Origin of the sequence: Escherichia sp. E4930, from assembly GCF_005845405.1 — a bacterium.
In the GTDB taxonomy this organism is placed as follows: domain Bacteria; phylum Pseudomonadota; class Gammaproteobacteria; order Enterobacterales; family Enterobacteriaceae; genus Escherichia.
The window spans coordinates 57,672-115,342 of the sequence record NZ_VCDZ01000014.1 but is presented as its reverse complement, the minus strand read 5'-3'; the positions used below and the strand labels follow the sequence as shown (position 1 = coordinate 115,342).

Below are 57,671 nucleotides of genomic sequence, written 5' to 3'. Positions count from 1 at the left end.
GAAAAAATGATCGGCGACCTGCTGTAATCATTCTTAGCGTGACCGGGAAGTCGGTCACGCTACCTCTTCTGAAGCCTGTCTGTCACTCCCTTCGCAGTGTATCATTCTGTTTAACGAGACTGTTTAAACGGAAAAATCTTGATGAATACTTTACGTATTGGCTTAGTTTCCATCTCTGATCGCGCGTCCAGCGGCGTTTATCAGGATAAAGGCATCCCTGCGCTGGAAGAATGGCTGACATCGGCGCTAACCACGCCGTTTGAACTGGAAACTCGCTTAATCCCCGATGAGCAGGCGATCATTGAGCAAACGTTGTGTGAGCTGGTGGATGAAATGAGTTGCCATCTGGTGCTGACAACCGGCGGTACTGGCCCGGCGCGCCGTGATGTAACGCCCGATGCGACGCTGGCAGTAGCGGACCGCGAGATGCCTGGCTTTGGTGAACAGATGCGCCAGATTAGCCTGCATTTTGTGCCAACTGCGATCCTTTCGCGCCAGGTGGGCGTGATCCGCAAACAGGCGCTGATCCTTAACTTACCCGGTCAGCCGAAGTCTATTAAAGAGACGCTGGAAGGCGTGAAGGATGCCGAGGGTAAGGTCGTGGTGCACGGTATTTTTGCCAGCGTACCGTACTGCATTCAGTTGCTGGAAGGGCCATATGTTGAAACGGCACCGGAAGTGGTTGCAGCATTCAGACCGAAGAGCGCAAGACGAGAAGTTAGCGAATAAAAAAATCCCCCCAGGCGGGGGGATCAGACTGATGACAAACGCAAAACAGCCTGATGCGCTACGCTTATCAGGCCTACGTTCTTCCTGCAATATATTGAATTTGCACGATTTTGTAGACCTGATAAGGCGTTCACGCCGCTTCCGGCATGAATAAAGCGCACGTTGTCAACAATCTGATATCCCCCGAGCGGGGGATATCAAGCAATTAGTGGGATTCACCAATCGGCAGAACGGTGCGACCAAACTGCTCGTTCAGCACTTCACCCATCGCCAGATAGATTGCGCTGGCACCGCAGATCAGACCAATCCAGCCGGCAAAGTGGATGATCGCGGCGTTACCGGCAATGTTACCGATCGCCAGCAGGGCAAACAGCACGGTCAGGCTAAAGAAAACGAATTGCAGAACGCGTGCGCCTTTCAGCGTGCCGAAGAACATAAACAGCGTAAACACGCCCCACAGACCCAGGTAGACACCAAGGAACTCCGCATTTGGCGCATCGGTCAGACCCAGTTTCGGCATCAGCAGAATCGCAACCAGCGTCAGCCAGAAAGAACCGTAAGAGGTGAAGGCAGTTAACCCGAAAGTGTTGCCTTTTTTATACTCCAGCAGACCAGCGAAAATTTGCGCGATGCCGCCGTAGAAGATGCCCATGGCAAGAATAATACCGTCCAGAGCGAAATAACCCACGTTGTGCAGGTTAAGCAGAATGGTGGTCATGCCGAAGCCCATCAGGCCCAGCGGTGCCGGATTAGCCAACTTAGTGTTGCCCATAATTCCTCAAAAATCATCATTGAATGAATGGTGAAATAATTTCCCTGAATAACTGTAGTGATTTCAGGGCGCGGCATAATAATCAGCCAATGGAGTAGTGTCCATGATCTTTTGAGGGGAAAATGAAAATTTTCCCCGATGTGAGGGATTAGGCCTGAGTGGCGCTGACAATTCGACGCAGGCAGGCAATTTGCAGGACCGCCGGAATAGTAACGCGATAGGCGCTACCGCTGACAGCTTTAACTCCGTTTAATGCCGCGCCCACCGGGCCTCCTAGCCCCGCGCCGCGCAGCAAACCATGCCCGAGAACGCTCATTGCTGCGTGGGTGCGTAAAATGCGGGTAAGTTGGCTGGAAAGCAGATGCGACACGCCTTTTGCCAATAATTTGTCTTTCATCAGCAGCGGTAATAGCTCTTCCAGCTCGTTGACTCTGGCATCGACTGCCTTGAGAAATTCCTGCTTATGTTCCTCGTCCATTTTCTTCCAGGTATTGCGCAGAAATTGCTCCAGTAACTGTTGCTCAATTTCAAACGTAGACATCTCTTTATCGGCTTTCAGCTTCAGCCGTTTTGAGACGTCGAGCAAAATGGCCCGGTACAGTTTGCCGTGTCCGCGAAGTTTGTTAGCGATACTATCGCCGCCAAAATGCTGTAATTCTCCGGCAATTAGCTGCCAGTTGCGGCGATGTTGCTCGGGATGCCCTTCCATCGATTTGAACAGTTCATTACGCATCAGAACGCTGGAGAGTCGAGTTTTGCCTTTTTCGTTATGGGTGAGCAAACGGGCGAAATTGGTCAGTTGCTCCTCACTACAATGTTGGAGAAAATCCAGATCTGAATCATTCAGGTAATTAACATTCATTTATTGTGGCTTCTCTGTTCAAGCGTTAATCGTCGCCGATAATTTTCAGCGTGGCCATATCGGACGAGTTCACGGTATGACCGGAAAAGGTGATTTTTGACACGCAACGTTTGTTGTCGTTATCGCTGTTAATGTTGATCCAGTTGGTGGTTTGCCCTTCTTTAATTTCGGCGGGAACATTCAGGCTTTGACTGGCGCTACGGGCGGCTTTGAAATAAACCGACGCGCCGCTCAACTGTAAATCGCCGTGGTCGGCGGTGAGTTGGATACGTTTTACGATGCGGCAAACGGGGAGTTTCAGCGCCAGATCGTTGGTTTCGTTACGCGGCATCGCAATGACGCCGAGGATTTTATGGTCGTTAGCTTGCGCCGTGCAGCACAACATAAGGCCAAGTACCAGGCTGGCAGAAATCGTAAAAACGGATTTCATAAAGATTCTCTTAGCGGGGAGCAGTAGGGGATGAATAGCCACTAGTTTACTGCTGACGAAAAGAAGATTCAGGTATGTAATCTTTTCTTTTTATTACAATTTTTTGGTGAATGCCTTATGTTGAATTCATTCTTTATATGAATGAAATTGCCGTCTGTTTCATGTCTTCTTTTGGCATATCACGAAATTTCTGCGCAAAAGCACAAAAAATTTTTGCATCTCCCCCTTGATGACGTGGGTTACGACCCCATTTAGTAGTCAACCGCAGTGAGTGAGTCTGCAAAAAAATGAAATTGGGCAGTTGAAACCAGACGTTTCGCCCCTATTACAGACTCATACCACATGATGACCGAATATATAGTGGAGACGTTTAGATGGGTAAAATTATTGGTATCGACTTGGGTACTACCAACTCTTGTGTAGCGATTATGGATGGCACCACTCCTCGTGTGCTGGAGAACGCCGAAGGCGATCGCACCACGCCTTCTATCATTGCCTATACCCAGGATGGTGAAACTCTGGTTGGTCAGCCGGCTAAACGTCAGGCAGTGACGAACCCGCAAAACACCCTGTTTGCGATTAAACGCCTGATTGGCCGCCGCTTCCAGGACGAAGAAGTACAGCGTGATGTTTCCATCATGCCGTTCAAAATTATTGCTGCTGATAACGGCGACGCATGGGTCGAAGTTAAAGGCCAGAAAATGGCACCGCCGCAGATCTCTGCTGAAGTGCTGAAAAAAATGAAGAAAACCGCTGAAGATTACCTGGGCGAACCGGTAACTGAAGCTGTTATTACCGTACCGGCATACTTTAACGATGCTCAGCGTCAGGCAACCAAAGACGCAGGCCGTATCGCTGGTCTGGAAGTAAAACGTATCATCAACGAACCGACCGCAGCTGCGCTGGCTTACGGTCTGGACAAAGGTACAGGTAACCGTACTATCGCGGTTTATGACCTGGGTGGTGGTACTTTCGATATTTCCATTATCGAAATCGACGAAGTTGACGGCGAAAAAACCTTCGAAGTTCTGGCAACCAACGGTGATACCCACCTGGGTGGTGAAGACTTCGACAGCCGTCTGATCAACTATCTGGTTGAAGAATTCAAGAAAGATCAGGGCATTGACCTGCGCAACGATCCGCTGGCAATGCAGCGCCTGAAAGAAGCGGCAGAAAAAGCGAAAATCGAGCTGTCTTCCGCTCAGCAGACCGATGTTAACCTGCCGTACATCACTGCAGATGCGACCGGTCCGAAACACATGAACATCAAAGTGACTCGTGCGAAACTGGAAAGCCTGGTTGAAGACCTGGTAAACCGTTCCATCGAGCCGCTGAAAGTTGCACTGCAGGACGCTGGCCTGTCCGTATCTGATATCGACGACGTTATCCTCGTTGGTGGTCAGACTCGTATGCCAATGGTTCAGAAGAAAGTTGCTGAATTCTTTGGTAAAGAGCCGCGTAAAGACGTTAACCCGGACGAAGCTGTAGCTATCGGTGCTGCTGTTCAGGGTGGTGTTCTGACTGGTGACGTAAAAGACGTACTGCTGCTGGACGTTACCCCGCTGTCTCTGGGTATCGAAACCATGGGCGGTGTGATGACGACGCTGATCGCGAAAAACACCACTATCCCGACCAAGCACAGCCAGGTGTTCTCTACCGCTGAAGACAACCAGTCTGCGGTAACCATCCATGTGCTGCAGGGTGAACGTAAACGTGCGGCTGATAACAAATCTCTGGGTCAGTTCAACCTGGATGGTATCAACCCGGCACCGCGCGGTATGCCGCAGATCGAAGTTACCTTCGATATCGATGCTGACGGTATCCTGCACGTTTCCGCGAAAGATAAAAACAGCGGTAAAGAGCAGAAGATCACCATCAAGGCTTCTTCTGGTCTGAACGAAGATGAAATCCAGAAAATGGTACGCGACGCAGAAGCGAACGCCGAAGCTGACCGTAAGTTTGAAGAGCTGGTACAGACTCGCAACCAGGGCGACCATCTGCTGCACAGCACCCGTAAGCAGGTTGAAGAAGCAGGCGACAAACTGCCGGCTGACGACAAAACTGCTATCGAGTCTGCGCTGACTGCACTGGAAACTGCTCTGAAAGGTGAAGACAAAGCCGCTATCGAAGCGAAAATGCAGGAACTGGCACAGGTTTCCCAGAAACTGATGGAAATCGCCCAGCAGCAACATGCCCAGCAGCAGACTGCCGGTGCTGATGCTTCTGCAAACAACGCGAAAGATGACGATGTTGTCGACGCCGAGTTTGAAGAAGTCAAAGACAAAAAATAATCGCCCTATAAACGGGTAATTATACTGACACGGGCGAAGGGGAATTTCCTCTCCGCCCGTGCATTCATCTAGGGGCAATTAAAAAAAGATGGCTAAGCAAGATTATTACGAGATTTTAGGCGTTTCCAAAACAGCGGAAGAGCGTGAAATCAAAAAGGCCTACAAACGCCTGGCCATGAAATACCACCCGGACCGTAACCAGGGTGACAAAGAGGCCGAGGCGAAATTTAAAGAGATCAAGGAAGCTTATGAAGTTCTGACCGACTCGCAAAAGCGTGCGGCATACGATCAGTATGGTCATGCGGCGTTTGAGCAAGGCGGCATGGGCGGCGGCGGTTTTGGCGGCGGCGCAGACTTCAGCGATATTTTTGGTGACGTTTTCGGCGATATTTTTGGCGGTGGGCGTGGTCGTCAACGTGCGGCGCGCGGTGCTGATTTACGCTATAACATGGAGCTCACCCTCGAAGAAGCTGTACGTGGCGTGACCAAAGAGATCCGCATTCCGACTCTGGAAGAGTGTGATGTTTGCCACGGTAGCGGTGCAAAACCAGGTACGCAGCCGCAGACCTGTCCGACCTGTCATGGTTCTGGTCAGGTGCAGATGCGCCAGGGCTTCTTTGCCGTGCAGCAGACCTGTCCACACTGTCAGGGCCGCGGTACGCTGATCAAAGATCCGTGCAACAAATGTCATGGTCATGGTCGTGTTGAGCGCAGCAAAACGCTGTCCGTTAAAATCCCTGCAGGGGTGGACACCGGGGACCGCATCCGTCTTGCGGGCGAAGGTGAAGCGGGCGAACACGGCGCACCGGCAGGCGATCTGTACGTTCAGGTTCAGGTTAAACAGCACCCGATTTTCGAGCGTGAAGGCAACAACCTGTATTGCGAAGTCCCGATCAACTTCGCTATGGCTGCGCTGGGTGGCGAAATCGAAGTGCCGACCCTTGATGGTCGCGTCAAACTGAAAGTGCCTGGCGAAACCCAGACCGGTAAGTTGTTCCGTATGCGCGGTAAAGGCGTCAAGTCTGTCCGCGGCGGTGCGCAAGGTGACTTGCTGTGCCGCGTTGTTGTCGAAACACCGGTAGGCCTGAACGAGAAGCAGAAACAGCTGCTGCAAGAGCTGCAAGAAAGCTTTGGTGGCCCAACCGGCGAGCACAACAGCCCGCGCTCAAAGAGCTTCTTTGATGGCGTGAAGAAGTTTTTCGACGACCTGACTCGCTAACCTCCCCAAACGCCTGCCCGTGGGCAGGCCAGGGTAAAAATAGGGTGCGTTGAAGATATGCGAGCACCTGTAAAGTGGCGGGGATCGCTCCCCGCCGTTGCTCTTACTCGGATTCGTAAGCCGTGAAAACAGCAACCTCCGTCTGGCCAGTTCGGATGTGAACCTCACAGAGGTCTTTTCTCGTTACCAGCGCCGCCACTACGGCGGTGATACAGATGACGATCAGGGCGACAATCATCGCCTTATGCTGCTTCATTGCTCTCTTCTCCTTGACCTTACGGTCAGTAAGAGGCACTCTACATGTGTTCTGCATATAGGGGGCCTCGGGTTGATGGTAAAATATCACTCGGGGCTTTTCTCTATCTGCCGTTCAGCTAATGCCTGAGACAGACAGCCTCAAGCACCCGCCGCTATTATACCGCTCTCTTTAACCCACTCAGTTTTATCGATTCTAATCCTGAAGAAGCCTCGCATTTTTATGGCGTAATTTTTTAGGGATTTAATTATTTAACTTTAATTTATCTCTTTATCGCAATTATTGACGATAAGCTGGATTATTTTTGAAATATTGTCCTAACAAACAACGCCGACTGACAACAAATTAATTATTACTTTTCCGAATTAATCCCTCAGAAATCTTGACCTTAAGCTATGATTATCATGGCTTAAGGTCATCAGCCACCGCTTTCGAGCGCCAAAAACACTTCCTCTGCTGGTGACTTAATCTTCTTTATAGATCGTAAAAAGCGAATTATTCCTACACTATAATCTGATTTTAACGATGATTTGTGCGGGGTAAAATAGTTAAAACGATCTATTCACCTGAAAGAGAAATAAAAAGTGAAACATCTGCATCGATTCTTTAGCAGTGATGCCTCGGGAGGCATTATTCTCATCATTGCCGCTGTTCTGGCGATGATTATGGCCAACAGCGGCGCAACCAGTGGATGGTATCACGACTTTCTTGAGACGCCGGTTCAGCTCCGGGTAGGTTCTCTTGAAATCAATAAAAACATGCTGTTATGGATAAATGACGCGCTAATGGCGATATTTTTCCTGTTAGTTGGTCTGGAAGTTAAACGCGAGCTGATGCAAGGATCGCTGGCCAGCTTGCGCCAGGCTGCGTTTCCGGTTATTGCCGCAATCGGCGGGATGATTGTCCCGGCATTGCTCTATTTGGCCTTTAACTACGCCGATCCTATCACACGTGAAGGGTGGGCAATCCCGGCTGCGACTGACATTGCCTTTGCCCTTGGTGTGCTGGCGTTATTGGGAAGTCGTGTACCGTTAGCACTGAAGATCTTTCTGATGGCGCTGGCTATTATCGACGATCTTGGAGCCATCATAATCATCGCCTTGTTTTACACTAATGACTTGTCGATGGCTTCTCTTGGCGTTGCAGCTGTAGCAATTGCGGTGCTCGCGGTGCTCAACATTTGTGGTGTTCGCCGCACGGGAGTTTATATTCTGGTCGGCGTGGTGCTGTGGACCGCGGTGTTGAAATCAGGTGTTCACGCAACGCTGGCAGGTGTCATTGTCGGTTTCTTTATTCCATTGAAAGAGAAGCATGGCCGTTCTCCGGCGAAGCGTCTGGAGCATGTATTGCATCCATGGGTGGCTTATCTGATTTTGCCGCTGTTTGCTTTTGCCAATGCTGGCGTTTCTCTGCAAGGCGTGACGTTGGATGGCCTGACCTCCATCCTGCCATTAGGGATCATCGCCGGTTTGCTGATTGGCAAGCCGTTGGGTATTAGTTTGTTCTGCTGGTTGGCGCTGCGTTTGAAACTGGCCCATTTGCCAGAGGGAACCACTTATCAGCAAATTATGGCGGTTGGGATCTTGTGCGGTATCGGTTTTACTATGTCTATCTTTATCGCCAGCCTGGCTTTTGGTAGCGTAGATCCAGAACTGATTAACTGGGCGAAATTGGGCATTCTGGTTGGCTCAATCTCTTCGGCGGTAATTGGATATAGCTGGTTACGCATTCGTTTACGTCCATCAGTTTGACAGGACGATGTACCGGGGAGCCATAAATGGCTCCCTTTTCATTCTTATCAGGGAGAGAAATGAGCATGTCTCATATCAATTACAACCACTTGTATTACTTCTGGCATGTCTACAAAGAAGGTTCTGTGGTTGGCGCAGCGGAGGCGCTTTATTTAACACCACAAACCATTACCGGGCAGATCCGGGCGCTGGAAGAGCGCCTGCAAGGGAAACTATTTAAGCGTAAAGGACGTGGTCTGGAACCCAGCGAACTGGGGGAACTGGTCTATCGCTACGCCGATAAAATGTTCACCTTAAGCCAGGAAATGCTGGATATCGTCAACTATCGCAAAGAGTCCAACTTATTGTTTGATGTTGGTGTGGCAGATGCACTTTCCAAACGCCTGGTCAGCAGTGTTCTGGATGCCGCAGTTGTGGAAGACGAGCAGATCCATCTACGCTGTTTCGAATCGACGCACGAGATGCTTTTAGAGCAGTTGAGTCAGCATAAACTGGATATGATCATCTCTGACTGTCCGATCGATTCCACTCAGCAGGAAGGGCTGTTTTCCATGAAAATTGGCGAGTGTGGTGTCAGTTTCTGGTGCACTAACCCGCTGCCAGAAAAGCCGTTTCCTGCCTGTCTGGAAGAGCGTCGCTTACTTATTCCGGGGCGTCGCTCAATGTTGGGACGCAAGCTATTAAACTGGTTTAACTCTCAGGGCTTAAACGTTGAAATTCTGGGGGAGTTTGATGATGCGGCGTTGATGAAAGCCTTTGGGGCGACGCATAACGCTATTTTCGTTGCACCTTCGCTTTACGCTAATGATTTCTATAACGATGACTCGGTTATGGAGATAGGCCGCGTTGAGAACGTCATGGAAGAGTACCACGCGATTTTCGCCGAAAGGATGATTCAACATCCTGCGGTACAGCGTATTTGCAACACAGATTACTCTGCGTTGTTTACTTCAGCTTCAAAATAACCATTTGTACTCTGCAGGCTGCAGTTTTGGCCTGCAGATGGGCATAAAAAAACCCGCTTGCGCGGGCTTTTTTACAAAGCTGACAACAAAAGGCGATTAAGCCAGTTTGTTGATCTGTGCAGTCAGGTTAGCCTTATGACGTGCAGCTTTGTTTTTGTGGATCAGACCTTTAGCAGCCTGACGGTCCACGATCGGTTGCATTTCGTTAAATGCTTTCAGTGCAGCAGCTTTGTCGCCAGCTTCGATAGCTGCGTATACTTTCTTGATGAAAGTACGCATCATAGAGCGACGGCTTGCGTTGTGCTTACGAGCCTTTTCAGACTGAATGGCGCGCTTCTTAGCTGATTTGATATTAGCCAAGGTCCAACTCCCAAATGTGTTCTATATGGACAATTCAAAGGCCGAGGAATATGCCCTTTTAGCCTTCTTTTGTCAATGGATTTGTGCAAATAAGCGCCGTTAATGTGCCGGCGCTCGTTACGTAGTGATGGCGCAGGATTCTACCAGCTTGCGGGGTGTGAATACAGCTTTTCCGCGATAAAAATTGCATCAGGCCGTGAGTTTCTGCCCGTGATTTGCGCCATGGCAATGAAAAGCCACTTCTTTCTGATTTCGGTACTCAATCGCCGGTTAACCTTGACCGCTGTACAAGGTATACTCGGACGATTTTCACTGTTTTGAGCCAGACATGAAGCTGATACGCGGCATACATAATCTCAGCCAGGCCCCGCAAGAAGGGTGTGTGCTGACTATTGGTAATTTCGACGGCGTGCATCGCGGTCATCACGCGTTGTTACAGGGCTTGCAGGAAGAAGGGCGCAGGCGAAACTTACCGGTGATGGTGATGCTTTTTGAACCTCAACCACTGGAACTGTTTGCTACCGATAAAGCCCCGGCGAGACTGACCCGACTGCGGGAAAAACTGCGTTACCTTGCAGAGTGTGGCGTAGATTACGTGCTGTGCGTGCGTTTCGACAGGCGCTTTGCGGCGCTGACTGCGCAAAACTTTATCAGCGATCTTCTGGTGAAGCATTTGCGGGTAAAATTTCTCGCCGTGGGTGACGATTTCCGCTTTGGCGCTGGTCGTGAAGGCGATTTCTTGTTATTACAGAAAGCTGGCGTGGAATACGGCTTTGACATTACCAGTACGCAAACTTTTTGCGAAGGTGGCGTGCGTATCAGCAGCACCGCTGTGCGTCAGGCACTGGCAGACGATAATCTGGCTCTGGCAGAAAGTTTACTGGGGCACCCGTTTGCCATCTCCGGGCGTGTGGTCCACGGTGATGAATTAGGGCGCACTATAGGTTTCCCGACGGCGAATGTACCGCTACGCCGTCAGGTTTCCCCGGTGAAAGGGGTTTATGCGGTGGAAGTGCTGGGCCTCGGTGAAAAGCCGTTACCCGGCGTGGCAAACATCGGAACACGCCCAACGGTTGCCGGTATTCGCCAGCAGCTGGAAGTGCATTTGTTAGATGTTGCAATGGACCTTTACGGTCGCCATATACAAGTAGTGCTGCGTAAAAAAATACGCAATGAGCAGCGATTTGCGTCGCTGGACGAACTGAAAGCGCAGATTGCGCGTGATGAATTAACCGCCCGCGAATTTTTTGGGCTAACAAAACCGGCTTAAGCCTGTTATGTAATCAAACCGAAATACGGAACCGAGAATCTGATGAGTGACTATAAATCAACCCTGAATTTGCCGGAAACAGGGTTCCCGATGCGTGGCGATCTCGCCAAGCGCGAACCGGGAATGCTGGCGCGTTGGACTGATGATGACCTGTACGGCATCATTCGTGCGGCTAAAAAAGGCAAAAAAACCTTCATTCTGCATGATGGCCCTCCTTATGCGAATGGCAGCATTCATATTGGTCACTCGGTTAACAAGATTCTGAAAGACATTATCGTGAAGTCCAAAGGGCTTTCCGGTTATGACTCGCCGTATGTGCCTGGCTGGGACTGCCACGGTCTGCCGATCGAGCTGAAAGTAGAGCAAGAATACGGTAAGCCGGGTGAGAAATTCACCGCCGCCGAGTTCCGCGCCAAGTGCCGCGAATACGCGGCGACCCAGGTTGACGGTCAACGCAAAGACTTTATCCGTCTGGGCGTGCTGGGCGACTGGTCGCACCCGTACCTGACCATGGACTTCAAAACTGAAGCCAACATCATCCGCGCGCTGGGCAAAATCATCGGCAACGGTCACCTGCACAAAGGCGCGAAGCCAGTGCACTGGTGCGTTGACTGCCGTTCTGCACTGGCAGAAGCGGAAGTTGAGTATTACGACAAAACTTCTCCGTCCATCGACGTCGCTTTCCAGGCGGTCGATCAGGATGCGCTGAAAGCAAAATTTGGTGTCAGCAACGTTAACGGCCCAATCTCGCTGGTGATCTGGACTACCACGCCGTGGACTCTGCCTGCAAACCGCGCAATCTCTATTGCACCGGATTTCGACTATGCGCTGGTGCAGATCGACGGTCAGGCCGTAATTCTGGCGAAAGATCTGGTTGAAAGCGTAATGCAGCGTATCGGCGTGACCGATTACACCATTCTCGGCACGGTAAAAGGTGCGGAGCTTGAGCTGCTGCGCTTTACCCATCCGTTTATGGGCTTCGACGTTCCGGCAATCCTCGGCGATCACGTTACCCTGGATGCCGGTACCGGTGCCGTTCACACCGCGCCTGGCCACGGCCCGGACGACTATGTGATCGGTCAGAAATACGGTCTGGAAACCGCTAACCCGGTTGGCCCGGACGGCACCTATCTGCCGGGTACTTACCCGAAGCTGGATGGTGTGAACGTCTTCAAAGCGAACGACATCGTCGTTGCGCTGCTGCAGGAAAAAGGTGCGCTGCTGCACGTTGAGAAAATGCAGCACAGCTATCCGTGCTGCTGGCGTCACAAAACGCCGATCATCTTCCGCGCGACGCCGCAGTGGTTCGTCAGCATGGATCAGAAAGGTCTGCGTGCGCAGTCACTGAAAGAGATCAAAGGCGTGCAGTGGATCCCGGACTGGGGCCAGGCGCGTATCGAGTCGATGGTTGCTAACCGTCCTGATTGGTGTATCTCCCGTCAGCGCACCTGGGGCGTACCGATGTCACTGTTCGTGCACAAAGACACGGAAGAGCTGCATCCGCGTACCCTCGAACTGATGGAAGAAGTGGCTAAACGCGTTGAAGTTGACGGCATCCAGGCGTGGTGGGATCTCGATGCGAAAGAGATCCTCGGCGACGAAGCTGACCAGTATGTGAAAGTGCCGGATACTCTCGACGTATGGTTTGACTCCGGATCTACCCACTCTTCCGTTGTTGACGTGCGTCCTGAATTTGCCGGTCACGCAGCGGACATGTATCTGGAAGGTTCTGACCAGCACCGTGGTTGGTTCATGTCTTCCCTGATGATCTCCACCGCGATGAAGGGCAAAGCGCCGTATCGTCAGGTACTGACCCACGGCTTTACCGTGGATGGTCAGGGTCGCAAGATGTCTAAATCCATCGGCAACACCGTTTCGCCGCAGGATGTGATGAACAAACTGGGCGCGGATATTCTGCGTCTGTGGGTGGCATCAACTGACTACACCGGTGAAATGGCCGTTTCTGACGAGATACTGAAACGTGCTGCCGACAGCTATCGTCGTATCCGTAACACCGCACGCTTCCTGCTGGCAAACCTCAATGGTTTCGATCCGGCAAAAGATATGGTGAAACCGGAAGAGATGGTGGTACTGGATCGCTGGGCCGTAGGTTGTGCGAAAGCGGCACAGGAAGACATCCTCAAGGCGTACGAAGCATACGATTTCCACGAAGTGGTACAGCGTCTGATGCGCTTCTGCTCCGTTGAGATGGGATCCTTCTACCTCGACATCATCAAAGACCGTCAGTACACCGCCAAAGCGGACAGCGTGGCGCGTCGTAGCTGCCAGACTGCGCTGTATCACATTGCAGAAGCGCTGGTGCGCTGGATGGCACCAATCCTCTCCTTCACCGCTGATGAAGTTTGGGGTTACCTGCCGGGCGAACGTGAAAAATACGTCTTCACCGGCGAGTGGTACGAAGGTCTGTTTGGCCTGGCAGACAGCGAAGCGATGAACGATGCGTTCTGGGACGAGCTGTTGAAAGTGCGTGGCGAAGTGAACAAAGTCATTGAGCAAGCGCGTGCCGACAAGAAAGTGGGCGGCTCGCTGGAAGCTGCAGTGACGCTGTATGCAGAACCGGAACTGGCGGCGAAACTGACCGCGCTGGGCGATGAATTACGATTTGTCCTGTTGACCTCCGGCGCTACCGTTGCAGACTATAACGACGCACCTGCTGATGCTCAGCAGAGCGAAGTACTCAAAGGGCTGAAAGTCGCGTTGAGTAAAGCCGAAGGTGAGAAGTGCCCACGCTGCTGGCACTACACCCAGGATGTCGGCAAGGTGGCGGAACACGCAGAAATCTGCGGCCGCTGTGTCAGCAACGTCGCCGGTGACGGTGAAAAACGTAAGTTTGCCTGATGAGTCAATCGATCTGTTCAACAGGGCTACGCTGGCTGTGGCTGGTGGTAGTCGTGCTGATTATCGATCTGGGCAGCAAATACCTGATCCTCCAGAACTTTGCTCTGGGGGATACGGTCCCGCTGTTCCCGTCGCTTAATCTGCATTATGCGCGTAACTATGGCGCGGCGTTTAGTTTCCTTGCCGATAGCGGCGGCTGGCAGCGTTGGTTCTTTGCCGGTATTGCGATTGGTATTAGCGTGATCCTTGCAGTGATGATGTATCGCTCGAAGGCCACGCAGAAGCTAAACAATATCGCTTACGCGCTGATTATTGGCGGTGCGCTGGGCAACCTGTTCGACCGCCTGTGGCACGGCTTCGTTGTCGATATGATCGACTTCTACGTCGGCGACTGGCACTTCGCCACCTTCAACCTTGCCGATACTGCCATTTGTGTCGGTGCGGCACTGATTGTGCTGGAAGGTTTTTTGCCTTCGAAAGCGAAAAAACAATAATAAACCCTGCCGGATGCGATGCTGACTCATCTTATCCGGCCTACAGATTGCTGCGAAATCGTAGGCCGCATCCGGCAAAAATCCTCAAAATATAAGAGCAAACCTGCATGTCTGAATCTGTACAGAGCAATAGCGCCGTCCTGGTGCACTTCACGCTAAAACTCGACGATGGCACCACCGCCGAGTCCACCCGCAACAACGGTAAACCGGCGCTATTCCGCCTGGGCGATGCTTCTCTTTCCGAAGGGCTGGAGCAACACCTGCTGGGGCTGAAAGTGGGCGATAAAACCACCTTCTCGCTGGAGCCAGATGCGGCGTTTGGCGTGCCGTCACCGGACCTGATTCAGTACTTCTCCCGCCGTGAGTTTATGGATGCAGGCGAGCCAGAAATTGGCGCAATCATGCTTTTTACCGCAATGGATGGCAGTGAGATGCCTGGTGTGATCCGCGAAATTAACGGCGACTCCATTACCGTTGATTTCAACCATCCGCTGGCCGGGCAGACCGTTCATTTTGATATTGAAGTGCTGGAAATCGATCCGGCACTGGAGGCGTAACATGCAGATCCTGTTGGCCAACCCGCGTGGTTTTTGTGCCGGGGTAGACCGCGCTATCAGCATTGTTGAAAACGCGCTGGCCATTTACGGCGCACCGATATATGTCCGTCACGAAGTGGTGCATAACCGCTACGTGGTCGATAGCTTGCGCGAGCGTGGGGCTATCTTTATTGAGCAGATCAGCGAAGTGCCGGACGGCGCGATCCTGATTTTCTCCGCACATGGTGTTTCCCAGGCAGTCCGCAACGAAGCGAAAAGCCGCGATCTCACAGTGTTTGATGCCACCTGTCCGCTGGTGACCAAAGTGCATATGGAAGTCGCGCGCGCCAGCCGTCGTGGCGAAGAGTCAATTCTCATCGGCCACGCCGGGCATCCGGAAGTGGAAGGTACGATGGGCCAGTACAGTAACCCGGAAGGGGGAATGTATCTGGTCGAATCGCCGGACGATGTGTGGAAACTGACGGTCAAAAACGAAGAGAAACTCTCCTTTATGACCCAGACCACGCTATCGGTGGATGACACGTCTGATGTGATCGACGCGCTGCGTAAACGCTTCCCGAAAATTGTCGGTCCGCGCAAAGATGATATCTGCTATGCCACCACCAACCGTCAGGAAGCGGTACGCGCTCTGGCAGAACAGGCGGAAGTTGTGCTGGTGGTCGGTTCGAAAAACTCCTCCAACTCCAACCGTCTGGCGGAGCTGGCCCAGCGTATGGGCAAACGCGCGTTTTTGATTGACGATGCGAAAGATATCCAGGAAGAGTGGGTGAAAGAGGTTAAATGCGTCGGCGTGACTGCGGGTGCATCGGCTCCGGATATTCTGGTGCAGAATGTGGTGGCACGTTTGCAACAGCTGGGCGGTGGTGAAGCCATTCCGCTGGAAGGCCGTGAAGAAAACATTGTTTTCGAAGTGCCGAAAGAGCTGCGTGTCGATATTCGTGAAGTCGATTAAGTCATTAGCAGCCTAAGTTATGCGAAAATGCCGGTCTTGTTACCGGCATTTTTTATGGAGAAAACATGCGTTTACCTATCTTCCTCGATACAGACCCAGGCATTGACGATGCCGTCGCCATTGCCGCTGCGATTTTTGCCCCCGAGCTCGACCTGCAACTGATGACCACCGTCGCGGGTAATGTCTCGGTTGAGAAAACTACCCGCAACGCCCTGCAACTGCTGCATTTCTGGAATGCGGAGATTCCGCTCGCCCAGGGAGCCGCTGTGCCGCTGGTACGCGCACCGCGTGATGCGGCATCTGTGCACGGCGAATCGGGAATGGCTGGCTACGACTTTGTTGAGCACAACCGAAAGCCGCTCGAGGTACCGGCATTTCTGGCGATTCGTGATGCCCTGCTGCGTGCACCAGAGCCTGTTACTCTGGTAGCCATCGGCCCGTTAACCAACATTGCGCTGTTACTTTCACAATGCCCGGAATGCAAACCGCATATTCGCCGTCTGGTGATCATGGGCGGTTCTGCCGGTCGCGGCAACTGCACACCAAACGCCGAGTTTAATATCGCTGCCGATCCTGAAGCGGCAGCCTGTGTCTTCCGTAGCGGCATCGAAATCGTCATGTGCGGTCTGGATGTCACCAATCAGGCGGTGTTACCTCCTGATTATCTTGCTACTTTGCCGGAGTTGAATCGCACCGGAAAAATGCTTCATGCACTGTTTAGCCACTACCGTAGCGGCAGTATGCAAAGCGGCCTGCGAATGCACGATCTCTGCGCTATCGCCTGGCTGGTGCGCCCGGACTTATTCACTCTCAAGCCGTGTTTTGTGGCGGTAGAAACGCAGGGCGAATTTACCTCAGGCACCACGGTTGTTGATATCGACGGTTGCCTGGGCAAACCCGCCAACGTACAGGTGGCGCTGGATCTGGATGTGAAAGGCTTCCAGCAGTGGGTGGCTGAGGTGCTGGCTCTGGTGCCATAACCTGTCACATGTTATCGGCATGCAGTCATTCATCGACTCATGCCTTTCACTGATATCCCTCCCTGTTTATCATTAATTTCTAATTATCAGCGTTTTTGGCTGGCAGCGTAGCGATGCGCTGGTTACTCTGAAAACGGTCTATGCAAATTAACAAAAGAGAATAGCTATGCATGATGCAAACATCCGCGTTGCCATCGCGGGAGCCGGGGGGCGTATGGGCCGCCAGTTGATTCAGGCGGCGCTGGCATTAGAAGGCGTGCAGCTGGGCGCGGCGCTGGAGCGCGAAGGATCTTCTTTACTGGGCAGCGACGCTGGTGAACTGGCCGGAGTCGGAAAAACAGGCGTTACTGTGCAAAGCAGCCTCGACGCGGTAAAAGATGATTTTGATGTGTTTATCGATTTTACCCGTCCGGAAGGTACGCTGAACCATCTCGCTTTTTGTCGCCAGCATGGCAAAGGGATGGTGATTGGTACAACGGGGTTTGATGACGCTGGCAAACAAGCGATTCGTGACGCTGCTACAGATATTGCGATAGTCTTTGCCGCCAATTTTAGCGTTGGCGTTAACGTCATGCTTAAGCTGTTGGAGAAAGCCGCTCAGGTAATGGGTGACTACACTGATATTGAAATTATCGAAGCACATCATAGACATAAAGTCGATGCGCCGTCAGGCACTGCGCTGGCAATGGGGGAGGCGATTGCCCACGCTCTTGATAAAGACCTGAAAGATTGCGCGGTCTACAGTCGTGAAGGCCATACCGGTGAACGTGTTCCTGGCACCATTGGTTTTGCCACTGTACGTGCGGGTGACATCGTGGGGGAACATACCGCCATGTTCGCCGATATCGGCGAACGTCTGGAGATTACCCATAAGGCGTCCAGCCGCATGACATTTGCTAACGGTGCGGTAAGATCGGCATTGTGGCTAAATGATAAGGAAAGTGGTCTTTTTGATATGCGAGATGTACTGGATCTCAATAGATTATAACCACAAAACATTTGTGTTGATGCAAAAATAACATATCCAATCTATTGATTATAAAGGGCTTTAATTTTTGGCCCTTTTATTTTTCTTGTTCCGTTTATTAATAATTAAAAAATGGCTAAAAATTAAAGTTTAGTTGCCTGTTTTTGTTGTTTTAATGTAAATTTTGACCATCTGGTCCACTTTTTTCTAAGGGTTTTGGTTTTATGCAATTTTCTTGCTGCGCAAGCGTTTTCCAGAACGGGTTAGATGATGTTTTTGCCGCTTAATGCCTGTAAAACATGCATGAGCCACAAAATAATATAAAAAATCCCGCCATTAAGTTGACTTTTAGCGCCCATATCTCCAGAATGCCGCCGTTTGCCAGAAATTCGTCGGTAAGCAGATTTGCATTGATTTACGTCATCACTGTGAATTAATATGCAAATAAAGTGAGTGAATATTCTCTGGAGGGTGTTTTGATTAAGTCAGCGCTATTGGTTCTGGAAGACGGAACCCAGTTTCACGGTCGGGCCATAGGGGCAACAGGTTCGGCGGTTGGGGAAGTCGTTTTCAATACTTCAATGACCGGTTATCAAGAAATCCTCACTGATCCTTCCTATTCTCGTCAAATCGTTACTCTTACTTATCCCCATATTGGCAATGTCGGCACTAATGATGCCGATGAAGAATCCTCTCAGGTACATGCACAAGGTCTGGTGATTCGCGACCTGCCGCTGATTGCCAGCAACTTCCGCAACACCGAAGACCTCTCTTCTTACCTGAAACGCCATAACATCGTGGCGATTGCCGATATCGACACCCGTAAGCTGACGCGTTTACTGCGCGAGAAAGGCGCACAGAATGGCTGCATTATCGCGGGCGATAACCCGGATGCGGCGCTGGCGTTAGAAAAAGCCCGCGCGTTCCCAGGTCTGAACGGCATGGATCTGGCAAAAGAAGTGACCACCGCAGAAGCCTATAGCTGGACACAAGGGAGCTGGACGCTGACCGGAGGCCTGCCAGAAGCGAAAAAAGAAGACGAGCTGCCGTTCCACGTCGTGGCTTATGACTTTGGTGCCAAGCGCAACATCCTGCGGATGCTGGTGGACAGAGGCTGTCGCCTGACCATCGTTCCGGCGCAAACTTCTGCTGAAGATGTGCTGAAAATGAATCCAGACGGCATCTTCCTCTCCAACGGTCCTGGCGACCCTGCCCCGTGTGATTACGCCATTACCGCCATCCAGAAATTCCTCGAAACCGACATCCCGGTATTCGGCATCTGCCTCGGTCATCAGCTGCTGGCGCTGGCGAGCGGTGCGAAGACCATCAAAATGAAATTTGGTCACCACGGCGGCAACCATCCGGTTAAAGATGTGGAGAAAAACGTGGTGATGATCACCGCCCAGAACCACGGTTTTGCGGTGGACGAAGCAACATTACCTGCAAACCTGCGTGTTACACATAAATCCCTGTTCGACGGTACGTTACAGGGCATTCATCGCACCGATAAACCGGCGTTCAGCTTCCAGGGGCACCCTGAAGCCAGCCCTGGTCCGCACGACGCAGCGCCGTTGTTCGACCACTTTATCGAGTTAATTGAGCAGTACCGTAAAACCGCTAAGTAATCAGGAGTAAAAGAGCCATGCCAAAACGTACAGATATAAAAAGTATCCTGATTCTGGGTGCGGGCCCGATTGTTATCGGTCAGGCGTGTGAGTTTGACTACTCTGGCGCGCAAGCATGTAAAGCCCTGCGCGAAGAAGGTTACCGCGTCATTCTGGTGAACTCCAACCCGGCGACCATCATGACCGACCCGGAAATGGCTGATGCGACCTACATCGAGCCGATTCACTGGGAAGTGGTACGCAAGATTATTGAAAAAGAGCGCCCGGATGCGGTGCTGCCAACGATGGGCGGTCAGACGGCGCTGAACTGCGCGCTGGAGCTGGAGCGTCAGGGCGTGTTGGAAGAGTTCGGCGTGACTATGATTGGTGCGACCGCCGATGCGATTGATAAAGCAGAAGACCGCCGTCGTTTCGACGTAGCGATGAAGAAAATCGGTCTGGAAACTGCGCGTTCCGGTATCGCGCATACGATGGAAGAAGCGCTGGCGGTTGCCGCTGACGTGGGCTTCCCGTGCATTATTCGCCCATCCTTCACAATGGGCGGTAGCGGTGGCGGTATCGCTTATAACCGCGAAGAGTTTGAAGAAATTTGCGCCCGCGGTCTGGATCTCTCCCCAACCAAAGAGCTGCTGATTGATGAGTCGCTGATCGGCTGGAAAGAGTACGAGATGGAAGTGGTGCGTGATAAAAACGACAACTGCATCATCGTCTGCTCTATCGAAAACTTTGATGCGATGGGCATCCACACCGGTGACTCCATCACTGTCGCGCCAGCGCAAACGCTGACTGACAAAGAATATCAAATCATGCGTAACGCCTCGATGGCGGTGCTGCGTGAAATCGGCGTCGAAACCGGCGGTTCCAACGTCCAGTTTGCGGTGAACCCGAAAAACGGTCGTCTGATTGTCATCGAAATGAACCCGCGCGTGTCCCGTTCTTCGGCGCTGGCGTCGAAAGCGACCGGCTTCCCGATTGCTAAAGTGGCGGCAAAACTGGCGGTGGGTTACACCCTCGACGAGCTGATGAACGACATCACCGGCGGGCGTACTCCGGCCTCCTTTGAGCCGTCCATCGACTACGTGGTCACCAAAATTCCTCGCTTCAACTTCGAGAAATTCGCTGGTGCGAACGACCGTCTGACCACTCAGATGAAATCGGTTGGCGAAGTGATGGCGATTGGTCGCACGCAGCAGGAATCCCTGCAAAAAGCGCTGCGCGGCCTGGAAGTCGGTGCGACTGGCTTTGACCCGAAAGTGAGCCTGGACGACCCGGAAGCGCTGACCAAAATCCGCCGCGAACTGAAAGATGCAGGCGCAGAGCGTATCTGGTATATCGCCGATGCCTTCCGTGCGGGCCTGTCTGTAGACGGTGTCTTTAACCTGACCAACATTGACCGCTGGTTCCTGGTACAGATTGAAGAACTGGTGCGTCTGGAAGAGAAAGTCGCAGAAGTGGGCATCACTGGCCTGAACGCTGACTTCCTGCGCCAGCTGAAACGCAAAGGCTTTGCCGATGCGCGTCTGGCAAAACTCGCGGGCGTACGCGAAGCAGAAATCCGTAAGCTGCGTGACCAATATGACCTGCATCCGGTTTACAAGCGCGTGGATACCTGTGCGGCAGAATTTGCCACCGACACCGCTTACATGTACTCCACTTATGAAGAAGAGTGCGAAGCGAACCCGTCTACCGACCGTGAAAAAATCATGGTGCTTGGCGGCGGCCCGAACCGTATCGGTCAGGGTATCGAATTCGACTACTGCTGCGTACACGCCTCACTGGCGCTGCGCGAAGACGGTTACGAAACCATTATGGTGAACTGTAACCCGGAAACCGTCTCCACCGATTACGACACTTCCGACCGCCTCTACTTCGAGCCGGTAACTCTGGAAGATGTGCTGGAAATCGTGCGTATTGAGAAGCCAAAAGGCGTTATCGTCCAGTACGGCGGTCAGACCCCGCTGAAACTGGCGCGCGCGCTGGAAGCTGCTGGCGTACCGGTTATTGGTACCAGCCCGGATGCCATCGACCGTGCGGAAGACCGTGAACGCTTCCAGCATGCGGTTGACCGTCTGAAACTGAAACAACCGGCGAACGCCACCGTTACCGCTATTGAAATGGCGGTTGAGAAGGCGAAAGAGATTGGCTACCCGCTGGTGGTGCGCCCGTCTTACGTTCTCGGCGGTCGGGCGATGGAAATCGTCTACGACGAAGCAGACCTGCGTCGCTACTTCCAGACGGCGGTGAGTGTCTCTAACGATGCGCCAGTGTTGCTGGATCACTTCCTCGATGACGCGGTAGAAGTGGATGTGGACGCCATCTGCGACGGCGAAATGGTGCTGATTGGCGGCATCATGGAGCACATCGAGCAGGCGGGCGTGCACTCCGGTGACTCCGCATGTTCTCTGCCAGCGTACACTTTAAGTCAGGAAATTCAGGATGTGATGCGCCAACAGGTGCAGAAACTGGCCTTCGAATTGCAGGTGCGCGGCCTGATGAACGTGCAGTTTGCGGTGAAAAACAACGAAGTCTACCTGATTGAAGTTAACCCGCGTGCGGCGCGTACCGTTCCGTTCGTCTCCAAAGCCACCGGCGTGCCGCTGGCAAAAGTGGCGGCGCGCGTGATGGCTGGCAAATCGCTGGCTGAGCAGGGCGTAACCAAAGAAGTTATCCCGCCGTACTACTCGGTGAAAGAAGTGGTGCTGCCGTTCAACAAATTCCCGGGCGTTGATCCGCTGTTAGGGCCAGAAATGCGCTCTACCGGGGAAGTTATGGGCGTCGGCCGCACCTTTGCCGAAGCGTTCGCCAAAGCGCAGCTGGGCAGCAACTCCACCATGAAGAAACAGGGCCGTGCGCTGCTCTCCGTGCGCGAAGGCGACAAAGAACGCGTGGTGGACCTGGCGGCAAAACTGCTGAAACAGGGCTTCGAGCTGGATGCGACCCACGGCACGGCGATTGTGCTGGGTGAAGCGGGCATTAATCCGCGTCTGGTGAACAAGGTGCATGAAGGTCGTCCGCACATTCAGGACCGTATCAAGAATGGCGAATATACCTACATCATCAACACCACCTCAGGCCGTCGTGCGATTGAAGACTCCCGCGTGATTCGTCGCAGTGCGCTGCAATATAAAGTGCATTATGACACCACCCTGAACGGTGGTTTCGCTACCGCGATGGCGTTGAATGCCGATGCGACCGAAAAAGTTATTTCGGTGCAGGAAATGCACGCACAGATCAAATAATAGCGTGTGATGGCGGATATGTACTATTCGCCAATTTGATCGAATAACTAATACGGTTCTCGAAAGAGGACCGTTTTTTTTACCTGTAAGACAAAACTTTGTTGGAATTCATATTTTTGATGGCGTAAGCAGGATTTTGCTCACACTAATCCTTCGTTAGGTTGCATACTATCGATATATCCACAATTTTAATATGGCCTTGTTTAATTGCTGCAAAACGAGTCATAGCCAGTCTTTTAATTTGTGAAACTGGAGTTCGTATGTGTGAAGGATGTGTTGAAAAACCACTCTATTTGTTAATCGCCGAATGGATGATGGCTGAAAATCGGTGGGTGATAGCAAGAGAGATCTCTATTCATTTCGATATTGAACACAGCAAGGCGGTTAATACCCTGACTTATATTCTGTCGGAAGTCACAGAAATAAGCTGCGAAGTTAAGATGATCCCTAATAAGCTGGAAGGGCGGGGATGCCAGTGCCAGCGACTGGTAAAAGTGGTCGATATCGATGAGCAAATTTACGCTCGCCTGCGCAATAACAGCCGGGATAAATTAGTCGGCGTAAGAAAGACGCCGCGTATTCCTGCCGTTCCGCTCACGGAACTTAACCGCGAGCAGAAGTGGCAGATGATGTTGTCAAAGAGTATGCGTCGTTAATGTCATTTCGATGATACCGTGCGACCTGGTCGCCGGATGCGATGCTGGCGCATCTTATCCGGCTTACGGTTGCTTTCCAGCCAGGTCGGATAAGGCGTTTACGCCGCATCCGGCAAGATCACCGTTTCGGCGTCACATCCGTCGTCCCCTGCAAACGGGGGCGATTTTCCTCCATTTGCCTCAGTGGCTGCGTTTCATGTAACGATGCATGACAGCGCCCGACAAGATCCTGATACTCTTTGGTATTCAACCGTTTCCAGTGTAACTCGTCGTCACTCACACTGCGTACAGCGCGGGCTGGCGTACCCATCAACAACTGGCGTTTCTCGCCGTGAAAGCCTGCTTTGACAAAGCTCATGGCGGCAACAATGCTCTCTTCGCCAATGACCGCGCCATCCATAATCACGCTGTTCATCCCGACCAATGCATCGCGACCAATCATGCAGCCATGCAGGATCGCTCCGTGCCCGATATGGCCGTTTTCCCCAACGATGGTGTCAGTGTCGCAGTAGCCATGCATAATGCAGCCATCCTGAATATTGGCTCCCGCTTGCACGATCAACCGCCCGTAATCACCACGCAGTGAGGCGAGTGGGCCGATGTAGACACCGGCTCCCACAATCACATCGCCAATCAAGACGGCACTGGGATGGACAAACGCCGTCGGGTGAACCACCGGAATTAACCCCTCAAAGGCGTAATAGCTCACGGTTGTTAACGTCCTTTCCACACCGGATCGCGCTTCTCGGCAAACGCCTGCGGCCCTTCAATGGCATCCTCCGAATGCAGAACCGACGGATAGTGTTTCAAGACGCCGCTGCGAATATAGCGATACGCTTCTTCTACCGGCATTTCGCTGGTGGTGCGGTAGATCTCTTTCAGCGCCGCGATCGCCAGCGGGGCGCTGTCAACCAGTTGCTGCGCCAGTTCGCGGGCGTTATCCATCAGTTCCGCCTGGCTAACCACGCGGTTGACTACCCCCCAACGCAGCGCCTCTTCTGCGCCCATTCTTCTGCCGGTCATCACCATTTCATTGACGATGGCAGGCGGCAGGATCTTCGGCAGACGCAGCACACCGCCGCTGTCAGGAACGATGCCCAGTTTGGCTTCCGGCAGGGCGAAGCTGGCGTTATCGGCACAAACAATAAAATCTGCCGCCAGCGCCAGTTCGAAACCGCCGCCAAAGGCGTAGCCGTTCACGGCTGCGATGACCGGTTTATCCAGATTGAAAATTTCTGTTAAGCCCGCAAAACCACCCGGACCAAAGTCAGCATCCGGTGCTTCGCCTTCTGCTGCTGCTTTTAAATCCCAGCCTGCGGAAAAGAATTTCTCTCCGGCACCGGTAATAATGGCGACACGTAATTGCGGATCGTCACGGAAATTTAGAAATACTTCGCCCATTTCAAAGCTGGTTTTCGCATCAATAGCATTCGCTTTTGGTCGATCAAGGGTAATTTCCAGAATTGATCCATTGCGGGTCAGATGTAATGATTCACTCATTCCTTTTCTCCATTTTTGCTTTTTCAGGGACGACAACGGCCCTGCAAAAAAATGCATATTATTGTTGAACGTGATTATTACCAGGCAGAGTAGTACCCTGCTGTAGTGTTTATTTCAGCGCCTTTCTGATTATTTTCCCCGAGCAATTACGCGGCAGATCTTTTCTGATCTCCAGATAAGAAGGCACTTTAAATTTCGCCATATTCTGTTCGCAAAAGTAGAAGAATTCCTCTTCGCTCAATATTTCACCTTCATTCAGCACCACAAACGCTTTGATGGCTTCATCGCGAATCGAATCGTTAATACCAACAACCACGATGTCCTGAATTTTCGGGTGCGCTGCGATAATATTTTCCAGCTCCACGCAGGAGACATTCTCCCCACCGCGTTTGATCATATTGCAGCGGCGATCGACGAAATAAAAAAATCCCTCTTCGTCGCAGTATCCGGTATCGCCGGTATGTAGCCAGCCGTCGGCTTCCAGCACTTTCGCAGTGGCTTGCGGGTTGAGAAAATACTCTTTGAAGATGGTTTTTCCCGGTACGCCTTTAATGCAGATTTCACCGATCTCACCAGCCGGGAGCGGACGATTGTGATCGTCACGGATCTCCGCTTCGTAGCAAAATCCCGCCCGGCCAATCGACGGCCAGCGACGCTTATCGCCGGGGCGATCGCCGATAATGCCCACAATGGTTTCCGTCATCCCATAAGACGTCAGCAAGCGAACGCCGAAGCGTTCACAAAACGCATCTTTTTCCTGCTCCGACAGGTTGAGATAAAACATCACTTCCCGCAGGCGGTGTTGCCGATCGTTCGCTGAAGGCGGCTGCACCATCAACGTACGAATCATCATCGGAATACATTCGGTAATGGTGGCGCGGTACTTCTGTACCTGTCCCCAGAAGGCGCGGGCGCTGTATTTCTCGACCAGCACAAAGGTGGCTCCGGCAGAAAACGCCGCCATCGCCGCAGTACACTGGCAATCGATATGAAACGCAGGCATTACCGTCAGGTAGACGTCATCGTCACGCAGTGCGCACTGCCAGGCGGAGTAATATCCAGCGAAGCGCAGGTTGTAATGGGTAATCACCACACCTTTCGGTCGGGAAGTGGTACCGGAGGTAAAGAGAATTTCCGCCGTATCGTCGGTCGATAGCGGCGGTGCATAGCACAAGGTGGCAGGTTGTTGATTTTTCAGTTGAGTAAACGAACTCACGCCATCATCAGCGGGAAGTGCCACATCTGTCAGGCAAATGTGCCGCAACTGAGTGGCATCTTCCTGCTGAATCTGTTGATACATAGGATAAAATTGCGCACTGGTCACCAGCAGGCACGCCTGGCTATTTTGCAGGATCCACGTGCTTTCTTCGCGCAACAGGCGGGCGTTAATCGGCACCATAATCGCGCCAATTTTTGCCAGCCCGAACCAGCAAAAGATAAATTCCGGGCAGTTGTCGAGATGTAGAGCAACCTTGTCGCCTTTGCGAATCCCCAGCGTATAAAACAGATTTGCCGTGCGGTTAATCTCCTGATTTAACTCAAGATAACTATACCGGTTAACGACTCCGCCGCTGGATTCACAAATCAGCGCCGTTTTGTGACCGTAAACGTCCTCCAGATCGTCCCACATTTGACGTAGATGTTGTCCGCCAATGATATCCATTGCACCTCTATCCATTTTGTTCGTTTGTTATTGGGCGGGCGCTAGTCAGGCAAGCCGACTGGCGCCACGCGTTTAGTCCTCAACTTTGGCCAGACCTTTGCTGACCAACTCCTGAATGTCGTTTTCGCTGTAGCCGATAGTTTTCAAAATGGCAGCCGTGTCCATGCCATGTGATGGCATTCCGCGCCAGATTTGGCCTGGGTTATTTTTGAATTTCGGCATCACGTTTGGCCCTTTGCAGGTGCGACCATCCATCGTTTGCCACTGGGTGATGGATTCACGGGCCACATACTGTGGATTGCTTTCCAGTTCCGGTACGGTCAGCACTTTGGCGCAGGCGATATTCAGTTCAGCAAAGCGTTCTTTAACTTCTGCGATGGTATGTGCCGCCAGCCAGGCATCGAGTTTCTCTTCAACCAGCGGGCCGTAAGGGCATTCGATACGGTGGATAAGCTGGGTGCCTTCCGGGATTTCCGGCGTACCGAGCAGATGTGCGAGGCCAATATCTTTAAAGCATTCTGCAATCTGAGTAATGCCCACCAGTTCCATCACGATGTAGCCGTCGGCGCATTTGTACAGACCGCAACCGGCGTAGTAGGGATCTTTCCCTTTGGTCATGCGCGGGCACATTTCGCCGCCGTTGAAGTAATCCATCATGAAGTACTGGCCCATACGCAGCATCACTTCATACATGGCGATGTCGATACTTTCGCCTTTTCCGGTTTCGCGCACTTTATGCAGTGCTGCCAGCGCCGCCGTGGTGGCAGTCAGGCCAGAAAAGTAATCGGCGGTATACGGGAAGGCAGGCATTGGCTGGTCAACATCACCGTTCTGAATCAGGTAACCACTGAAGGCCTGGGCGATAGTGTTATAGGCCGGAAGATTGGTGTACTCCTCGGTGCCGTACTGACCAAAACCGGACAGGTGAGCGATAACCAGTTTCGGGTTGTGCTGCCACAGGACTTCATCGGTAATGCCACGACGGGCAAAGGCCGGACCTTTACTGGCTTCGATGAAGATATCGGTGGTTTCCATTAATTTCAGAAACGCTTCGCGGCCTTCATCTTTGAAAATATTTAACGACAGCGCGTGCAAATTGCGGCGGGAGAGTTGCGGGTAGTTCGGTTGAACGCGAATGGTGTCGGCCCAGGCGACGTTCTCGATCCAGATAACTTCCGCCCCCCATTCTGCGAACATTTGCCCGGCGAACGGTCCGGCGATTTCGATACCGGAGAAGACAACGCGCAATCCGGCCAACGGCCCGAATTTCGGCATGGGTAGATGATCCATTATTAGCTCCTGAAAAATTTGTGTAGCGCATGACTGCCGGATGCGGCGTAAACGCTTTATCCGGCCGACATTCGTGCTCCCGTAGGCCTGATAAGACGCATCAGCGTCGCATCAGGCAGAGCACGGACTTAGCGGTATTGCTTCAGCACCGCACGACCCAGCGTCAGGATCTGCATTTCGTCAGATCCCCCGGAGACGCGGTCTACACGCAGGTCACGCCAGAAGCGGCTGATGCGGTGGTTGCCCGCAATCCCGACACCGCCCAGCACCTGCATTGCGCTATCTACCACTTCAAATGCCGCATTGGCGCAGAAGTATTTGCACATTGCCGCATCACCAGAGGTGATGGTGCCGTTGTCTGCTTTCCACGCTGCTTCATACAGCATGTTTTTCATGGAGTTTAATTTGATCGCCATGTGGGCGAATTTTTCCTGAATCAACTGGAAACGACCAATCGCCTCGCCAAACTGCACGCGTTGGTTGGCGTAGCGCGCCGCATCTTCAAAGGCGCACATCGCTGTACCATAGTTGGTCAGGGCTACCAGGAAACGTTCGTGGTCGAACTCTTCTTTGACGCGGTTAAAGCCGTTACCTTCCCGACCGAACATGTCTTTCTCGTCCAGTTCCACATCGTCAAAGGTGATTTCACAGCAGCTATCCATACGCAGACCGAGCTTCTCAAGTTTGGTCACTTTGATGCCCGGTTTGCTCATATCAACAAACCATTCGGTGTAGACAGGTTTGTCCGGAGAAGCCCCGTCGCGCGCCATCACCACGATGTACGGGGTGTAGGCGCTGCTGGTAATAAAACACTTACTACCATTAAGATAAATCTTACCATCTCTACGGGTATAAGTCGTTTTCAGGCTACCCACGTCAGAGCCCGCGCCTGGTTCGGTAATCGCTGAGTTCCACATCTGCTTACCGGTGCCGCGGAATGCCATAATCTTGTCGATCTGCTCTTGTGTGCCTTCACGTAGGATGGTGTTAAACCCGCCAGGCAACTGATACAACACGTAGGTTGGCGCCCCCAAACGACCCAGTTCCATCCACACGGCGGCGAGGGTAACAAACCCCGCATCCAGACCACCGTGCTCTTCCGGGATCAGCAGGCTGTCGATATCCATATCCGCCAGCGCTTTGACAAAACGTTCCGGGTAGACGCTGTCACGGTCGCACTCGGCAAAATAGGCCTCCCAGTTTTCGCTGGCCATTAGTTCGCGGATACCGGCGACAAACAGTTCCTGCTCATCATTTAAATTAAAATCCATCTTTCAACCTCTTGATATTTTGGGGGTTAATTAATCTTTCCAGTTCTGTTTCGCGTCTTTAATAAAGGAGAGCGTCACCATAATGTTGACGAAGAACAGCGGGCATCCTCCGGCGATAATGGCAGTTTGAATCGGTTTCAGGCCGCCGAGCGCCAGCAGAACAATGCCGATAACACCAACCAACACTGACCAGCCGATACGCACCAGCAGTGGCGGCTCTTCGCCATCGCGTACTTCGCGACAAGTGGACATCGCCAGGGTGTAAGAGCAAGCGTTAATCAGGGTAACGGTGGCAATAAAGCAGAGAATGAAGAAGCCCCACATGGTGGCAGTGCTGAGCGGCAGAGCGGCCCAGGTTTCGATGATGGCGCGCGCCACACCGTACTGTTCGATCAGGTTTGGAATGTTGATGATGTTTTTATCCATCAACAGCAGAGTGTTACTGCCGAGCACGGTCCACAGGATCCAGGTGGATGCTGTCAGCCCCATTACCATACCGAAGCACAGTTCACGCACGGTACGACCACGGGAAATACGCGCCAGGAAGATACTCATCTGGATGGCGTAAATTACCCACCATGCCCAGTAGAATACGGTCCAGCCCTGCGGGAAGCCGCCTTTGCCAACGGCATCGGTATAGAACAACATGCGCGGCAGATACATCAGCAACATCCCCACCGAGTCGGTGAAGTAGTTCATGATGAAGCTGGCGCCGCTGACGATGAATACCCAGCCAAGCATCAGGAAACTCAGATAGCTGCGCACATCGCTGGCGATTTTTACCCCTTTTTGCAGACCACAGGCGACGCAGATAGCGTTGAGGATGATCCAGCAGGTAATGATAATAGCGTCCAGTTGCAGGGTATGCGGAATACCAAACAGATACTGCATACACTCGGTCACCAGCGGCGTGGCAAGACCCAGACTGGTGCCCATTGCGAAGATCAACGCCACCAGATAGAAGTTATCGACGATAGTGCCAAACAAGCCTTTGGCATGTTTTTCACCGACCAGCGGCACCAGAGTGGAGCTGGGGCGAATCACATCCATTTTGCGGACAAAGAAGAAGTACGCGAAGGCGACGGAAAGGAAGCTGTAAGTGGCCCACGGTAGCGGTCCCCAGTGGAACAAACTGTAGGCCAGCCCCAGTTCTTTCGCGCCAGTGGAGTTTGGCGCTAAAGCAAATGGCGGCGTGGAGATGTAGTAGTAGATCTCAATCGATCCCCAGAACAGTACGGCAGCAGACGTACAGGAGGCGAACATCATAAAGATCCAACTGGCGGTGCTGAACTCAGGGGGTTCGTTACCTAAACGCTTTTTGGCATACGGGCCAAATACCAGCCAGAACCAACCGAAAAGCATCACCACCATATACCATTCAAATGCCCATCCCCATACATTGGTGACGTAACTGAATACAGCATTAATAACGACATTCGCCGCATCCAGATCTCTGACTGTAAGCCAACAAAGTATGCCAACGATTATTAATGGCGGAAAGAACACCTTCGGTTCTATTCCCGTTTTTCTCTTTTCTTTTGTCATGAGTTAATTCCACTGTAAAAATAAATATTTATTTGGCGTTCCCGTTTGTTTTATTTTTGTTAACATTTAATATAATTATTATTAACCTCGTGGACGCGTTAATGGCTAACTCATAATGGGTATTCAATTGGCTGCATTCTGTGATGTAAGCCACAGTTTTTCATCGGGTAAAAACAGAGTGTCTTTGTGTGAATATCCAATATTAATCAATATGATGGGCTTGATTGTGAGTAAAAAAATAGCATCTGACTTTCAATATTGGTGATCCATAAAACAATATTGAAAATTTCTTTTTGCTACGCCATGTTTTCAATATTGGTGAGGGACTTAACAATATTGAAAGTTGGATTTATCTGCGTGTGACATTTTCAATATTGGTGATTAAAGTTTTATTCCCGAATTAAAGGACGTGATATCTGTAATTAACACCACCGATATGAACGACGTTTCCTTCATGATTTCTGGAGATGCAATGAAGATTATTACTTGCTATAAGTGCGTGCCTGATGAACAGGATATTGCGATCAATAATGCTGATGGTTCATTAGATCTCAGCAAAGCCGATGCCAAAATAAGCCAATACGATCTCAACGCTATTGAAGCGGCTTGCCAGCTAAAACAGCAGGCGGCAGAGGCGCAGGTGACGGCCTTAAGTGTGGGCGGTAAAGCCCTGACCAACGCCAAAGGGCGTAAAGATGTGCTATCGCGCGGCCCGGATGAACTGATTGTGGTGATTGATGACCAGTTCGAGCAGGCACTGCCGCAACAAACGGCGACTGCACTGGCTGCCGCGGCACAGAAAGCTGGCTTTGATCTGATCCTCTGCGGCGATGGTTCTTCCGACCTTTATGCCCAGCAGGTTGGTTTGCTGGTGGGCGAAATCCTCAATATTCCGGCAGTTAACGGCGTCAGCAAAATTATCTCCCTGACGGCAGATACCCTCACCGTTGAGCGCGAACTGGAAGATGAAACAGAAACCTTAAGCATTCCGCTGCCTGCGGTTGTTGCTGTTTCCACTGATATCAACTCCCCACAAATTCCTTCGATGAAAGCCATTCTCGGCGCGGCGAAAAAGCCAGTCCAGGTATGGTCGGCGGCGGATATTGGCTTTAACGCAGAGTCAGCCTGGTCTGAACAACAGGTTGCCGCACCGAAACAGCGCGAGCGTCAGCGCATCGTGATTGAAGGCGACGGCGAAGAACAGATCGCCGCATTTGCTGAAAATCTTCGCAAAGTCATTTAATTACAGGGGATGCTATGAACACGTTTTCTCAAGTCTGGGTATTCAGCGATACCCCTTCTCGTCTGCCGGAACTGATGAACGGTGCGCAGGCTTTAGCTAATCAAATCAATGCCTTTGTCCTCAATGATGCCGATGGCGTACAGGCAATCCAGCTCGGCGCTAATCATGTCTGGAAATTAAGCGGCAAACCGGACGCTCGGATGATCGAAGATTACGCCAGTGTCATGGCTGACACTATTCGCCAGCACGGCGCAGACGGCCTGGTACTGCTGCCAAACACCCGTCGCGGCAAATTACTGGCGGCAAAACTGGGTTATCGCCTTAAAGCGGCGGTGTCTAACGATGCCAGCACCGTCAGCGTACAGGACGGTAAAGCGACAGTGAAACACATGGTTTACGGCGGTCTGGCGATTGGCGAAGAACGCATTGCCACGCCGTATGCGGTGCTGACCATCAGCAGCGGCACGTTCGATGCGGCTCAGCCAGACGCGTCACGTACTGGCGAAACGCACACCGTGGAGTGGCAGGCACCGGCTGTGGCGATTACCCGCATGGCAACGCAGGCGCGCCAGAGCAACAGCGTCGATCTCGACAAAGCCCGTCTGGTGGTCAGCGTCGGTCGCGGCATTGGCAGCAAAGAGAACATTGCGCTGGCAGAACAGCTTTGCAAGGCGATAGGTGCGGAGTTGGCCTGTTCTCGTCCGGTGGCGGAAAACGAAAAATGGATGGAGCACGAACGCTATGTCGGTATCTCCAACCTGATGCTGAAACCTGAACTGTACCTGGCGGTGGGGATCTCCGGGCAGATCCAGCACATGGTTGGCGCTAACGCGTCGCAAACCATTTTCGCCATCAACAAAGATAAAAATGCGCCGATCTTCCAGTACGCGGATTACGGCATTGTTGGCGACGCCGTGAAGATCCTTCCGGCACTGACCACAGCTTTAGCGCGTTGATCCACTCTGGCAGGGCTGCATTACGGCCCTGCCGCTGACAGGGAGCTCTTATGTCCGAAGATATCTTTGACGCCATCATCGTCGGTGCAGGGCTTGCCGGTTCGGTTGCCGCACTGGTGCTCGCCCGCGAAGGGGCGCAAGTGTTAGTTATCGAGCGTGGCAATTCCGCAGGTGCCAAGAACGTCACCGGCGGGCGTCTCTATGCCCACAGTCTGGAACACATTATTCCAGGTTTCGCCGAGTCCGCCCCCGTAGAACGCCTGATCACCCATGAAAAACTCGCGTTTATGACGGAAAAGTCAGCGATGACTATGGACTACTGCAATGGTGACGAAACCTCGCCATCCCAGCGTTCTTACTCCGTTTTGCGCAGTAAATTTGATGCCTGGTTGATGGAGCAGGCCGAAGAAGCGGGCGCGCAGTTAATTACCGGGATCCGCGTCGATAACCTCGTACAGCGCGATGGCAAAGTTGTCGGCGTAGAAGCCGATGGCGATGTGATTGAAGCGAAAACGGTGATCCTTGCTGACGGGGTGAATTCCATCCTTGCCGAAAAGCTGGGGATGGCAAAACGCGTTAAACCGACGGATGTGGCGGTTGGCGTGAAGGAACTGATCGAGTTACCAAAGTCGGTTATCGAAGACCGTTTTCAGTTGCAGGGTAATCAGGGCGCGGCTTGCCTGTTTGCGGGATCACCCACCGATGGCCTGATGGGCGGCGGCTTCCTTTATACCAATGAAAACACTCTGTCGCTGGGGCTGGTTTGTGGTCTGCATCATCTGCATGACGCGAAAAAATCGGTGCCGCAAATGCTGGAAGATTTCAAACAGCATCCGGCAGTTGCACCGCTGATCGCGGGCGGCAAGCTGGTGGAATATTCCGCTCACGTAGTGCCGGAAGCAGGCATCAACATGCTACCGGAGCTGGTTGGTGACGGCGTATTGATTGCCGGTGATGCCGCCGGAATGTGTATGAACCTCGGTTTTACCATTCGCGGAATGGATCTGGCGATTGCCGCCGGGGAAGCAGCTGCAAAAACTGTGCTTTCAGCGATGAAAAGCGACGATTTTAGTAAGCAAAAACTGGCGGAATATCGTCAGCATCTTGAGAGTGGCCCGCTGCGCGATATGCGTATGTACCAGAAACTACCGGCGTTCCTTGATAACCCACGCATGTTTAGCGGCTACCCGGAACTGGCGGTGGGCGTGGCGCGTGACCTGTTCACCATTGACGGCAGCGCGCCGGAACTGATGCGCAAGAAAATCCTCCGCCACGGCAAGAAAGTGGGCTTCATCAATCTAATCAAGGATGGCATGAAAGGAGTGACCGTTTTATGACTTCTCCCGTCAATGTGGACGTCAAATTGGGCGTCAATAAATTCAATGTCGATGAAGAGCATCCGCACATTGTTGTGAAGGCCGATGCCGATAAACAGGCGCTGGAGCTGCTGGTGAAAGCGTGCCCCGCAGGTCTGTACAAGAAGCAGGATGACGGCAGTGTGCGCTTCGATTACGCCGGATGTCTGGAGTGCGGCACCTGTCGCATTCTGGGGCTGGGGGCGGCGCTGGAACAGTGGGAATACCCGCGCGGCACCTTTGGTGTGGAGTTCCGTTACGGCTGATGTTGGTTTGATACGTAACGCCGTACTGACTCTCATTGCAAAAAAACAGGAATAACCCATGCAACCGTCCAGAAACTTTGACGATCTTAAATTTTCCTCTATTCACCGCCGCATTTTGCTGTGGGGAAGCGGTGGTCCGTTTCTGGATGGTTATGTACTGGTAATGATTGGCGTGGCGCTGGAGCAACTGACTCCGGCGCTGAAACTGGACGCTGACTGGATTGGCTTGCTGGGCGCGGGAACGCTCGCCGGGCTGTTCGTTGGCACATCGCTGTTTGGCTATATCTCCGATAAAGTCGGACGGCGCAAAATGTTCCTCATTGATATCATCGCCATCGGCGTGATATCGGTGGCGACGATGTTTGTCTCATCCCCCGTCGAACTGCTGGTGATGCGGGTACTTATCGGCATTGTCATCGGTGCGGATTATCCTATCGCCACCTCAATGATCACCGAGTTCTCCAGTACCCGTCAGCGGGCGTTTTCCATCAGCTTTATCGCCGCGATGTGGTATGTCGGCGCGACCTGCGCCGATCTGGTCGGCTACTGGCTTTATGATGTGGAAGGCGGCTGGCGCTGGATGCTGGGTAGCGCGGCGATCCCTTGTTTGTTGATTTTGATTGGTCGATTCGAACTGCCTGAATCTCCCCGCTGGTTGTTACGCAAAGGGCGAGTGAAAGAGTGCGAAGAGATGATGATCAAACTGTTTGGCGAACCGGTGGCTTTCGAGGAAGAGCAGCCGCAGCAAACCCGTTTTCGCGATCTGTTTAATCGCCGCCATTTTCCTTTTGTTCTGTTTGTTGCCGCCATCTGGACCTGCCAGGTGATCCCCATGTTCGCTATTTACACCTTTGGCCCGCAAATCGTTGGTTTGTTGGGATTGGGGGTTGGCAAAAACGCGGCGCTGGGGAATGTGGTGATTAGCCTGTTCTTTATGCTCGGCTGTATTCCGCCGATGCTGTGGCTAAACACTGCCGGACGGCGTCCATTGTTGATTGGCAGCTTTGCCATGATGACGCTGGCGCTGGCGGTTTTGGGGCTGATCCCGGATATGGGGATCTGGCTGGTGGTAATGGCGTTTGCGGTGTATGCCTTTTTCTCTGGTGGGCCGGGTAATTTGCAGTGGCTTTATCCTAATGAACTCTTCCCGACGGATATCCGCGCCTCTGCCGTGGGCGTGATTATGTCCTTAAGCCGTATTGGCACTATTGTATCGACCTGGGCACTGCCGATCTTTATCAATAATTACGGTATCAGTAACACGATGCTAATGGGGGCGGGGATCTCGCTATTTGGCTTGTTGATTTCCGTAGCGTTTGCCCCGGAAACACGTGGGATGTCACTGGCGCAGACCAGCAATATGACGATCCGCAGGCAGCGAGCGGGGTAATTTATTCAGATTTCTCTCTTTTCTGAATCAATATTATTGACTATAAGCCGCGTGAATATATGACTACACTTTGTGGGAAAACAAAGGCGTAAACACGCGGGCTACCTATGATTCTTATAATTTATGCGCATCCGTATCCGCATCATTCCCATGCGAATAAACGGATGCTTGAACAGGCAAGGACGCTGGAAGGCGTCGAAATTCGCTCTCTTTATCAACTCTATCCTGACTTCAATATCGACATTGCCGCCGAGCAGGAGGCGCTGTCTCGCGCCGATCTGATCGTCTGGCAGCACCCGATGCAGTGGTACAGCATTCCACCGCTCCTTAAACTTTGGATCGATAAAGTTTTCTCCCACGGCTGGGCTTACGGTCACGGCGGCACGGCGCTGCATGGCAAACATTTGCTGTGGGCTGTGACGACCGGCGGCGGGGAAAGCCATTTTGAAATTGGTGCGCATCCGGGCTTTGATGTGCTGTCGCAGCCGCTACAGGCGACGGCAATCTACTGCGGGCTGAACTGGCTGCCACCGTTTGCCATGCACTGCACCTTTATTTGTGACGACGAAACCCTCGAAGGGCAGGCGCGTCACTATAAGCAACGTCTGCTGGAATGGCAGGAGGCACATCATGGATAGCCATACGCTGATTCAGGCGCTGATTTATCTCGGTTCGGCGGCGCTGATTGTCCCCATTGCGGTACGTCTTGGTCTGGGATCGGTACTTGGCTACCTGATCGCCGGCTGCATTATTGGTCCGTGGGGGCTGCGACTGGTGACCGATGCCGAATCTATTCTGCACTTTGCTGAAATCGGCGTGGTGCTGATGTTGTTTATTATCGGCCTCGAACTCGATCCACAAAGGCTGTGGAAGCTGCGTGCGGCGGTGTTCGGCGGTGGCGCATTGCAGATGGTGATTTGCGGCGGCCTGCTGGGGCTGTTCTGCATGTTACTTGGGCTACGCTGGCAGGTAGCGGAACTGATCGGCATGACGCTGGCGCTCTCTTCTACGGCAATTGCCATGCAGGCGATGAATGAACGCAATCTGATGATGACGCAGATGGGCCGCAGTGCCTTCGCGGTTCTGCTGTTCCAGGATATCGCGGCGATCCCGCTGGTGGCGATGATCCCGCTACTGGCGGCGAGCAGTGCCTCGACGACGATGGGCGCATTTGCCCTGTCGGCGTTAAAAGTGGCGGGCGCGCTGGTGCTGGTGGTACTGCTGGGGCGCTATGTCACGCGTCCGGCGCTGCGTTTTGTTGCCCGCTCTGGCTTGCGGGAAGTGTTCAGCGCCGTAGCTTTATTCCTCGTGTTTGGCTTTGGTTTGCTGCTGGAAGAGGTTGGCTTGTCGATGGCGATGGGCGCGTTTCTGGCGGGCGTACTGCTGGCAAGCTCGGAATATCGTCATGCGCTGGAAAGCGATATCGAACCATTTAAAGGTTTGCTACTGGGGCTGTTTTTCATCGGCGTTGGCATGTCGATAGACTTTGGCACGCTGCTTGAAAATCCGTTGCGCATTGTTATTTTGCTGCTCGGTTTCCTCATCATCAAAATCGCCATGTTGTGGCTGATTGCCCGACCGTTGCAGGTGCCAAATAAACAGCGTCGCTGGTTTGCTGTGTTATTAGGGCAGGGCAGTGAGTTTGCCTTTGTGGTATTTGGTGCGGCGCAGATGGCGAATGTGCTGGAGCCAGAGTGGGCGAAATCGCTGACCCTGGCGGTGGCGCTGTCGATGGCGGCAACGCCGATTCTGTTGGTGATCCTCAATCGCCTTGAGCAATCTTCTACTGAAGAAGCGCGTGAAGCCGATGAGATCGACGAAGAACAGCCGCGGGTAATCATTGCCGGATTCGGTCGTTTTGGGCAGATCACCGGGCGTTTACTGCTCTCCAGCGGGGTGAAAATGGTGGTGCTCGATCACGACCCGGACCATATCGAAACGCTGCGTAAATTCGGCATGAAAGTGTTTTACGGCGACGCCACGCGGATGGATTTACTGGAATCTGCCGGAGCGGCGAAAGCGGAAGTGCTGATTAACGCCATCGACGATCCGCAAACCAACCTGCAACTGACGGAGATGGTGAAAGAACATTTCCCGCATTTGCATATTATTGCCCGCGCCCGCGATGTCGACCACTACATTCGTTTGCGCCAGGCAGGTGTTGAAAAGCCGGAACGTGAAACCTTCGAAGGAGCGCTGAAAATCGGGCGTCTGGCGCTGGAAAGTTTAGGGCTGGGGCCATATGAAGCGCGAGAACGCGCCGATGTGTTCCGCCGCTTTAATATTCAGATGGTGGAAGAGATGGCAATGGTTGAGAACGATACCAAAGCCCGCGCGGCGGTCTATAAACGCACCAGCGCGATGTTAAGTGAGATTATCACCGAGGACCGGGAACATCTGTCACTCATCCAACGGCATGGCTGGCAGGGTACTGAAGAGGGGAAACATACCGGCAACATGGCGGATGAACCGGAAACGAAACCCTTATCCTAATAAAGAGTGACGTAAATCACGCTTTACAGCTAACTATTTGTTTTTATTTCATTGTAATGCGGCGAGTCCACGAACAGATTATGGACTCGCCAGCAAAATAAAAATTTTCTTCAACATCATCCTTTCGCCAGTCGACGAAGGTTTACGCTTTACGTATAGTGGCGACAATTTTTTTTATCAGGATACCCCAATGATCAGTCTGATTGCGGCGTTAGCGGTAGATCGCGTTATCGGCATGGAAAACGCCATGCCGTGGAACCTGCCTGCCGATCTCGCCTGGTTTAAACGCAACACCTTAAATAAACCCGTAGTTATGGGCCGCCATACCTGGGAATCGATTGGCCGCCCGCTGCCGGGGCGCAAAAACATTATCATCAGCAGCAAGCCGGGCACGGACGATCGCGTGACGTGGGTGAAATCGGTTGATGAAGCCATTGCGGCGTGTGGTGACGTACCAGAAATTATGGTGATTGGCGGCGGTCGCGTTTATGAGCAGTTCCTGCCGAAAGCGCAAAAACTGTATTTGACGCATATCGACGCGGAAGTGGAAGGCGACACCCATTTCCCGGATTATGAGCCGGATGACTGGGAATCGGTATTCAGCGAATTCCACGACGCTGATGCGCAGAACTCTCATAGCTATTGCTTTGAGATTCTGGAGCGGCGGTAAGTTTGTATAGAATTTACGGCTAGTGCCGGATGTGACGCCGGTCGCGTCTTATCCGGCCTTCCTGTATCAGGCTGTGTTTAAGACGCCGCCGCTTCGCCCAGATCCTTATGCCGGTTCGACGGCTGGACGAAATACTGTTTATCTTCCCAGCGCAGGCAGGTTAATGTACCACCCCAGCAGCAGCCGGTATCCAGCGCGTAAATACCTTCTGGCGTACCTTTGCCTTCCAGCGATGCCCAGTGACCAAAAGCGATGCTGTACTCTTCAGCGACGGGACCAGGAATCGCAAACCACGGTTTCAGCGGGGCAGGGGCTTCTTCCGGCGATTCTTTGCTGTACATATCCAGTTGACCGTTTGGAAAGCAAAAGCGCATACGGGTAAAGGCGTTGGTGATAAAACGTAATCGCGCCAGACCACGCAAATCTGGTGACCAGTTGTTCGGCATATCGCCGTACATGGCATCGAGGAAGAAAGGGTAAGAGTCGCTTGACAGTACCGCTTCTACGTCACGTGCGCACTCTTTCGCGGTCGGTAAGTCCCACTGCGGCGTGATCCCCGCGTGGGCCATCACCAGCTTTTTCTCTTCATCGATTTGCAACAAAGGCTGACGACGTAGCCAGTTAAGCAGTTCATCGGCATCAGGTGCTTCCAGTAGCGGCGTGAGACGATCTTTTGGTTTGTTGCGGCTTATGCCTGAAAATACTGCCAGCAGATGCAGATCGTGATTGCCCAGCACCAGACGTACGCTGTCGCCTAAGGATTTCACATAGCGCAGAACATCAAGCGAACCAGGACCGCGCGCAACCAGATCGCCCGTCAGCCAGAGGGTATCTTTCCCAGGGGTAAATTCCACTTTATGCAGCAATGCGATCAGTTCATCGTAACAGCCATGAACATCGCCAATAAGGTATGTCGCCATAATTTTTTAATGAATGAATATTGGAACGGCGAGTCGGAATACGGGAATGTCGATGATAAAGGGAACGCCGTTCTCATCAATCATTTCGTAGTGACCCTGCATGGTGCCCAGCGGCGTTTCGATAATCGCGCCGCTGGTATACTGGTACTCTTCGCCAGGCGCGATATGCGGTTGGACGCCCACCACACCTTCGCCCTGGACTTCTGTTTCACGGCCATTGCCGTTAGTGATCAGCCAGTAACGCCCCAACAACTGCACTGGCGCTCGCCCCAGGTTGCGTATGGTTACGGTATAAGAAAAAACGTAACGTTCATTATCAGGTGAAGATTGTGCCTCAATGTAGACGCTTTGAACCTGAATACACACTCGGGGCGAATTGATCATCGTTAACTCTCCAGCAAAGGCGCGTTCTCCGCCAGATAGTTCGCCATCTGGCAATATTGCGCGACAGAGATATTTTCCGCTCGCATCGCCGGGTCGATCCCCATTCCCGTTAACACCTCGACGCTAAACAGGTTGCCGAGGCTGTTACGAATGGTTTTACGACGCTGGTTAAAGGCTTCAGTGGTGATACGACTCAGCACGCGAACATCTTTAACCGGGTGAGGCATCGTCGTGTGCGGAACCAGGCGCACGACGGCGGAATCCACTTTGGGTGGTGGTGTAAAGGCTGATGGCGGCACTTCCAGCACCGGGATCACGTTGCAATAGTATTGCGCCATGACGCTTAATCGACCATACGCCTTGCTGTTCGGTCCTGCAACCAGACGATTCACCACCTCTTTTTGCAACATAAAGTGCATGTCGGCAATGGCATCAGTATAGCTAAACAGATGGAACATCAACGGTGTGGAGATGTTATACGGCAGGTTGCCGAAAACACGCAGCGGCTGGCCCATTTTCTCTGCCAGTTCACCGAAGTTGAAGGTCATCGCATCCTGTTGATAAATCGTCAGTTTCGGGCCTAAGAATGGATGCGTTTGCAGGCGCGCTGCCAGATCACGGTCAAGTTCGATGACTGTCAGCTGGTCCAGTCGTTCGCCAACCGGTTCGGTTAAAGCTGCCAGACCGGGGCCGATTTCGACCATTGCCTGGCCCTTTTGCGGGTTAATGGCAGAAACAATACTGTCGATCACGAACTGATCGTTGAGAAAGTTTTGCCCGAAGCGTTTACGGGCTAAATGGCCCTGGTGGACTCGATTATTCATTGGGTATTAACAATCATTTTGATGGCGAGATTAAGCGCCGTAATAAAACTGCCGACATCGGCTTTGCCACGTCCCGCCAGTTCAAGCGCGGTGCCGTGGTCCACTGATGTGCGAATAAAGGGCAGGCCCAGCGTAATGTTCACACCGCGCCCGAAGCCCTGGTATTTTAGCACGGGAAGACCCTGATCGTGGTACATCGCCAGCACGGCGTCGGCGTTATCGAGATATTTCGGCTGAAACAGGGTATCGGCAGGCAGCGGCCCGTTGAGTTTCATCCCCTGCGCCCGCAGCTCGTCGAGCACCGGAATAATGGTGTCTATCTCTTCCGTGCCCATATGACCGCCTTCGCCCGCGTGCGGATTCAGGCCACAGACCAGAATGCGCGGTTCGGCAATACCAAATTTGGTTCGCAAATCGTGATGCAAAATAGCAATCACTTCGTGCAGAAGCGCAGGGGTGATGGCGTCAGCAATATCGCGCAGCGGTAAATGCGTTGTTGCCAGCGCCACGCGAAGTTCTTCGGTTGCCAGCATCATCACCACTTTTTTCGCCTGCGAGCGTTCTTCAAAAAACTCGGTATGACCGGTAAACGGAATGCCTGCGTCGTTGATAACGCCTTTATGCACCGGACCTGTGATCAGCGCGGCAAATTCGCCGTTAAGGCAACCGTTGCACGCGCGTGCCAGCGTCTCCACCACATAATGCCCATTCTCAACTGCTAATTGTCCCGCAGTGGCAGGTACACGTAGTGCAATGGGAAGTAGCGTCAGCGTTCCCGCAGATTGCGGTTGCGCAGGGGAGTCGGGGGAATAAGGGCGGAGGTTAAGCGGTAAACCGAGCATCGCTGCCCGGTCGGTAAGGAGAGTGGCATCGGCACAAACAACCAGTTCTACCGGCCACTCTCGTTGTGCAAGCTGGACAACTAAGTCCGGGCCAATCCCGGCGGGTTCGCCGGGAGTGATCACAACACGTTGGGGTTTAACCATTAGTTGCTCAAAATTTTCACATAAGCGCTGGCGCGTTGTTCCTGCATCCAGCTTGCTGCTTCTTCCGAGAACTTACGGTTCATCAGCATGCGGTATGCACGATCTTTCTGCGCCGCATCGGTTTTATCGACATTACGGGTGTCCAGCAGTTCGATTAAATGCCAGCCGAATGAAGAGTGAACCGGTGCACTCATTTGACCTTTGTTCAGGCGGGTCAACGCATCACGGAAGGCTGGATCGAAAATATCTGGCGTAGCCCAACCGAGATCGCCGCCCTGATTTGCAGAGCCAGGATCCTGAGAGAACTCTTTTGCTGCGGCAGCAAATGTGGTTTTACCGCTCTTGATATCCGCAGCAATTTGTTCCAGTTTCACGCGGGCCTGTTCGTCAGTCATGATAGGCGACGGTTTCAGCAGAATATGGCGAGCATGAACTTCGGTCACCGAGATATTTTTGCTTTCGCCGCGCAGGTCGTTAACTTTCAGAATGTGGAAGCCAACGCCGGAACGAATTGGGCCAACAATGTCGCCTTTCTTCGCGGTGCTTAATGCCTGGGCGAAGATCCCCGGCAGCTCCTGAATGCGACCCCAGCCCATCTGGCCGCCGTTCAGCGCCTGCTGGTCGGCAGAATGAGCAATCGCCAGCTTACCGAAATCAGCGCCGTTACGCGCCTGATCGACAATGGCACGCGCCTGGCTTTCCGCCTCATTCACCTGTTCAGAAGACGGGTTTTCCGGCAGCGGGATCAGGATGTGGCTTAAGTTCAGTTCAGTGCTGGCATCATTTTGATTACCGACTTGCTGCGCCAGAGCTTCAACTTCCTGTGGCAGGATAGTGATGCGACGACGCACTTCGTTGTTGCGCACTTCCGAGATAATCATCTCTTTGCGGATCTGATTACGATAGGTGTTGTAGTTCAGACCATCGTAAGCCAGACGGCTGCGCATCTGATCCAGCGTCATGTTGTTCTGTTTGGCAATGTTGGCAATCGCCTGATCAAGCTGCTCATCGGAGATTTTAACCCCCATTTTCTGCCCCATCTGCAGGAGGATTTGATCCATGATCAAACGTTCCATGATTTGGTGGCGCAGCGTAGCGTCATCAGGAAGTTGCTGCCTTGCCTGGGCAGCGTTCATTTTTACCGACTGCATTAATCCATCAACGTCGCTTTCCAGCACGACGCCGTTATTGACGACGGCTGCGACTTTATCGACTACCTGGGGGGCAGCGAAACTGGTATTCGCAATCATGGCGATACCGAGAAGCAGCGTTTTCCAGTTCTTCATACTTTTTCCATTTCAATTAACCGCACTGCGGATTACGTGGTAAATCAACAAATCACAAAGAGTTTTGATACGGCAGAATGTTCGAACGCAGCATCTCTTGCGTACCCAGACCGTAGTTGGAACTCAGGCCACGAAGTTCGATGTTAAAGCCGATTGCGTTGTCATATATCGCATGTTGTTTATCGTTATCCCAACCGTTCAGCTTACGCTCATAACCGACGCGAATCGCATAGCAGCAGGAGCTGTATTGCACACCTAACATTGAGTCGGCTTGCTTGTTCGCGTTGGTGTCGTAGTAGTACGCCCCGACAATCGACCAACGATCGGCGATTGGCCAGCTAGCGACTGCACCCACCTGCGAAATGCCATTCTTATACTGCTCGGCAGTGGAATAGTATTTAGGCAGTGTAGCCTGAATATATTCCGGGCTGGCGTAGCGATAGTTCAGCTGTACCAGACGGTCTTCATCCCGACGGTATTCAATGCTGGTGTTACTGGTGGCTACGTTATCAAGACGAGTATCGTACTGAATACCGCCACGCAATCCCCAGCGCTCGGAGATGCGCCAGTAGGTATCGCCTGCCCATACCAGTGAGCCCGTTTTGTCGTCATTCTCCCATGTTATGTTGTCATCGCCAGTGCGAGACTCCGTGAAATAGTAGATTTGACCAACGGAAATATTAAAACGTTCAACGGCTGCATCATCATATACGCGAGTTGTGATACCGGTCGTGACCTGGTTCGCGGAAGCAATACGGTCAAGACCGCCATAAGTCCGGTCCCGGAACAGGCCCGAGTAGTCGGATTGCAGCAATGAGGAGTCATAGTTATAGATGTCGCTCTGATCGCGATACGGCACATACAGGTATTGTGCGCGCGGCTCCAGCGTCTGGGTGTAACCCGGCGCCAGCATTTCCATATCACGTTCGAAGACCATTTTGCCGTCAACTTTAAATTGCGGCATTACGCGGTTAACAGAATCTGCCAACTTATTGTTTTGTGGGTTGCTGTTATACCAGTCGAGATTGGTCTGCTGATAATGGGTAGCCAGTAGCTTCGCTTCGGTATTGATACTGCCCCAGGTGTTAGATAACGGCAGGTTGATCGTCGGCTCCAGATGAACGCGAGTAGCCTCCGGCATGTTGCTGTTTGTATTAACAAAATGCACTGCCTGACCATAAACTCGGGTATCAAACGGGCCGAGATCATTATGGTAGTAGTTGACGTCTAACTGTGGTTCAGCGGCATAGCTGTTGCCACTGGTATCATCAAAAACCTGGAATTGTTTCGTCGAAAGCGTGGCGTCAAAGTTCTGCACCGCATAGCCCACGCTGAATTTTTGCGTGGCGTAACCATCGGTACTGGAACCATATTTATTATCAAAATCATTGAAATAGGTCGGGTCGCTGACTTTGGTGTAGTCGATGTTAAAGCGCCAAACCTGGTCCATCACTCCAGAGTGTTGCCAGTAGAACAACCAACGGCGTGAATTGCTATCTTCTGGATGTTCATCTTCATAGACTTTATCCGAAGGCAGATAGTCCAGTTCCATCAAGCCTGCGCCGGCCTGGGTGAGATAACGGAATTCGTTTTCCCACATAATGTTGCCACGACGATGCATATAATGCGGCGTGATGGTGGCATCCATATTTGGCGCGATGTTCCAGTAATACGGCAGGTAGAACTCAAAGTAGTTGGTGGTGGTGTACTTGGCGTTCGGGATCAAGAAACCAGAGCGACGTTTGTCGCCCACCGGCAACTGCAAATACGGGCTATAAAAGATCGGTACCGGACCCACCTTAAAGCGGGCGTTCCAGATCTCCGCAACTTGTTCTTCGCGGTCATGAATAATTTCGCTACCTACCACGCTCCAGGTGTCAGAACCCGGCAGACAGGAGGTAAAGCTACCGTTATCCAGAATGGTATAGCGGTTTTCGCCACGCTGTTTCATCAGGTCTGCTTTACCGCGCCCCTGACGCCCCACCATCTGATAATCACCTTCCCAGACGTTGGTGTCTTTGGTGTTCAGATTCGTCCAGCCTTTTGGCCCTTTGAGGATCACCTGGTTATCGTCGTAATGGACATTACCGAGCGCATCGACGGTACGTATCGGCTCCGGTTGGCCTGGCGCCTCTTTTTGATGAAGCTGTACTTCATCGGCCTGCAGACGGCTGTTACCCTGCATGATATCCACGCTGCCGCTAAACACGGCGTCATCGGGGTAGTTCCCCTTTGCATGGTCAGCATTAATCGTCACGGGTAGGTCATTGGTATCGCCCTGTACCAGAGGACGGTCATAGCTTGGCACGCCCAACATGCACTGTGAGGCGAGGTCGGCTGCCAGTCCCTGTTGACTATAAAGGGCGGTGGCAATCATGGTGGCCAGGAGAGTGGGGATACGTTTTTTCATACGTTGATTTTATTGTTCCATCATCGGTAACGTTGCGCGTGACAAACGGTCAGAGACTAACGTACTCGTCATCTCTACGCTAGTGTTAATCCTGTCCGAATAGCGTCTGTGGTGTTAGGCACGGCATTGAATGACAGGTATGATAATGCAAATTATAGGCGATGTCCCACAATTGACCGCAGCCGGAAAACGGTAAAAGCACCTTTATATTGTGGGAGATAGCGCTGGTTTCCGTAAGTCCATTTGGGGAATATATGCAGTATTGGGGAAAAATCATTGGCGTGGCCGTGGCCTTACTGATGGGCGGCGGCTTTTGGGGCGTAGTGTTAGGCCTGTTAATTGGCCATATGTTTGATAAAGCCCGTAGCCGCAAGATGGCGTGGTTCGCCAACCAGCGCGAGCGTCAGGCGCTGTTTTTTGCCACCACTTTTGAAGTGATGGGGCATTTAACCAAATCCAAAGGTCGCGTTACCGAGGCTGATATTCATATCGCCAGCCAGCTGATGGAGCGAATGAATCTTCATGGTGCTTCCCGTACTGCGGCACAAAATGCGTTCCGGGTGGGAAAATCAGACAATTACCCACTGCGCGAAAAGATGCGTCAGTTCCGCAGTGTCTGCTTCGGGCGTTTTGATTTAATTCGCATGTTTCTGGAGATCCAGATTCAGGCGGCATTTGCTGATGGTTCGCTGCATCCGAATGAGCGAGCGGTGCTGTATGTCATTGCTGAAGAATTAGGGATCTCCCGCGCCCAGTTTGATCAGTTTCTGCGCATGATGCAGGGCGGTGCACAGTTTGGCGGCGGTTATCAGCAGCAGTCCGGCGGTGGTAACTGGCAGCAAGCGCAGCGTGGCCCGACGCTGGAAGATGCCTGTAATGTGCTGGGCGTGAAGCCAACGGATGAGGCGACCACCATTAAACGCGCCTACCGTAAGCTGATGAGTGAACACCATCCGGATAAGCTGGTGGCGAAAGGTTTACCGCCAGAGATGATGGAGATGGCGAAGCAAAAAGCGCAGGAAATTCAGCAGGCGTATGAGCTGATTAAGCAGCAGAAAGGATTTAAATAAGTTTCAAAGTGTAGGCCTGATAAGACGCGACCCGCGTCGCATCAGGCAATCGGCGCAAAATTGCCGGATGCGGCGTGAACGCCTTCTCCGGCCTACCGAACTTCGCCAGCGTGACGATTAAAAATCCGCTGGCGCTTTAAACGTCATACTATTGCTATACGCCGGATGAGTAATTGTCAGCATCTCCGCATGCAGCAACAAACGCGGTGCCATTGCTCTCGCTTCTGGTGATGCATAAAAACGATCGCCGAGAATCGGATGACCCAGCGCCAGCATATGCACACGCAACTGATGCGAACGCCCGGTAATCGGTTTTAACACCACTCTTGCCGTGTTATCCGCCGCATACTCCACCACTTCATATTCCGTCTGCGCAGGCTTGCCCGTTTCGTAACAGACTTTCTGTTTCGGGCGGTTTGGCCAGTCGCAAATCAGCGGTAGATCCACCAGACCTTCTGCGGGGGATGGATGCCCCCAGACGCGGGCCACATACTGCTTTTTCGGCTCGCGCTCGCGGAACTGGCGTTTTAATTCCCGCTCCGCGGCTTTGGTCAGCGCCACTACAATCACGCCGCTGGTAGCCATATCCAGACGATGCACCGATTCTGCCTGCGGATAATCACGCTGAATGCGCGTCATCACGCTGTCTTTGTGCTCTTCCAGACGACCCGGTACAGACAACAAACCGCTCGGCTTGTTGACCACCATAATGTGGTCATCCTGATACAGGATAACCAGCCAGGGTTCCTGCGGTGGATTGTAGTTTTCCATCCCCATTTTCGGCTCCGTTACTGATGCGTCACAACGATCAAACGCAGGGCATCCAGACGCCAGCCTGCCTGATCCAGGCTTTCCATTACCTGCTGACGGTTGCTTTCAATGGCGGTCAGTTCGTCGTCACGAATGTTCGGGTTCACTGCGCGCAGCGCTTCCAGACGAGACAGCTCGGCAGACAGTTTTTCGTCGGCTTCGTTACGCGCTGCATCAATCAATGCACGGGCAGATTTCTCGATCTGCGCTTCACCCAGCTGAAGGATAGCGTGAACATCCTGCTGCACGGCGTTAACCAGTTTGCTGCCGGTGTGACGGTTCACCGCGTTAAGCTGACGGTTAAAGGTTTCAAACTCCACCTGCGCCGCCAGGTTGTTGCCGTTTTTATCCAGCAGCATACGTACCGGTGTCGGCGGCAGGAAGCGGTTGAGCTGCAACTGCTTCGGCGCCTGGGCTTCAACGACATAAATCAGTTCCACCAACAGCGTACCTACCGGCAACGCTTTGTTTTTCAACAGTGAAATCGTGCTGCTACCGGTATCGCCAGAAAGGATCAGATCCAGACCGTTGCGGATGAGCGGATGCTCCCAGGTAATAAACTGTGCATCTTCACGCGCCAGCGCCACTTCACGGTCGAAGGTGATGGTAATACCGTCTTCCGACAGGCCAGGGAAGTCCGGCACCAGCATATGATCGGACGGCGTCAGCACGATCATGTTGTCGCCGCGATCGTCCTGATTGATACCGATGATATCGAACAGGTTCATGGCGAAGGCGATCAGGTTAGTATCGTCATCCTGCTCTTCAATGCTTTCTGCCAGTGCCTGGGCTTTTTCGCCACCGTTGGAATGGATTTCCAGCAGGCGGTCACGACCCTGTTCCAGCTGTGCTTTCAGCGCTTCATGCTGCTCGCGGCAGTTTTTGATCAGATCGTCAAAGCCTTCGGTTTGATCCGGTGAAGCCAGATAGTTAATCAGATCGTTGTATACGCTATCGTAAATAGTGCGTCCGGTCGGGCAGGTGTGCTCGAATGCATCCAGACCTTCGTGATACCAGCGCACCAGCACCGACTGAGCGGTTTTCTCCAGATAAGGCACATGGATCTGAATATCGTGCGCCTGACCAATACGATCCAGACGACCAATACGCTGCTCCAGCAGATCCGGGTTGAACGGCAGATCGAACATTACCATGTGGCTGGCGAACTGGAAGTTACGTCCTTCAGAACCGATTTCCGAGCACAGCAGTACCTGCGCACCGGTGTCTTCTTCAGCAAACCAGGCGGCAGCGCGGTCACGTTCGATAATCGACATGCCTTCGTGGAACACTGCGGCGCGAATACCTTCACGTTCGCGCAGTACTTGCTCCAGTTGCAGCGCGGTAGCGGCTTTGGCGCAGATCACCAGCACTTTCTGAGAGCGATGGCTGGTCAGGTAGCCCATCAGCCACTCAACGCGCGGATCGAAGTTCCACCAGGTGGCGTTATCACCTTCAAATTCTTGATAAATACGCTCCGGGTAGAGCATATCGCGAGCGCGATCTTCCGCACTTTTGCGTGCGCCCATAATGCCGGACACTTTAATTGCGGTCTGATACTGCGTCGGCAGCGGCAGCTTAATAGTGTGCAGCTCGCGTTTCGGGAAGCCTTTCACACCGTTACGCGTGTTACGGAACAGCACGCGGCTGGTGCCGTGGCGATCCATCAGCATCGAAACCAGTTCCTGACGGGCGCTCTGTGCATCTTCGCTGTCGCTGTTTGCTGCTTGCAACAGCGGCTCAATATCCTGCTCGCCGATCATCTCACCGAGCATGTTCAGTTCGTCATTGCTCAGTTTGTTACCTGCCAGCAGCATGGCAACGGCGTCCGCAACCGGACGATAATTTTTCTGCTCTTCAACGAACTGCGCGAAATCGTGGAAACGGTTCGGGTCCAGCAAACGCAGACGGGCGAAGTGGCTTTCCATACCCAGCTGTTCCGGGGTTGCGGTCAGCAGCAGAACGCCCGGCACGTGCTCTGCCAGTTGTTCAATAGCTTGATATTCACGGCTCGGCGCATCTTCGCTCCACACCAGGTGATGCGCTTCATCGACCACCAGCAGATCCCACTCGGCTTCACAGAGGTGTTCCAGACGCTGTTTGCTACGACGGGCAAAATCCAGCGAGCAAATCACCAGCTGTTCGGTATCGAACGGGTTGTAAGCATCGTGCTGAGCTTCGGCATAACGCTCATCATCAAACAGAGCAAAGCGCAGGTTGAAACGGCGCAGCATTTCTACCAGCCACTGATGCTGTAAAGTTTCCGGTACGATAATCAGCACACGTTCAGCAGCGCCAGAGAGCAACTGCTGATGCAGGATCATCCCGGCTTCAATGGTTTTCCCTAACCCCACTTCGTCAGCCAGCAGAACGCGCGGCGCGTGGCGGCGACCAACATCATGAGCGATGTTGAGCTGGTGCGGGATCAGACTGGTACGCTGACCGCGCAGGCCGCTGTACGGCATACGGAACTGTTCGCTGGAATACTTACGCGCGCGATAACGCAGCGCAAAGCGGTCCATACGGTCAATCTGCCCGGCAAACAGACGGTCCTGCGGTTTGCTGAACACCAGTTTGCTATCAAGGAAAACTTCACGCAGGGCAACGCCGGACTCTTCATTATCCAGGCGAGTACCGATATAGGTCAGCAAGCCATTTTCTTCTTTTACTTCTTCGACTTGCATCTGCCAGCCGTCATGGCTGGTAATGGTATCACCAGGGTTGAACATCACGCGGGTCACGGGGGAATCACTGCGTGCGTACAGACGGTTTTCACCAGTAGATGGGAAAAGTAATGTGACAGTTCGCGCATCCACCGCGACAACGGTTCCAAGTCCTAATTCGCTTTCTGTATCGCTGATCCAGCGTTGACCAAGTGTAAAAGGCATATGTGTTTGGCTCTATATCTTTAATTGCAGGCAATAACTACCCGCTACCAGGCTAATGTGGTAGTGGTGTTATTCAGGTCCAGGAATGGAAAGGGCGCTATGGTACTGGATGGCAAGGCATTCGTCACGCATCAAAATGGTATCTGACGAACTCTTTTTTTGCTCAAAATAGCCCAAGTTGCCCGGTCATAAGTGTAGCAAAATTATCCTCAATAAAGGGGAGTATTCCTTCCGCCACTGGCTGAAGCTGGCGGGTCAGATAGTGTTCGTAATCCAGCGGTGAACGTTGGTAGTCCAGCGGCTCCGGTCCGTTGGTGGTCCATACGTACTTAATGGTGCCACGGTTCTGGTATTGCAAGGGGCGACCGCGAGTTTGGTTTTCTTCATCGGCAAGGCGTGCAGCGCGTACATGTGGCGGTACATTACGCTGATATTCGCTCAGCGGACGGCGCAGCCGTTTACGGTAAACCAGTTGGGCATCCAGTTCACCCGCCATCAGTTTGTCGATGGTTTCGCGTACGTATTCCTGATATGGCTCGTTGCGGAAGATGCGCAGGTAAAGTTCCTGCTGAAACTGCTGGGCCAGCGGCGTCCAGTCGGTGCGCACGGTTTCCAGCCCTTTAAACACCATCCGCTGTTTGTCACCCTCCTGAATCAGCCCGGCGTAGCGTTTTTTGCTACCGGTATCGGCTCCGCGAATGGTTGGCATCAGAAAACGGCAGAAATGAGTTTCATACTCCAGTTCTAATGCGCTGGTCAGCCGTTGTTTTTGCAGCGTTTCCGCCCACCAGGCGTTAACGTGCTGCACCAGTGCACGACCGATTTTCGCCGCCTCTTCTTCCGAATGTGCGCCTTTCAGCCAAACAAACGTTGAGTCGGTATCGCCGTAGATCACGTCGTAGCCCTGCGCTTCGATCAATGCTTTGGTTTGCCGCATGATCTGATGACCACGCATGGTGATCGACGAGGCCAGGCGCGGATCGAAAAAGCGGCAGGCGGTGGTGCCGAGCACGCCATAAAAGGCATTCATGATGATCTTCAGCGCCTGCGACAGCGGCTTGTTGCCCTGACGTTTGGCTTCATCGCGCCCGTGCCAGATGTTAGTCACAATCTCCGGCAGGCAATGTTTTTCCCGCGAGAACCAGGCATCGAGAAAACCTTCGGTACTGTGCTGTGGATCAGGCTGCGCCATGCCTTCTACCAGCCCGACGGGATCAATCAGAAAAGTGCGGATGATCGACGGGTACAGGCTTTTGTAGTCCAGCACCAATACTGAATCATAAAGCCCAGGCCGCGAATCCATCACGTAGCCGCCAGGGCTGGCGTGCGGCGGCACTTCGCCGAGATTAGGCGCGACATAACCAGCGCGATGCATACGGGGGAAATAGAGATGACCAAACGCTGCCACCGAACCGCCGTGTCGATCCACCGGCAGGCCGTTCACCGTTGCTCGTTCGAGCAAAAACGGCATGATTTCAGTTTTGTGGAAAATCTGCGTTACCAGTTCGCAATCTTTCAGGTTATAAGTCGCCAGCGCGGGCTTATCTTCGGCGAAACGACGGTCAATTTCGTCCATTCGATCCCACGGGTTATCGATAGATTTTCCTTCGCCTAATAGCTCCTGAGCGACAGTTTCCAGTGAGAATGAAGAGAAATTCCAGAACGCGGATTTCAGCGCCTCGATACCGTCGATAATTAGCCGACCTTTGGCCTGGGCGAAAAAGACGCCGTCTTTAAAGCCGTGCTCGCGCCACTCCAGCTCGCTGTTATCGCGCCCCAGATGCAGTGGAATACGGTAACGCTCGGCATGTTTTTGCAGCATTCGCAGATCGAACTGCACCACGTTCCAGCCGATGATCACATCGGGATCGTGGTTTGCAAACCAGGCGTTAAGTTTTTCCAGCAGCTGCGGGCGGCTGGCAACGTACTCCAGTTCGAAATCGAGCGCGGAGGCGTCGCCATTCTCTGGCCCCAGCATATAAACGATGCGCTGCCCGCAACCTTCCAGGCCGATGCAGTACAGCTCACCGTGGCGGGTGGTTTCAATATCAATAGAAACCCACTTGAGCGGCGGACGATAGTCGGGATGCGGTTTCAGGCGAGCATTTACGATAGCGCCATTGCGCATATCTCCCTCGACCCACACCGGAGCGGTGATAAACCGCTCCATCAGATAGCGTTCAGGCGGGCGCACATCAGCCTCGTAGACGGTAACGCCACCTTCACGCAGGCGCTTTTCGTAATTCATCAACTGGCGATGAGCGCGACAGTAAAGGCCATACACCGGCTGGCGGTGAAAATCCTTTAACGCCAGCGGCGTCAGGCGAAAACCTTGTTCACCCTGCAAAATATGCTGAGCGCGGGGAACCTGATCGGCGGGAATAAACGCCACGGATTCTTGCGGCGCAAGCGTAACGTGCAACGGCCCGTTGTCCGTTGCCAGCCAGAAAGAAACTTCGGTCCCTTGAGGGGTATCCCGCCAGTGTCGGGTTAAGATAAAACCTGCCTGCGCCACGCTGAAAATCCAATAAAAAACCAGGCTTGAGTATAGCCTGGTTTCGTTTGACTGGCTGTGGTTTTATACAGTCATTACTGCCCGTAATACGCCTTTGCACCATGCTTACGCAGATAGTGTTTATCCAGCAAGGTTTGCTGCATATCAGGGAGCTGCGGGGCCAGCTGGCGGCAGAAAATCCCCATATAAGCGACCTCTTCCAGCACGATAGCGTTATGCACCGCATCTTCGGCGTTTTTACCCCACGCAAACGGACCGTGAGAATGGACCAGTACGCCAGGCATTTGCGCTGCGTCGATACCCTGTTTTTCGAAGGTTTCAACGATCACTTTGCCCGTTTCCCACTCATATTCGCCATTGATTTCGGCGTCGGTCATTTTGCGGGTGCAGGGAATGGTGCCGTAGAAATAGTCGGCGTGAGTGGTGCCGGTAGCCGGAATTGACTGACCCGCCTGCGCCCAGATGGTGGCATGGCGGGAGTGCGTGTGAACAATGCCACCAATGGACGGAAATGCCTGATAGAGCAGTCGGTGAGTTGGCGTGTCGGAGGAGGGCTTTTTCGTACCTTCAACCACTTCACCGGTTTCGATGCTGACCACGACCATATCGTCGGCGGTCATGATGTTGTAATCGACGCCGGAAGGTTTGATCACAAAGACGCCGCGCTCGCGATCAACGGCGCTGACGTTGCCCCAGGTCAGAGTGACCAGGTTGTGTTTTGGGAGCGCCAGGTTGGCTTCTAAAACCTGGCGTTTGAGATCTTCTAACATGTTGACTCCTTCGTGCCGGATGCGCGTTGCTTATCCGGTCTACAAAATCGCAGCGCGTAGGTCAGATAAGACGCGCCAGCGTCGCATCAGGCGCTGAATGCCGGATGCGCTTTGCTTATCCGGCCTACAAAATCGCAGCGCGTAGGCCTGATAAGACGCGCCAGCGTCGCATCAGGCGTTACATACCTGATGCGGCTACTTAGCGACGAAATCCGTAATACACTTCGTTCCAGCGCAGCGCGTCTTTAAACGCTGGCAGGCGGGTGTCGTTATCAATCACCGTGATTTCAATGCCGTGGATCTCGGCGAACTGGCGCATATCGTTAAGGTTCAGCGCATGGCTGAAGACGGTATGGTGCGCACCACCAGCAAGGATCCACGCTTCGGAAGCAGTTGGCAGATCCGGTTGCGCTTTCCACAGCGCATTCGCCACCGGCAGTTTCGGCAGGGAGTGCGGTGTTTTCACCGTGTCGATGCAGTTAACCAACAGACGATAACGATCGCCGAGATCGATCAGGCTGGCGACAATCGCTGGACCGGTTTGGGTATTGAAGATCAGGCGGGCAGGATCGTCCTTACCACCAATACCGAGATGCTGAACGTCGAGGATCGGTTTCTCTTCTACGGCAATCGACGGGCAGACTTCCAGCATATGGGAGCCGAGCACCAGGTCATTACCTTTCTCGAAGTGATAGGTGTAGTCCTCCATAAAGGAGGTGCCGCCCTGCAGACCGGTTGACATCACCTTCATGATGCGAAGCAGGGCGGCAGTTTTCCAGTCGCCTTCGCCCGCAAAGCCGTAGCCCTGCTGCATCAGACGCTGTACGGCCAGCCCAGGAAGCTGTTTCAGACCGTGCAAATCTTCAAAGGTAGTAGTGAAAGCGTGGAAGCCACCTTGTTCCAGGAAACGCTTCATCCCCAGCTCAATACGCGCCGCTTCCAGCACGTTCTGTCGTTTTTCGCCGTGGATTTGTGTGGCAGGCGTCATGGTGTAGCTGCTTTCGTACTCATCGACCAGCGCGTTAACATCGCCGTCGCTGATGGAGTTTACTACCTGCACCAGATCGCCAACCGCCCAGGTATTGACGGAGAAACCGAACTTGATCTGTGCGGCAACTTTATCGCCGTCAGTGACCGCCACTTCACGCATGTTATCGCCAAAACGGCAGACTTTCAGATGACGGGTATCCTGTTTAGATACCGCCTGACGCATCCAGGAGCCGATACGCTCATGTGCTTGTTTATCCTGCCAGTGACCGGTGACGACGGCATGTTGCTGACGCATACGCGCGCCGATGAAACCGAACTCGCGACCGCCGTGTGCAGTCTGGTTCAGGTTCATAAAGTCCATGTCGATGCTGTCCCACGGTAGCGCCGCGTTAAACTGGGTGTGGAATTGCAGCAACGGTTTGTTGAGCATGGTCAGGCCGTTGATCCACATTTTTGCCGGGGAGAAGGTGTGCAGCCACACCACCAGACCCGCGCAACGTTCGTCGTAATTGGCATCGCGGCAAATTGCGGTGATTTCGTCCGGCGTGGTACCCAGCGGTTTCAGCACCAGTTTGCAGGGCAGTTTCGCTTCCGTATTCAGCGCATTAACGACGTGCTCGGCATGTTGGGTGACTTGACGCAGGGTTTCCGGGCCATACAGATGCTGGCTACCAATTACAAACCACACTTCATAATTATCAAAAATCGTCATTGTCGTGTCCTTATAGAGTCGGAACGGCCTGGGCAGCCTGTGCCGGGGCGGAAGTTGGAAGATAATGTTGTTCGGCGCTCATCGCCCACTGCTGATAGCGGCGATAAAGCTGTTCAAAGCGTTGTGCCTGTTCGCTGCACGGTTGCAGGGTTTTCTCTACCGCACTGGCCATTTTTTGCTGTGCTGATGGGATGTCGGCGTGCACTTTCGCGGCGACGGCAGCAAAAATCGCCGCACCGAGCGCACAGCATTGGTCAGAGGCAACAATTTGCAGCGGGCGATTCAGTACGTCGCAGCAGGCTTGCATAATCACCTGGTTTTTCCGCGCGATGCCGCCCAGCGCCATCACGTTGTTTACGGCGATCCCCTGATCGGTGAAGCACTCCATAATTGCGCGTGCGCCAAAGGCGGTGGCGGCAATTAAACCGCCGAACAGCAGCGGAGCGTCGGTGGCGAGGTTCAGATCGGTAATCACTCCTTTCAGGCGTTGGTTAGCGTTTGGCGTGCGGCGACCGTTAAACCAGTCGAGCACCACCGGCAGGTGATCCAGAGACGGATTTTTGGCCCATGCTTTGGTCAGCGCCGGAAGCAGTTGTTTCTGGCTGGCGTTGATTTGCTCTTTCAGTTCCGGATGCTGGGCGGCAAGCTGTTCCAGCGGCCAGCCGAGTACGCGACCGAACCAGGCGTAGATATCCCCAAACGCCGATTGGCCTGCTTCCAGACCGATAAATCCAGGCACCACGCTGCCATCAACCTGACCGCAAATACCTTTCACTGCCCGCTCGCCAACGCTCTGTTTGTCGGCAATCAGAATGTCGCAGGTGGAAGTACCGATAACTTTTACCAGCGCGTTAGGCTGTGCGCCTGCGCCGACTGCGCCCATATGGCAGTCAAACGCGCCGCCGGAAATCACCACGCTTTCAGGCAGACCGAGACGCTGCGCCCATTCCGGGCATAAAGTGCCCACCGGAATATCGGCAGTCCAGGTGTCAGTGAACAGCGGGGAAGGTAAATGACGGTTGAGGATCGGGTCCAGTTCGTCAAAGAAACTGGCTGGCGGCAGGCCGCCCCCAGCTTTCGTGCCACAGAGATTTATGCCCGGCGCTACAGCGTCCGCGGCGAATATCCTGCGGGCGGGTGGTGCCGGAGAGCAGGGCGGGTACCCAGTCGCACAGTTCAATCCACGATGCGGCAGATTGCGCCACGGCGCTATCCTGGCGAGTCACATGCAGGATTTTTGCCCAGAACCATTCGCTGGAATAAATACCGCCAATATAGCGAGAGTAGTCAGTTTTGCCAGGTGTATGACACAAGCGGGTGATCTCTTCCGCTTCTTCAACCGCCGTGTGGTCTTTCCACAAAACGAACATCGCGTTCGGGTTTTCGGCAAACTCCGGGCGTAGCGCCAGCACGTTGCCGTCGGCGTCGATTGGTGCAGGTGTGGAGCCGGTACTGTCGACGCCAATGCCGACCACGTCAGCGCGTTGTTCGGCACTAAGCGCGGCCAGCACGGTTTTCAGCGCCGCTTCCATTGACTCAATGTAGTCACGCGGATGATGACGGAACTGGTTATTCGGGGCATCACAAAATTGCCCTTCCTGCCAACGGGGATACCACTCTACGCTGGTGGCGATCTCTTCACCGGTGGCGCATTCCACCGCCAAAGCTCGCACAGAATCACTGCCAAAATCGAGGCCAATTGCAATCGCCATCGTTTCACTCCATCCAAAAAAACGGGTATGGAGAAACAGTAGAGAGTTGCGAAAAAAAGCGTCAGGCAGGATCCGCTAATCTTATGGATAAAAATGCTATGGCATAGCAAAGTGTGACGCCGTGCAAATAATCAATGTGGACTTTTCTGCCGTGATTATAGACACTTTTGTTACGCGTTTTTGTCATGGCTTTTGCCCCCCTTTGTTACAAAATGCTTTTCACAAGCGGGGTTGCCGGTTGGATTAGCGAGAAGAGCCAGTAAAAGACGCAGTGACGGCAATGTCTGATGCAATATGGACAATTGGTTTCTTCTCTGAATGGCGGGAGTATGAAAAGTATGGCTGAAGCGCAAAATGATCCCTTGCTGCCGGGTTACTCGTTCAACGCCCATCTGGTGGCGGGTTTAACGCCGATTGAGGCCAACGGTTATCTGGATTTTTTTATCGACCGACCGCTGGGAATGAAAGGCTATATTCTCAATCTCACCATTCGCGGACAGGGCATAGTGAAAAACCAGGGG

49 protein-coding genes and 1 pseudogene (2 of these 50 cut by a window edge) are annotated in these 57,671 nt (G+C 52.9%); 27 read left to right on the top strand and 23 right to left on the bottom strand.

What is annotated here, in order from left to right:
- Both tal and mog read left to right on the top strand, forming a co-directional pair.
- Positions 1 to 27 carry the 3' portion of a transaldolase gene (gene tal, locus FFT88_RS16085; RefSeq protein WP_000130187.1) on the top strand. 927 nt of this gene lie to the left of the window's left edge, so 27 of the gene's 954 nt are visible here — the last part of the coding sequence; its start codon lies beyond the left edge, outside the window; it ends in the stop codon at positions 25 to 27.
- 114 nt (positions 28 to 141) lie between these two features.
- Positions 142 to 729 carry a molybdopterin adenylyltransferase gene (gene mog / locus FFT88_RS16080; protein ID WP_130204821.1) on the top strand — a complete coding sequence of 196 codons (588 nt, stop codon included), beginning with the start codon at positions 142 to 144 and terminating at the stop codon, positions 727 to 729.
- A gap of 205 nt (positions 730 to 934) precedes the next feature.
- Here mog and satP read toward each other — a convergent pair whose 3' ends face one another.
- From satP to FFT88_RS16065, 3 genes are all read right to left on the bottom strand, one after another.
- Positions 935 to 1,501, bottom strand: a complete 567-nt coding sequence (gene satP, locus FFT88_RS16075; protein ID WP_000528530.1) for an acetate uptake transporter — start codon at positions 1,499 to 1,501, stop codon at positions 935 to 937.
- Between the two features lie 148 nt (positions 1,502 to 1,649).
- Positions 1,650 to 2,363 (bottom strand): acidic protein MsyB, encoded by a 714-nt coding sequence (gene msyB, locus FFT88_RS16070; protein ID WP_130217496.1) that lies wholly within the window; start codon positions 2,361 to 2,363, stop codon positions 1,650 to 1,652.
- Positions 2,364 to 2,388: 25 nt separating this feature from the next.
- Positions 2,389 to 2,793 carry a DUF2541 family protein gene (locus FFT88_RS16065; protein ID WP_130221672.1) on the bottom strand — a complete coding sequence of 135 codons (405 nt, stop codon included), beginning with the start codon at positions 2,791 to 2,793 and terminating at the stop codon, positions 2,389 to 2,391.
- A 374-nt stretch (positions 2,794 to 3,167) separates the two neighbouring features.
- On the opposite strand from FFT88_RS16065, the gene dnaK reads away from it, so the two are divergent.
- Positions 3,168 to 5,084 carry a molecular chaperone DnaK gene (dnaK, locus tag FFT88_RS16060; protein ID WP_000516135.1) on the top strand — a complete coding sequence of 639 codons (1,917 nt, stop codon included), beginning with the start codon at positions 3,168 to 3,170 and terminating at the stop codon, positions 5,082 to 5,084.
- 88 nt (positions 5,085 to 5,172) lie between these two features.
- Positions 5,173 to 6,303: a molecular chaperone DnaJ gene (gene dnaJ / locus FFT88_RS16055; RefSeq protein ID WP_001118464.1), complete on the top strand. Its 1,131-nt coding sequence runs from the start codon at positions 5,173 to 5,175 to the stop codon at positions 6,301 to 6,303.
- A gap of 103 nt (positions 6,304 to 6,406) precedes the next feature.
- On the opposite strand, the gene mokC is transcribed toward dnaJ, so the two are convergent.
- A complete protein-coding gene (gene mokC / locus FFT88_RS16050; protein WP_000809168.1) occupies positions 6,407 to 6,559 on the bottom strand; it encodes a type I toxin-antitoxin system toxin MokC in 153 nt (50 codons plus the stop codon).
- A gap of 584 nt (positions 6,560 to 7,143) precedes the next feature.
- Between mokC and nhaA the strand changes: the two genes are divergently transcribed.
- Together nhaA and nhaR are read left to right on the top strand one after the other, a co-directional pair.
- Positions 7,144 to 8,310 carry a Na+/H+ antiporter NhaA gene (nhaA, locus tag FFT88_RS16045; RefSeq protein ID WP_000681376.1) on the top strand — a complete coding sequence of 389 codons (1,167 nt, stop codon included), beginning with the start codon at positions 7,144 to 7,146 and terminating at the stop codon, positions 8,308 to 8,310.
- 59 nt (positions 8,311 to 8,369) lie between these two features.
- A complete protein-coding gene (gene nhaR / locus FFT88_RS16040) occupies positions 8,370 to 9,275 on the top strand; it encodes a transcriptional activator NhaR (RefSeq protein ID WP_135404060.1) in 906 nt (301 codons plus the stop codon).
- A 96-nt stretch (positions 9,276 to 9,371) separates the two neighbouring features.
- Here nhaR and rpsT read toward each other — a convergent pair whose 3' ends face one another.
- On the bottom strand, positions 9,372 to 9,635 hold the full coding sequence (gene rpsT / locus FFT88_RS16035; RefSeq protein ID WP_001274019.1) for a 30S ribosomal protein S20: 264 nt from the start codon (positions 9,633 to 9,635) through the stop codon (positions 9,372 to 9,374).
- A gap of 102 nt (positions 9,636 to 9,737) precedes the next feature.
- Between rpsT and FFT88_RS16030 the strand changes: the two genes are divergently transcribed.
- From FFT88_RS16030 to caiF, 11 genes are all read left to right on the top strand, one after another.
- Positions 9,738 to 9,956, top strand: coding sequence for a DUF2575 family protein (locus FFT88_RS16030; protein ID WP_064525381.1), 219 nt, complete (start codon positions 9,738 to 9,740; stop codon positions 9,954 to 9,956).
- Positions 9,957 to 9,963: 7 nt separating this feature from the next.
- Complete coding sequence (ribF, locus tag FFT88_RS16025) at positions 9,964 to 10,905, top strand: bifunctional riboflavin kinase/FAD synthetase (protein WP_135404061.1); 942 nt, start codon at positions 9,964 to 9,966, stop codon at positions 10,903 to 10,905.
- Between the two features lie 42 nt (positions 10,906 to 10,947).
- Positions 10,948 to 13,764, top strand: coding sequence for an isoleucine--tRNA ligase (gene ileS, locus FFT88_RS16020; RefSeq protein ID WP_135404062.1), 2,817 nt, complete (start codon positions 10,948 to 10,950; stop codon positions 13,762 to 13,764).
- Entirely contained in the window at positions 13,764 to 14,258 is a 495-nt protein-coding gene (gene lspA / locus FFT88_RS16015; RefSeq protein ID WP_000083369.1) for a signal peptidase II, read from the top strand. The genes ileS and lspA overlap by 1 nt, the downstream gene beginning before the upstream one ends.
- A 107-nt stretch (positions 14,259 to 14,365) precedes the next feature.
- Complete coding sequence (fkpB, locus tag FFT88_RS16010; protein WP_000004655.1) at positions 14,366 to 14,815, top strand: FKBP-type peptidyl-prolyl cis-trans isomerase; 450 nt, start codon at positions 14,366 to 14,368, stop codon at positions 14,813 to 14,815.
- A 1-nt stretch (position 14,816) separates the two neighbouring features.
- A complete protein-coding gene (gene ispH, locus FFT88_RS16005) occupies positions 14,817 to 15,767 on the top strand; it encodes a 4-hydroxy-3-methylbut-2-enyl diphosphate reductase (RefSeq protein ID WP_001166395.1) in 951 nt (316 codons plus the stop codon).
- Positions 15,768 to 15,832: 65 nt separating this feature from the next.
- Positions 15,833 to 16,747, top strand: coding sequence for a ribonucleoside hydrolase RihC (gene rihC, locus FFT88_RS16000; protein ID WP_135404063.1), 915 nt, complete (start codon positions 15,833 to 15,835; stop codon positions 16,745 to 16,747).
- 166 nt (positions 16,748 to 16,913) lie between these two features.
- Positions 16,914 to 17,735 (top strand): 4-hydroxy-tetrahydrodipicolinate reductase, encoded by an 822-nt coding sequence (dapB, locus tag FFT88_RS15995; protein WP_130217482.1) that lies wholly within the window; start codon positions 16,914 to 16,916, stop codon positions 17,733 to 17,735.
- A 455-nt stretch (positions 17,736 to 18,190) separates the two neighbouring features.
- The gene (carA, locus tag FFT88_RS15990; RefSeq protein WP_001589662.1) at positions 18,191 to 19,339 is read left to right on the top strand and encodes a glutamine-hydrolyzing carbamoyl-phosphate synthase small subunit; all 1,149 of its coding nucleotides are present in this window, start codon (positions 18,191 to 18,193) and stop codon (positions 19,337 to 19,339) included.
- A 17-nt stretch (positions 19,340 to 19,356) separates the two neighbouring features.
- Positions 19,357 to 22,578, top strand: a complete 3,222-nt coding sequence (carB, locus tag FFT88_RS15985; RefSeq protein WP_130259612.1) for a carbamoyl-phosphate synthase large subunit — start codon at positions 19,357 to 19,359, stop codon at positions 22,576 to 22,578.
- 260 nt (positions 22,579 to 22,838) lie between these two features.
- The gene (gene caiF / locus FFT88_RS15980; protein ID WP_000333104.1) at positions 22,839 to 23,234 is read left to right on the top strand and encodes a carnitine metabolism transcriptional regulator CaiF; all 396 of its coding nucleotides are present in this window, start codon (positions 22,839 to 22,841) and stop codon (positions 23,232 to 23,234) included.
- A gap of 118 nt (positions 23,235 to 23,352) precedes the next feature.
- Here the strand turns inward: caiF and caiE are convergent, their stop codons facing one another.
- The 6 genes from caiE to caiT form a co-directional block, all read right to left on the bottom strand.
- Complete coding sequence (gene caiE / locus FFT88_RS15975; RefSeq protein WP_135404083.1) at positions 23,353 to 23,943, bottom strand: carnitine operon protein CaiE; 591 nt, start codon at positions 23,941 to 23,943, stop codon at positions 23,353 to 23,355.
- 5 nt (positions 23,944 to 23,948) lie between these two features.
- Positions 23,949 to 24,734 carry a crotonobetainyl-CoA hydratase gene (caiD, locus tag FFT88_RS15970; RefSeq protein ID WP_130257868.1) on the bottom strand — a complete coding sequence of 262 codons (786 nt, stop codon included), beginning with the start codon at positions 24,732 to 24,734 and terminating at the stop codon, positions 23,949 to 23,951.
- Between the two features lie 109 nt (positions 24,735 to 24,843).
- Positions 24,844 to 26,397, bottom strand: a complete 1,554-nt coding sequence (caiC, locus tag FFT88_RS15965; RefSeq protein WP_135404064.1) for a crotonobetaine/carnitine-CoA ligase — start codon at positions 26,395 to 26,397, stop codon at positions 24,844 to 24,846.
- Between the two features lie 72 nt (positions 26,398 to 26,469).
- Complete coding sequence (gene caiB / locus FFT88_RS15960; RefSeq protein ID WP_130204851.1) at positions 26,470 to 27,687, bottom strand: L-carnitine CoA-transferase; 1,218 nt, start codon at positions 27,685 to 27,687, stop codon at positions 26,470 to 26,472.
- Between the two features lie 128 nt (positions 27,688 to 27,815).
- A complete protein-coding gene (gene caiA, locus FFT88_RS15955; RefSeq protein ID WP_130217474.1) occupies positions 27,816 to 28,958 on the bottom strand; it encodes a crotonobetainyl-CoA dehydrogenase in 1,143 nt (380 codons plus the stop codon).
- 30 nt (positions 28,959 to 28,988) lie between these two features.
- Positions 28,989 to 30,503 carry an L-carnitine/gamma-butyrobetaine antiporter gene (caiT, locus tag FFT88_RS15950; protein ID WP_130217472.1) on the bottom strand — a complete coding sequence of 505 codons (1,515 nt, stop codon included), beginning with the start codon at positions 30,501 to 30,503 and terminating at the stop codon, positions 28,989 to 28,991.
- A gap of 472 nt (positions 30,504 to 30,975) precedes the next feature.
- Here caiT and FFT88_RS15945 point away from each other — a divergent pair, with 472 nt between their 5' ends.
- From FFT88_RS15945 to folA, 8 genes are all read left to right on the top strand, one after another.
- The gene (locus FFT88_RS15945; protein WP_135404065.1) at positions 30,976 to 31,746 is read left to right on the top strand and encodes an electron transfer flavoprotein FixA; all 771 of its coding nucleotides are present in this window, start codon (positions 30,976 to 30,978) and stop codon (positions 31,744 to 31,746) included.
- A 14-nt stretch (positions 31,747 to 31,760) separates the two neighbouring features.
- Positions 31,761 to 32,702 (top strand): electron transfer flavoprotein subunit alpha/FixB family protein, encoded by a 942-nt coding sequence (locus tag FFT88_RS15940; RefSeq protein ID WP_135404066.1) that lies wholly within the window; start codon positions 31,761 to 31,763, stop codon positions 32,700 to 32,702.
- A gap of 50 nt (positions 32,703 to 32,752) precedes the next feature.
- Entirely contained in the window at positions 32,753 to 34,039 is a 1,287-nt protein-coding gene (locus FFT88_RS15935) for an FAD-dependent oxidoreductase (protein ID WP_001287739.1), read from the top strand.
- Complete coding sequence (gene fixX, locus FFT88_RS15930) at positions 34,036 to 34,323, top strand: ferredoxin-like protein FixX (protein WP_000203740.1); 288 nt, start codon at positions 34,036 to 34,038, stop codon at positions 34,321 to 34,323. The genes FFT88_RS15935 and fixX overlap by 4 nt, the downstream gene beginning before the upstream one ends.
- A 58-nt stretch (positions 34,324 to 34,381) precedes the next feature.
- The gene (locus FFT88_RS15925) at positions 34,382 to 35,713 is read left to right on the top strand and encodes an MFS transporter (protein WP_135404067.1); all 1,332 of its coding nucleotides are present in this window, start codon (positions 34,382 to 34,384) and stop codon (positions 35,711 to 35,713) included.
- Between the two features lie 107 nt (positions 35,714 to 35,820).
- Positions 35,821 to 36,351 (top strand): glutathione-regulated potassium-efflux system oxidoreductase KefF, encoded by a 531-nt coding sequence (gene kefF, locus FFT88_RS15920; protein WP_000600725.1) that lies wholly within the window; start codon positions 35,821 to 35,823, stop codon positions 36,349 to 36,351.
- Positions 36,344 to 38,206 carry a glutathione-regulated potassium-efflux system protein KefC gene (gene kefC / locus FFT88_RS15915; protein WP_135404068.1) on the top strand — a complete coding sequence of 621 codons (1,863 nt, stop codon included), beginning with the start codon at positions 36,344 to 36,346 and terminating at the stop codon, positions 38,204 to 38,206. The genes kefF and kefC overlap by 8 nt, the downstream gene beginning before the upstream one ends.
- A 190-nt stretch (positions 38,207 to 38,396) precedes the next feature.
- Positions 38,397 to 38,876 carry a type 3 dihydrofolate reductase gene (gene folA / locus FFT88_RS15910; RefSeq protein ID WP_130217460.1) on the top strand — a complete coding sequence of 160 codons (480 nt, stop codon included), beginning with the start codon at positions 38,397 to 38,399 and terminating at the stop codon, positions 38,874 to 38,876.
- Positions 38,877 to 38,953: 77 nt separating this feature from the next.
- Here folA and apaH read toward each other — a convergent pair whose 3' ends face one another.
- The 6 genes from apaH to lptD are packed head-to-tail and all read right to left on the bottom strand — an operon-like array spanning position 38,954 to position 45,686.
- Positions 38,954 to 39,796, bottom strand: coding sequence for a bis(5'-nucleosyl)-tetraphosphatase (symmetrical) ApaH (gene apaH, locus FFT88_RS15905; RefSeq protein WP_130204871.1), 843 nt, complete (start codon positions 39,794 to 39,796; stop codon positions 38,954 to 38,956).
- A 6-nt stretch (positions 39,797 to 39,802) separates the two neighbouring features.
- Entirely contained in the window at positions 39,803 to 40,180 is a 378-nt protein-coding gene (apaG, locus tag FFT88_RS15900) for a Co2+/Mg2+ efflux protein ApaG (RefSeq protein WP_130204873.1), read from the bottom strand.
- Positions 40,181 to 40,182: 2 nt separating this feature from the next.
- Positions 40,183 to 41,004 (bottom strand): 16S rRNA (adenine(1518)-N(6)/adenine(1519)-N(6))-dimethyltransferase RsmA, encoded by an 822-nt coding sequence (gene rsmA / locus FFT88_RS15895; RefSeq protein WP_135404069.1) that lies wholly within the window; start codon positions 41,002 to 41,004, stop codon positions 40,183 to 40,185.
- Positions 41,001 to 41,990 (bottom strand): 4-hydroxythreonine-4-phosphate dehydrogenase PdxA, encoded by a 990-nt coding sequence (gene pdxA, locus FFT88_RS15890; protein ID WP_135404070.1) that lies wholly within the window; start codon positions 41,988 to 41,990, stop codon positions 41,001 to 41,003. Before pdxA ends, rsmA begins: the two co-directional genes overlap by 4 nt.
- A complete protein-coding gene (surA, locus tag FFT88_RS15885) occupies positions 41,990 to 43,276 on the bottom strand; it encodes a peptidylprolyl isomerase SurA (protein WP_130217454.1) in 1,287 nt (428 codons plus the stop codon). The genes pdxA and surA overlap by 1 nt, the downstream gene beginning before the upstream one ends.
- 52 nt (positions 43,277 to 43,328) lie before the next feature.
- A complete protein-coding gene (gene lptD / locus FFT88_RS15880; RefSeq protein WP_130217452.1) occupies positions 43,329 to 45,686 on the bottom strand; it encodes an LPS assembly protein LptD in 2,358 nt (785 codons plus the stop codon).
- A gap of 254 nt (positions 45,687 to 45,940) precedes the next feature.
- On the opposite strand from lptD, the gene djlA reads away from it, so the two are divergent.
- The gene (gene djlA / locus FFT88_RS15875) at positions 45,941 to 46,756 is read left to right on the top strand and encodes a co-chaperone DjlA (RefSeq protein WP_130204881.1); all 816 of its coding nucleotides are present in this window, start codon (positions 45,941 to 45,943) and stop codon (positions 46,754 to 46,756) included.
- Between the two features lie 117 nt (positions 46,757 to 46,873).
- Here djlA and rluA read toward each other — a convergent pair whose 3' ends face one another.
- The 6 genes and pseudogenes from rluA to araB form a co-directional block, all read right to left on the bottom strand.
- Entirely contained in the window at positions 46,874 to 47,533 is a 660-nt protein-coding gene (gene rluA / locus FFT88_RS15870; RefSeq protein WP_097768558.1) for a bifunctional tRNA pseudouridine(32) synthase/23S rRNA pseudouridine(746) synthase RluA, read from the bottom strand.
- 11 nt (positions 47,534 to 47,544) lie between these two features.
- Positions 47,545 to 50,451: an RNA polymerase-associated protein RapA gene (gene rapA / locus FFT88_RS15865; RefSeq protein ID WP_130217450.1), complete on the bottom strand. Its 2,907-nt coding sequence runs from the start codon at positions 50,449 to 50,451 to the stop codon at positions 47,545 to 47,547.
- A 163-nt stretch (positions 50,452 to 50,614) separates the two neighbouring features.
- A complete protein-coding gene (polB, locus tag FFT88_RS15860; RefSeq protein WP_135404071.1) occupies positions 50,615 to 52,966 on the bottom strand; it encodes a DNA polymerase II in 2,352 nt (783 codons plus the stop codon).
- Positions 52,967 to 53,040: 74 nt separating this feature from the next.
- Complete coding sequence (araD, locus tag FFT88_RS15855) at positions 53,041 to 53,736, bottom strand: L-ribulose-5-phosphate 4-epimerase (RefSeq protein ID WP_135404072.1); 696 nt, start codon at positions 53,734 to 53,736, stop codon at positions 53,041 to 53,043.
- Positions 53,737 to 53,935: 199 nt separating this feature from the next.
- A complete protein-coding gene (gene araA / locus FFT88_RS15850; RefSeq protein WP_135404073.1) occupies positions 53,936 to 55,438 on the bottom strand; it encodes an L-arabinose isomerase in 1,503 nt (500 codons plus the stop codon).
- Positions 55,439 to 55,448: 10 nt separating this feature from the next.
- Positions 55,449 to 57,150: pseudogene (gene araB, locus FFT88_RS15845) on the bottom strand (ribulokinase).
- Positions 57,151 to 57,488: 338 nt separating this feature from the next.
- Between araB and araC the strand changes: the two are divergent.
- Positions 57,489 to 57,671: the 5' portion of an arabinose operon transcriptional regulator AraC gene (araC, locus tag FFT88_RS15840; protein WP_130217548.1), read on the top strand. 696 nt of this gene lie beyond the right edge of the window; the window shows 183 of its 879 coding nt (coding positions 1-183); its start codon is at positions 57,489 to 57,491; its stop codon lies off the right edge, out of view.

Bases quoted from the DNA above. Each gene is read 5' to 3' on its own strand.
- kefC (WP_135404068.1), top strand. From the start codon at position 36,344: ATGGATAGCCATACGCTGATTCAGGCGCTGATTTATCTCGGTTCGGCG.
- FFT88_RS15945 (WP_135404065.1), top strand. From the start codon at position 30,976: ATGAAGATTATTACTTGCTATAAGTGCGTGCCTGATGAACAGGATATT.
- dapB (WP_130217482.1), top strand. From the start codon at position 16,914: ATGCATGATGCAAACATCCGCGTTGCCATCGCGGGAGCCGGGGGGCGT.
- kefF (WP_000600725.1), top strand. From the start codon at position 35,821: ATGATTCTTATAATTTATGCGCATCCGTATCCGCATCATTCCCATGCG.
- lptD (WP_130217452.1), bottom strand. From the start codon at position 45,686: ATGAAAAAACGTATCCCCACTCTCCTGGCCACCATGATTGCCACCGCC.
- nhaR (WP_135404060.1), top strand. From the start codon at position 8,370: ATGAGCATGTCTCATATCAATTACAACCACTTGTATTACTTCTGGCAT.
- FFT88_RS15935 (WP_001287739.1), top strand. From the start codon at position 32,753: ATGTCCGAAGATATCTTTGACGCCATCATCGTCGGTGCAGGGCTTGCC.
- FFT88_RS16065 (WP_130221672.1), bottom strand. From the start codon at position 2,793: ATGAAATCCGTTTTTACGATTTCTGCCAGCCTGGTACTTGGCCTTATG.
- dnaK (WP_000516135.1), top strand. From the start codon at position 3,168: ATGGGTAAAATTATTGGTATCGACTTGGGTACTACCAACTCTTGTGTA.
- rihC (WP_135404063.1), top strand. From the start codon at position 15,833: ATGCGTTTACCTATCTTCCTCGATACAGACCCAGGCATTGACGATGCC.
- dnaJ (WP_001118464.1), top strand. From the start codon at position 5,173: ATGGCTAAGCAAGATTATTACGAGATTTTAGGCGTTTCCAAAACAGCG.
- caiB (WP_130204851.1), bottom strand. From the start codon at position 27,687: ATGGATCATCTACCCATGCCGAAATTCGGGCCGTTGGCCGGATTGCGC.
- araD (WP_135404072.1), bottom strand. From the start codon at position 53,736: ATGTTAGAAGATCTCAAACGCCAGGTTTTAGAAGCCAACCTGGCGCTC.
- ribF (WP_135404061.1), top strand. From the start codon at position 9,964: ATGAAGCTGATACGCGGCATACATAATCTCAGCCAGGCCCCGCAAGAA.
- mokC (WP_000809168.1), bottom strand. From the start codon at position 6,559: ATGAAGCAGCATAAGGCGATGATTGTCGCCCTGATCGTCATCTGTATC.
- fkpB (WP_000004655.1), top strand. From the start codon at position 14,366: ATGTCTGAATCTGTACAGAGCAATAGCGCCGTCCTGGTGCACTTCACG.
- ileS (WP_135404062.1), top strand. From the start codon at position 10,948: ATGAGTGACTATAAATCAACCCTGAATTTGCCGGAAACAGGGTTCCCG.
- caiT (WP_130217472.1), bottom strand. From the start codon at position 30,503: ATGACAAAAGAAAAGAGAAAAACGGGAATAGAACCGAAGGTGTTCTTT.
- lspA (WP_000083369.1), top strand. From the start codon at position 13,764: ATGAGTCAATCGATCTGTTCAACAGGGCTACGCTGGCTGTGGCTGGTG.
- caiC (WP_135404064.1), bottom strand. From the start codon at position 26,397: ATGGATATCATTGGCGGACAACATCTACGTCAAATGTGGGACGATCTG.
- satP (WP_000528530.1), bottom strand. From the start codon at position 1,501: ATGGGCAACACTAAGTTGGCTAATCCGGCACCGCTGGGCCTGATGGGC.
- araA (WP_135404073.1), bottom strand. From the start codon at position 55,438: ATGACGATTTTTGATAATTATGAAGTGTGGTTTGTAATTGGTAGCCAG.
- FFT88_RS15925 (WP_135404067.1), top strand. From the start codon at position 34,382: ATGCAACCGTCCAGAAACTTTGACGATCTTAAATTTTCCTCTATTCAC.
- surA (WP_130217454.1), bottom strand. From the start codon at position 43,276: ATGAAGAACTGGAAAACGCTGCTTCTCGGTATCGCCATGATTGCGAAT.
- caiA (WP_130217474.1), bottom strand. From the start codon at position 28,958: ATGGATTTTAATTTAAATGATGAGCAGGAACTGTTTGTCGCCGGTATC.
- pdxA (WP_135404070.1), bottom strand. From the start codon at position 41,990: ATGGTTAAACCCCAACGTGTTGTGATCACTCCCGGCGAACCCGCCGGG.
- rluA (WP_097768558.1), bottom strand. From the start codon at position 47,533: ATGGGGATGGAAAACTACAATCCACCGCAGGAACCCTGGCTGGTTATC.
- apaG (WP_130204873.1), bottom strand. From the start codon at position 40,180: ATGATCAATTCGCCCCGAGTGTGTATTCAGGTTCAAAGCGTCTACATT.
- fixX (WP_000203740.1), top strand. From the start codon at position 34,036: ATGACTTCTCCCGTCAATGTGGACGTCAAATTGGGCGTCAATAAATTC.
- FFT88_RS15940 (WP_135404066.1), top strand. From the start codon at position 31,761: ATGAACACGTTTTCTCAAGTCTGGGTATTCAGCGATACCCCTTCTCGT.
- carB (WP_130259612.1), top strand. From the start codon at position 19,357: ATGCCAAAACGTACAGATATAAAAAGTATCCTGATTCTGGGTGCGGGC.
- apaH (WP_130204871.1), bottom strand. From the start codon at position 39,796: ATGGCGACATACCTTATTGGCGATGTTCATGGCTGTTACGATGAACTG.
- mog (WP_130204821.1), top strand. From the start codon at position 142: ATGAATACTTTACGTATTGGCTTAGTTTCCATCTCTGATCGCGCGTCC.
- rsmA (WP_135404069.1), bottom strand. From the start codon at position 41,004: ATGAATAATCGAGTCCACCAGGGCCATTTAGCCCGTAAACGCTTCGGG.
- caiF (WP_000333104.1), top strand. From the start codon at position 22,839: ATGTGTGAAGGATGTGTTGAAAAACCACTCTATTTGTTAATCGCCGAA.
- caiD (WP_130257868.1), bottom strand. From the start codon at position 24,734: ATGAGTGAATCATTACATCTGACCCGCAATGGATCAATTCTGGAAATT.
- folA (WP_130217460.1), top strand. From the start codon at position 38,397: ATGATCAGTCTGATTGCGGCGTTAGCGGTAGATCGCGTTATCGGCATG.
- rapA (WP_130217450.1), bottom strand. From the start codon at position 50,451: ATGCCTTTTACACTTGGTCAACGCTGGATCAGCGATACAGAAAGCGAA.
- ispH (WP_001166395.1), top strand. From the start codon at position 14,817: ATGCAGATCCTGTTGGCCAACCCGCGTGGTTTTTGTGCCGGGGTAGAC.
- djlA (WP_130204881.1), top strand. From the start codon at position 45,941: ATGCAGTATTGGGGAAAAATCATTGGCGTGGCCGTGGCCTTACTGATG.
- FFT88_RS16030 (WP_064525381.1), top strand. From the start codon at position 9,738: ATGTGCCGGCGCTCGTTACGTAGTGATGGCGCAGGATTCTACCAGCTT.
- msyB (WP_130217496.1), bottom strand. From the start codon at position 2,363: ATGAATGTTAATTACCTGAATGATTCAGATCTGGATTTTCTCCAACAT.